The sequence below is a fragment of the Mesorhizobium ciceri WSM4083 genome, from assembly GCF_000519305.1.
In the GTDB taxonomy this organism is placed as follows: Bacteria; Pseudomonadota; Alphaproteobacteria; order Rhizobiales; family Rhizobiaceae; genus Mesorhizobium; species Mesorhizobium ciceri_B.
Genome location: NZ_JAFG01000003.1, coordinates 339352 through 396031 on the forward strand (window position 1 = coordinate 339352; position 56680 = coordinate 396031).

General features: G+C 63.7%; 53 protein-coding genes (2 of these 53 running past the window's edge). 27 read left to right on the forward strand and 26 right to left on the reverse strand.

What is annotated here, in order from left to right; genetic code table 11:
- The 7 genes from MESCI2_RS0101590 to MESCI2_RS0101620 all read left to right on the forward strand — a co-directional run.
- Positions 1-3725: the 3' portion of an alpha-2-macroglobulin family protein gene (locus tag MESCI2_RS0101590; RefSeq protein ID WP_027035018.1), read on the forward strand. 1774 nt of this gene lie to the left of the window's left edge; only the last 3725 of its 5499 coding nucleotides appear in the window; its start codon lies beyond the left edge, outside the window; the stop codon is at positions 3723-3725.
- 216 nt (positions 3726-3941) lie between these two features.
- Positions 3942-6032, forward strand: a complete 2091-nt coding sequence (pbpC, locus tag MESCI2_RS0101595) for a penicillin-binding protein 1C (protein ID WP_245270183.1) — start codon at positions 3942-3944, stop codon at positions 6030-6032.
- Between the two features lie 139 nt (positions 6033-6171).
- Positions 6172-6849, forward strand: coding sequence for a M15 family metallopeptidase (locus tag MESCI2_RS0101600; protein WP_032900283.1), 678 nt, complete (start codon positions 6172-6174; stop codon positions 6847-6849).
- Between the two features lie 219 nt (positions 6850-7068).
- On the forward strand, positions 7069-8097 hold the full coding sequence (locus MESCI2_RS0101605; protein ID WP_027035021.1) for a sulfate ABC transporter substrate-binding protein: 1029 nt from the start codon (positions 7069-7071) through the stop codon (positions 8095-8097).
- A gap of 22 nt (positions 8098-8119) precedes the next feature.
- Positions 8120-8971: a sulfate ABC transporter permease subunit CysT gene (cysT, locus tag MESCI2_RS0101610; protein ID WP_027035022.1), complete on the forward strand. Its 852-nt coding sequence runs from the start codon at positions 8120-8122 to the stop codon at positions 8969-8971.
- Positions 8964-9848 carry a sulfate ABC transporter permease subunit CysW gene (gene cysW, locus MESCI2_RS0101615; RefSeq protein WP_027035023.1) on the forward strand — a complete coding sequence of 295 codons (885 nt, stop codon included), beginning with the start codon at positions 8964-8966 and terminating at the stop codon, positions 9846-9848. The genes cysT and cysW overlap by 8 nt, the downstream gene beginning before the upstream one ends.
- Positions 9849-9861: 13 nt before the next feature.
- Positions 9862-10902, forward strand: a complete 1041-nt coding sequence (locus MESCI2_RS0101620; RefSeq protein ID WP_027035024.1) for a sulfate/molybdate ABC transporter ATP-binding protein — start codon at positions 9862-9864, stop codon at positions 10900-10902.
- A gap of 57 nt (positions 10903-10959) precedes the next feature.
- Here the strand turns inward: MESCI2_RS0101620 and MESCI2_RS0101625 are convergent, their stop codons facing one another.
- The gene (locus MESCI2_RS0101625) at positions 10960-11442 is read right to left on the reverse strand and encodes a GNAT family N-acetyltransferase (RefSeq protein WP_027035025.1); all 483 of its coding nucleotides are present in this window, start codon (positions 11440-11442) and stop codon (positions 10960-10962) included.
- Complete coding sequence (locus MESCI2_RS0101630; protein ID WP_032900284.1) at positions 11442-11723, reverse strand: DUF1778 domain-containing protein; 282 nt, start codon at positions 11721-11723, stop codon at positions 11442-11444. Before MESCI2_RS0101630 ends, MESCI2_RS0101625 begins: the two co-directional genes overlap by 1 nt.
- A 251-nt stretch (positions 11724-11974) precedes the next feature.
- Here MESCI2_RS0101630 and MESCI2_RS0101635 point away from each other — a divergent pair, with 251 nt between their 5' ends.
- Together MESCI2_RS0101635 and MESCI2_RS0101640 are read left to right on the forward strand one after the other, a co-directional pair.
- Positions 11975-12961, forward strand: a complete 987-nt coding sequence (locus tag MESCI2_RS0101635) for a sulfate ABC transporter substrate-binding protein (protein WP_027035027.1) — start codon at positions 11975-11977, stop codon at positions 12959-12961.
- A 256-nt stretch (positions 12962-13217) separates the two neighbouring features.
- Entirely contained in the window at positions 13218-13667 is a 450-nt protein-coding gene (locus MESCI2_RS0101640; RefSeq protein WP_023813227.1) for an RrF2 family transcriptional regulator, read from the forward strand.
- A gap of 118 nt (positions 13668-13785) precedes the next feature.
- Here the strand turns inward: MESCI2_RS0101640 and MESCI2_RS0101645 are convergent, their stop codons facing one another.
- Positions 13786-14655, reverse strand: coding sequence for an NmrA family NAD(P)-binding protein (locus MESCI2_RS0101645; protein WP_027035028.1), 870 nt, complete (start codon positions 14653-14655; stop codon positions 13786-13788).
- A gap of 43 nt (positions 14656-14698) precedes the next feature.
- Complete coding sequence (locus tag MESCI2_RS0101650) at positions 14699-15121, reverse strand: DoxX family protein (RefSeq protein ID WP_027035029.1); 423 nt, start codon at positions 15119-15121, stop codon at positions 14699-14701.
- A gap of 119 nt (positions 15122-15240) precedes the next feature.
- Here MESCI2_RS0101650 and MESCI2_RS0101655 point away from each other — a divergent pair, with 119 nt between their 5' ends.
- Together MESCI2_RS0101655 and MESCI2_RS0101660 are read left to right on the forward strand one after the other, a co-directional pair.
- Positions 15241-16146, forward strand: a complete 906-nt coding sequence (locus tag MESCI2_RS0101655) for a LysR family transcriptional regulator (RefSeq protein WP_027035030.1) — start codon at positions 15241-15243, stop codon at positions 16144-16146.
- Positions 16147-16309: 163 nt separating this feature from the next.
- Positions 16310-17461, forward strand: coding sequence for a hypothetical protein (locus tag MESCI2_RS0101660; protein WP_027035031.1), 1152 nt, complete (start codon positions 16310-16312; stop codon positions 17459-17461).
- Here the strand turns inward: MESCI2_RS0101660 and MESCI2_RS0101665 are convergent.
- The 7 genes from MESCI2_RS0101665 to MESCI2_RS0101695 all read right to left on the reverse strand — a co-directional run bounded on the left by MESCI2_RS0101665 (position 17456) and on the right by MESCI2_RS0101695 (position 25461).
- Entirely contained in the window at positions 17456-18004 is a 549-nt protein-coding gene (locus MESCI2_RS0101665) for a gluconokinase (protein WP_027035032.1), read from the reverse strand. The two genes, MESCI2_RS0101660 and MESCI2_RS0101665, sit on opposite strands and share 6 nt — an antisense overlap.
- Positions 18005-18006: 2 nt before the next feature.
- Positions 18007-18993 carry an ABC transporter permease gene (locus tag MESCI2_RS0101670; protein WP_027035033.1) on the reverse strand — a complete coding sequence of 329 codons (987 nt, stop codon included), beginning with the start codon at positions 18991-18993 and terminating at the stop codon, positions 18007-18009.
- Entirely contained in the window at positions 18990-19970 is a 981-nt protein-coding gene (locus MESCI2_RS0101675; protein WP_027035034.1) for an ABC transporter permease, read from the reverse strand. Before MESCI2_RS0101675 ends, MESCI2_RS0101670 begins: the two co-directional genes overlap by 4 nt.
- Complete coding sequence (locus MESCI2_RS0101680; RefSeq protein WP_027035035.1) at positions 19967-21514, reverse strand: sugar ABC transporter ATP-binding protein; 1548 nt, start codon at positions 21512-21514, stop codon at positions 19967-19969. The genes MESCI2_RS0101675 and MESCI2_RS0101680 overlap by 4 nt, the downstream gene beginning before the upstream one ends.
- 79 nt (positions 21515-21593) lie before the next feature.
- A complete protein-coding gene (locus MESCI2_RS0101685) occupies positions 21594-22721 on the reverse strand; it encodes a sugar ABC transporter substrate-binding protein (RefSeq protein ID WP_027035036.1) in 1128 nt (375 codons plus the stop codon).
- Between the two features lie 302 nt (positions 22722-23023).
- A complete protein-coding gene (locus MESCI2_RS0101690) occupies positions 23024-24052 on the reverse strand; it encodes a LacI family DNA-binding transcriptional regulator (RefSeq protein WP_027035037.1) in 1029 nt (342 codons plus the stop codon).
- Between the two features lie 179 nt (positions 24053-24231).
- Positions 24232-25461, reverse strand: coding sequence for an MFS transporter (locus MESCI2_RS0101695; protein WP_027035038.1), 1230 nt, complete (start codon positions 25459-25461; stop codon positions 24232-24234).
- Positions 25462-25631: 170 nt separating this feature from the next.
- Between MESCI2_RS0101695 and MESCI2_RS0101700 the strand changes: the two genes are divergently transcribed.
- Positions 25632-25922, forward strand: a complete 291-nt coding sequence (locus tag MESCI2_RS0101700; protein ID WP_027035039.1) for a DUF3175 domain-containing protein — start codon at positions 25632-25634, stop codon at positions 25920-25922.
- Positions 25923-25939: 17 nt separating this feature from the next.
- On the opposite strand, the gene MESCI2_RS0101705 is transcribed toward MESCI2_RS0101700, so the two are convergent.
- Together MESCI2_RS0101705 and MESCI2_RS0101710 are read right to left on the reverse strand one after the other, a co-directional pair.
- Positions 25940-26716, reverse strand: a complete 777-nt coding sequence (locus MESCI2_RS0101705) for a FadR/GntR family transcriptional regulator (RefSeq protein WP_027035040.1) — start codon at positions 26714-26716, stop codon at positions 25940-25942.
- 102 nt (positions 26717-26818) lie between these two features.
- Positions 26819-27715 carry an NAD-dependent epimerase/dehydratase family protein gene (locus MESCI2_RS0101710; protein WP_027035041.1) on the reverse strand — a complete coding sequence of 299 codons (897 nt, stop codon included), beginning with the start codon at positions 27713-27715 and terminating at the stop codon, positions 26819-26821.
- A gap of 119 nt (positions 27716-27834) precedes the next feature.
- Here MESCI2_RS0101710 and MESCI2_RS0101715 point away from each other — a divergent pair, with 119 nt between their 5' ends.
- On the forward strand, positions 27835-28773 hold the full coding sequence (locus tag MESCI2_RS0101715; protein WP_027035042.1) for an NAD(P)-dependent oxidoreductase: 939 nt from the start codon (positions 27835-27837) through the stop codon (positions 28771-28773).
- Positions 28774-28795: 22 nt separating this feature from the next.
- On the opposite strand, the gene MESCI2_RS0101720 is transcribed toward MESCI2_RS0101715, so the two are convergent.
- A complete protein-coding gene (locus MESCI2_RS0101720) occupies positions 28796-29578 on the reverse strand; it encodes a FadR/GntR family transcriptional regulator (protein ID WP_013530856.1) in 783 nt (260 codons plus the stop codon).
- Between the two features lie 198 nt (positions 29579-29776).
- Positions 29777-30766, reverse strand: a complete 990-nt coding sequence (locus MESCI2_RS0101725) for a sugar-binding protein (RefSeq protein ID WP_027035043.1) — start codon at positions 30764-30766, stop codon at positions 29777-29779.
- A 466-nt stretch (positions 30767-31232) separates the two neighbouring features.
- On the opposite strand from MESCI2_RS0101725, the gene MESCI2_RS0101730 reads away from it, so the two are divergent.
- The 12 genes from MESCI2_RS0101730 to MESCI2_RS0101790 all read left to right on the forward strand — a co-directional run bounded on the left by MESCI2_RS0101730 (position 31233) and on the right by MESCI2_RS0101790 (position 42225).
- On the forward strand, positions 31233-31973 hold the full coding sequence (locus tag MESCI2_RS0101730; RefSeq protein WP_013530854.1) for an ATP-binding cassette domain-containing protein: 741 nt from the start codon (positions 31233-31235) through the stop codon (positions 31971-31973).
- Between the two features lie 41 nt (positions 31974-32014).
- On the forward strand, positions 32015-33013 hold the full coding sequence (locus tag MESCI2_RS0101735) for an ABC transporter permease (RefSeq protein ID WP_027035044.1): 999 nt from the start codon (positions 32015-32017) through the stop codon (positions 33011-33013).
- A gap of 11 nt (positions 33014-33024) precedes the next feature.
- On the forward strand, positions 33025-33792 hold the full coding sequence (locus MESCI2_RS0101740; RefSeq protein WP_027035045.1) for an SDR family oxidoreductase: 768 nt from the start codon (positions 33025-33027) through the stop codon (positions 33790-33792).
- A 179-nt stretch (positions 33793-33971) separates the two neighbouring features.
- Complete coding sequence (locus MESCI2_RS0101745; protein WP_027035046.1) at positions 33972-34799, forward strand: AraC family transcriptional regulator; 828 nt, start codon at positions 33972-33974, stop codon at positions 34797-34799.
- Between the two features lie 130 nt (positions 34800-34929).
- Complete coding sequence (locus MESCI2_RS0101750; RefSeq protein ID WP_027035047.1) at positions 34930-35373, forward strand: SRPBCC family protein; 444 nt, start codon at positions 34930-34932, stop codon at positions 35371-35373.
- A gap of 13 nt (positions 35374-35386) precedes the next feature.
- Positions 35387-36181 carry an FAD binding domain-containing protein gene (locus tag MESCI2_RS0101755; RefSeq protein WP_027035048.1) on the forward strand — a complete coding sequence of 265 codons (795 nt, stop codon included), beginning with the start codon at positions 35387-35389 and terminating at the stop codon, positions 36179-36181.
- Between the two features lie 61 nt (positions 36182-36242).
- A complete protein-coding gene (locus MESCI2_RS0101760) occupies positions 36243-36725 on the forward strand; it encodes a (2Fe-2S)-binding protein (RefSeq protein ID WP_027035049.1) in 483 nt (160 codons plus the stop codon).
- Positions 36726-36738: 13 nt separating this feature from the next.
- Complete coding sequence (locus MESCI2_RS1000000139120; protein ID WP_027035050.1) at positions 36739-38106, forward strand: xanthine dehydrogenase family protein molybdopterin-binding subunit; 1368 nt, start codon at positions 36739-36741, stop codon at positions 38104-38106.
- Position 38107: 1 nt separating this feature from the next.
- Entirely contained in the window at positions 38108-39112 is a 1005-nt protein-coding gene (locus MESCI2_RS1000000139125; protein WP_027035051.1) for a xanthine dehydrogenase family protein molybdopterin-binding subunit, read from the forward strand.
- A gap of 8 nt (positions 39113-39120) precedes the next feature.
- On the forward strand, positions 39121-40002 hold the full coding sequence (locus MESCI2_RS0101775; RefSeq protein WP_027035052.1) for an AAA family ATPase: 882 nt from the start codon (positions 39121-39123) through the stop codon (positions 40000-40002).
- A 199-nt stretch (positions 40003-40201) separates the two neighbouring features.
- Entirely contained in the window at positions 40202-41338 is a 1137-nt protein-coding gene (locus MESCI2_RS0101785; RefSeq protein ID WP_027035054.1) for a VWA domain-containing protein, read from the forward strand.
- Positions 41338-42225: an amidohydrolase family protein gene (locus MESCI2_RS0101790; protein ID WP_027035055.1), complete on the forward strand. Its 888-nt coding sequence runs from the start codon at positions 41338-41340 to the stop codon at positions 42223-42225. Before MESCI2_RS0101785 ends, MESCI2_RS0101790 begins: the two co-directional genes overlap by 1 nt.
- Positions 42226-42400: 175 nt before the next feature.
- Here the strand turns inward: MESCI2_RS0101790 and MESCI2_RS0101795 are convergent, their stop codons facing one another.
- The 7 genes from MESCI2_RS0101795 to MESCI2_RS0101830 all read right to left on the reverse strand — a co-directional run bounded on the left by MESCI2_RS0101795 (position 42401) and on the right by MESCI2_RS0101830 (position 51704).
- Positions 42401-42808 (reverse strand): carboxymuconolactone decarboxylase family protein, encoded by a 408-nt coding sequence (locus tag MESCI2_RS0101795; protein ID WP_027035056.1) that lies wholly within the window; start codon positions 42806-42808, stop codon positions 42401-42403.
- Positions 42809-43171: 363 nt separating this feature from the next.
- Entirely contained in the window at positions 43172-44668 is a 1497-nt protein-coding gene (locus MESCI2_RS0101805) for a sugar ABC transporter ATP-binding protein (protein WP_027035057.1), read from the reverse strand.
- On the reverse strand, positions 44668-45717 hold the full coding sequence (locus MESCI2_RS0101810) for a hypothetical protein (RefSeq protein WP_027035058.1): 1050 nt from the start codon (positions 45715-45717) through the stop codon (positions 44668-44670). Before MESCI2_RS0101810 ends, MESCI2_RS0101805 begins: the two co-directional genes overlap by 1 nt.
- Complete coding sequence (locus tag MESCI2_RS0101815) at positions 45714-47837, reverse strand: ABC transporter permease (RefSeq protein WP_027035059.1); 2124 nt, start codon at positions 47835-47837, stop codon at positions 45714-45716. The genes MESCI2_RS0101810 and MESCI2_RS0101815 overlap by 4 nt, the downstream gene beginning before the upstream one ends.
- Positions 47838-47919: 82 nt before the next feature.
- Positions 47920-48948 (reverse strand): sugar ABC transporter substrate-binding protein, encoded by a 1029-nt coding sequence (locus tag MESCI2_RS0101820; RefSeq protein ID WP_027035060.1) that lies wholly within the window; start codon positions 48946-48948, stop codon positions 47920-47922.
- 65 nt (positions 48949-49013) lie between these two features.
- Positions 49014-50000, reverse strand: a complete 987-nt coding sequence (locus MESCI2_RS0101825) for an ABC transporter permease (RefSeq protein ID WP_027035061.1) — start codon at positions 49998-50000, stop codon at positions 49014-49016.
- 270 nt (positions 50001-50270) lie between these two features.
- Positions 50271-51704 (reverse strand): DHA2 family efflux MFS transporter permease subunit, encoded by a 1434-nt coding sequence (locus tag MESCI2_RS0101830; RefSeq protein WP_027035062.1) that lies wholly within the window; start codon positions 51702-51704, stop codon positions 50271-50273.
- A gap of 121 nt (positions 51705-51825) precedes the next feature.
- Here MESCI2_RS0101830 and MESCI2_RS0101835 point away from each other — a divergent pair, with 121 nt between their 5' ends.
- Both MESCI2_RS0101835 and MESCI2_RS0101840 read left to right on the forward strand, forming a co-directional pair.
- Entirely contained in the window at positions 51826-52827 is a 1002-nt protein-coding gene (locus MESCI2_RS0101835) for an ornithine cyclodeaminase family protein (RefSeq protein WP_027035063.1), read from the forward strand.
- Entirely contained in the window at positions 52824-54305 is a 1482-nt protein-coding gene (locus MESCI2_RS0101840; RefSeq protein ID WP_027035064.1) for an HAL/PAL/TAL family ammonia-lyase, read from the forward strand. Before MESCI2_RS0101835 ends, MESCI2_RS0101840 begins: the two co-directional genes overlap by 4 nt.
- 11 nt (positions 54306-54316) lie before the next feature.
- Here MESCI2_RS0101840 and purU read toward each other — a convergent pair whose 3' ends face one another.
- The 4 genes in view from purU to MESCI2_RS0101860 are tightly spaced (at most 34 nt apart) and all read right to left on the reverse strand, a layout consistent with a single transcriptional unit that may run on beyond the window.
- Entirely contained in the window at positions 54317-55198 is an 882-nt protein-coding gene (gene purU / locus MESCI2_RS0101845; protein ID WP_050596431.1) for a formyltetrahydrofolate deformylase, read from the reverse strand.
- Positions 55195-55995 carry a 3-methyl-2-oxobutanoate hydroxymethyltransferase gene (locus MESCI2_RS0101850; RefSeq protein ID WP_027035066.1) on the reverse strand — a complete coding sequence of 267 codons (801 nt, stop codon included), beginning with the start codon at positions 55993-55995 and terminating at the stop codon, positions 55195-55197. The genes purU and MESCI2_RS0101850 overlap by 4 nt, the downstream gene beginning before the upstream one ends.
- Before the next feature lie 34 nt (positions 55996-56029).
- Positions 56030-56344 (reverse strand): MocE family 2Fe-2S type ferredoxin, encoded by a 315-nt coding sequence (locus MESCI2_RS0101855; protein ID WP_013530832.1) that lies wholly within the window; start codon positions 56342-56344, stop codon positions 56030-56032.
- Between the two features lie 18 nt (positions 56345-56362).
- A protein-coding gene (locus MESCI2_RS0101860; RefSeq protein WP_245270234.1) for a fatty acid desaturase family protein crosses the window boundary here: on the reverse strand, positions 56363-56680 show its 3' end. It continues 765 nt past the right edge of the window; 318 of the gene's 1083 nt are visible here — the last part of the coding sequence; its start codon lies off the right edge, out of view; its stop codon occupies positions 56363-56365.

Sequence of the window (56680 nt, forward strand, 5' to 3'; positions counted from 1 at the left end):
ACCGCGGCGTCACCGGGCGCGCGGCGCCAGGCGCGCTGGACGTCTATGCCTGGACCGAACGCGGTATCTACCGCGCCGGCGAGGATGTTCATGTCGCAGCACTTGCTCGCGACGGCGCCGCCAAGGCGGTCGAAAACCTGCCGTTGACCTTCATCTTCTCGCGCCCCGACGGCGTCGAGGATCGCCGCATCGTCAGCGACGGCGCCTCTGCCGGCGGCCATGCCGTCGACCTGCCGCTCGCACCCAACGCCATGCGCGGCACATGGTCGGTGTCGATCTACACCGATCCCAAGCAGCCGGCGGTGGCCAGCCACATGTTCCTGGTCGAGGATTTCGTGCCGGATCGCATTGAATTCGACATGAAGGCCGACAAGCAGGAAATCGCCCAGGGCGAAACCGCCAACATCGACATTGACGGCCGCTTCCTCTATGGCGCGCCGGCGGCGGGCCTGGCGCTGGAAGGCGAGCTGACGCTGTCGACGTCTCGCGACTGGGACCGCTTCCAGGGCTTTTCCTTCGGTCTCGCCGACGAGCAGTCGGCCGAACCCACCGTCACCCCCCTCGCCGATCTGCCGGTGGTCGGCGATGACGGCAAGGTGACCTTCCCGGTCTCCGTCGACCAACTGCCCTCGACCACCAAGCTGGTCGACGCCAAGGTGACGGTCAGGATGCGCGAAACCGGCGGCCGCGCCATAGAGCGCTCGCTCAACATCGGCATCCGCCCGCAAGGCCATATGATCGGCATCCGTCCGGATTTCGCCGACAATGAAGTGCCGCAGGGTGGCACCGCCAAGTTCAGCCTGATCGCCGTCGATCCCGACGGCGATCGCGAGGCGCTGAAAGGCGCGCAGTGGACGCTGGTCAAGGTCGAACGCAATTACCAGTGGTACCGCTCCAACAATTCCTGGAACTACGAGCCGGTCAACTTCACCAAGTCGATCGCCAACGGCCAGGTCGACCTCAGCGCCGACGGCGACGCAACGGTCTCCGTGCCGGTCGACTGGGGCCAGTATCGGCTTGAGGTTGAAACCGCCGACCCGGAGGGACCGGCGACCAGCTACGAGTTCGATGCCGGCTGGTATGTCTCCTCGACCACCACCGAAACGCCCGACGGCCTCGAAATCGCCCTCGACAAGGACAATTATGCCGCCGGCGAAGTGGCCAAGCTGAAAGTCTCGCCGCACTTTGCCGGCGAACTGCTGATCAACATCGGCTCCGACAAGCTGTTGAAGACCGTCACGGCATCCGTGCCGGCCGGCGGCAGCACCGTCGACATCCCGGTCGGCGACGACTGGGGCGCCGGCGCCTATGTCACCGCAACCCTGTTCCGGCCGGGCGAGGCGCAGGAAACGCGCATGCCGGCGCGCGCCATCGGCGTGAAATGGCTGAAGGTCGATCCGGGCTCGAAGAAGCTCGCGGTCACCCTGACGCCGCCGGACAAGACCATGCCACGCCAGCAGCTGTCGATCCCGGTTTCGGTCGCCGGCGTGCAGCCGGGCAGCAATGCCTATGTCATGGTTGCCGCCGTCGATGTCGGCATCCTCAATCTGACCAACTACAAGGCGCCGGATCCGGAGAACTGGTTCTTCGGCCAGCGCATGCTGGGCATGGAAATCCGCGACATCTACGGTCGCCTGATCGACGGCTCGCTTGGCAACACCGGCAAGCTCAGGACCGGCGGCGACGGCGCCAACATGCAGGCGCAAGGCAGCCCGCCGACCGAAAAGCTGGTCGCCTTCTTCTCCGGTATCGTCGAACTCGATGCCGACGGCAAGGCGCGGGTCGACTTCGACATTCCGCAGTTCAACGGCACCGTGCGCGTCATGGCCGTCGCCTGGACCAAGGATGCGGTCGGCCATGCCCAGTCCGACGTCATCGTGCGCGATCCCGTGGTGATCACCGCCGGCCTGCCGCGCTTCCTGGCGCCTGGCGACGCCGCCGTCATGCGCCTCGACGTCGCCGACACCGATGGTCCGGCCGGCGACTATGCGTTCTCGATCGAAACGACGGGCGACCTGTCGACCGGCGACAAGCCCCTGCCCCAGAAGCTGACGCTCGCCCAGGGCAAGCGCCAGACGCTGACCGTGCCGCTGATCGCTCGGACGGCCGGCAATGCCTCGCTCACCATCAAGCTCGCCCATGCCGACGGCACCAAGGTCGAGCAGACGCTCTATGTGCCGGTGCGGCCGGCGCAATTGCCGGTCACCACCCGCCTGGTGGTCGACCTCAAAGGCAATGGCGGCGCACTGCGCGTCGACAAGGAACTGCTGGCGGCAAGCCTGCTTGACGGCGCCTCCGTCAGCGTCGGCGTTTCGCAGGCGGCAGCCTTCGACGTGCCGTCGCTGTTGATGACGCTCGACCGCTACCCCTATGGTTGCGCCGAGCAGACCACCAGCCGCGCCATGCCGCTTCTCTACGTCAATGAATTGGCTTCCGGCGTCGGCATGGCCAGCGATCCCGATATCCATGGCCGCATCCAGGACGCCATCTACAAGGTTCTGAGCTATCAGGCCTCGGGCGGCAGCTTCGGCCTGTGGGGTCCGGGCTCCGGCGATCTGTGGCTTGATTCCTATGTCACCGACTTCCTGACCAGGGCGCGCGAGCAGAAATACGACGTGCCGAGCCTGGCCATGAACCAGGCGCTGAGCAATTTGCAGAACTCGCTCGGCTACGACCAGAGCGTGCAGGACCGTGGCAGCGAGATTGCCTACGCCCTTTACGTGCTGGCCCGCAACAAGAAGGCCTCGATCGGCGACCTGCGCTACTATGCGGATACCCAACTCGAAGCTTTCTCGAGCCCGATGGCCGTTGCCCAACTGGCTGCGAGCCTGGCGCTTTACGGCGATACACCGCGTGCGGAATCGACGTTCAAGACTGCCCTGCAGTTGGCCAAGTCGACCACCGACTACGACTACTACCGCTCCGACTACGGTTCGCGGCTGCGTGATGGTGCGGCGATGCTGGCGCTTGCGGCGGAATCCAAGCCGGTGCCGACGATCGTGCCGGAGTTGATCAAGCTGGTGACCAGGGAACGCGCCGAAGCCCGTTGGACCAGCACCCAGGACGAATCCTGGATGCTGCTGGCGGCCCGCGCACTCAAGGAAGGCAATGATACGATCACGCTGACCGTCAATGGCGCGGCGCATTCCGGCGGCTATTCCAACCAGGTTGAAGGCTCTGACCTGGTCGACAGCCCGCTGACCATCGCCAACACCGGCAAGACCCCGCTGCAGGCCGTCGTCACCACGGTGGCGTCGCCGGTCCAGCCCTTGCCGGCAGGCGGCGAAGGCTTCACCATCAGCCGCACCTACTACAAGCTCGATGGCACCGAGGCCAATGTCACCGAGGCGACGCAGAACGAACGCTATGTCGTCGTGCTCAAGGTCAACGAGCAGAACAAATGGCCGTCGCGCCTGCTGGTCACCGACCTGTTGCCGGCCGGCTTCGAGATCGACAATCCCGGCCTGGTGTCCAGCGCCCAGTTGACGAACTTCTCGTGGCTGGCGCAGACCGATGCGGCCCATCTCGAATTCCGCGACGACCGTTTCGTCGCGGCGTTCAACCCGGCCGACGGCGACCACGACCACAATCTGACGTTCGCCTATGTCGTGCGCGCGGTGACGCCGGGTACCTATGCGCACCCGGCGGCAACAGTGGAAGACATGTACCGGCCGCAATACTCGGCCCGCACCGCCACCGGCATGATGGAGGTCAAGGCGCCGTAAGGCGCCGGTGGTGGCGATCATGATCAGGACGACGGCGCTGCCCCTCATCCGCCTGCCGGCACCTTCTCCCCGTATAGTGACGGGGAGAAGGGGACTGTCGCGATCGTCGGCATCTGTTCTGAAACGTTGGAAATTGGCGAGAGCCTCGGTGCAGGCCTCTTTCTCCCCGTCACTACACGGGGAGAAATGCCCGGCAGGGCAATGAGGGGCAGCGCCATGCTTTCAAGAAAACTCCGCCGCCGCGCCGCCATCGCCGCAGCTTCCTGCACTGGCATTCTCGCCCTCTCCGCAGCCACCCTCTGGGAACTCGACCGTGCCTACCCCCCTCCGCTGCCGGCCGAACTCACGGTCTCCACCGAAGTCCAGGATCGCGACGGCGAATTGTTGCGCGCCTTCGCCACGCCGGACGGATACTGGCGGCTGGAGACCCGGCTCGACCAGGTCGACAAGCAATTCGTCGATATGCTGGTCACCTACGAAGACAAGCGTTTCTGGGACCATGAGGGTGTCGACGTGCTGGCGCTGGCGCGTGCCGCCGGCCAGTTTGCCACCAGTGGCCACATCGTCTCCGGCGGTTCGACGCTTTCGATGCAGCTCGCCCGGCTGATCGAACCGCGCGAGAGCCGCAGCCTCGGCTCCAAGATCAAGCAGATGCTGCGCGCCATCCAGATCGAACGGCGGCTGTCCAAACGCGAGATCCTCGAACGCTACCTGACGCTGGCGCCCTATGGCGGCAATCTGGAAGGCGTGCGCGCCGCCTCGCTGGCCTATTTCGGCAAGGAGCCGAAGCGGCTTACCGTTTCCGAATCCGCCCTGCTCGTCGCCCTGCCGCAACTGCCGGAAAAACGCCGCCCCGACCGCAATTTGAAGATCGCCCACGCCGCCCGTGACCGGGTGCTGACCCGCATGGTCTCCTCGGGCCTGCTCGGCGAGCGCGAGGCCGCGCGTGCCGCCCTCGACGATGTGTCGGGCCTGCGCCGCACCCTGCCGGCGCTCGCCGCACACGCCGCCTATGCGGTGTTGCCCAAGGCCATCCCCGGCCAGCCCTTGCAACTGACGATCCGCAAGAGCGTCCAGGAAGGGCTGGAGCAGGTGGCGAGGGACGCGGCCACCAAGCTTGGGCCTCGCCTGTCGGTCGCCATGGTGCTGGCCGACTCCCGCACCGGCGACATTCTTGGTGAAGTCGGCTCGGCCAATTTCTTCGACGCCAGCCGCTCCGGCTGGATCGACATGACAAAGATCGTCCGCTCGCCCGGCTCGACGCTGAAGCCGTTCATCTACGGTCTTGCCTTCGAACAGGGCCTGGTGGCGCAGGAGACGCTGATCGACGACAGCCCTGTCGATTTCTCCGGCTACCGACCGAAGAATTTCGACATGGGCTACCAGGGCGATGTCAGCATCCGGCAAGCGCTGCAACTGTCGCTCAACGTGCCGGCGATCCGCGTGCTCGACGCGGTCGGGCCAACGCGGCTGATGGCCCGCTTCCGCCAGGCCGGCGTCAGCCCGATACTGCCGGTCAACGAGGCGCCGGGCCTGGCCATCGGCCTTGGCGGCGTAGGCGTCACACTACGCGACCTAGTCCAGCTCTACACAGGGCTCGCCAATGGCGGCAAGACGCACACGCTGCATGACGGCACCGAGCCTGCCAATGCCGAGCGCACCAGCGCCACCATCCTCGACGGTCAGGCCAACTGGCAGATCATCGACATACTGTCGGGCGTCAAGCCGCCCGAGGGCGCCTTGCAGCGCGGCATCGCCTACAAGACCGGCACGTCCTACGGATACCGCGACGCCTGGTCGGTCGGCTTCGACGGCCGCTACGTGCTGGGTGTCTGGGTCGGCCGCCCCGACGCCGGCGCGGTGCCCGGCCTTTCCGGCTATGTCTCGGCGGCCCCCATCCTGTTCGAGGGTTTTGTCCGCTCGGGTCTGGCCACCGTCCCCTTGCCGGGCAAGCCGCCCGGTCTGTTCAGCCCCAGGCGCGAGGACCTGCCGGTGACTCTCGCCCGCTTCGGCGCCGGGTCTGACGGCTTGGTGCAGGCGACGGTGAGCGAACCCGCACCGACCATCATCTTCCCGCCCGACGGCGCCCGCGTCGATCTCGGCACCAATTCAGTCGACGCCTCGCCGCTGGTGCTGAAGCTGCAAGGCGGCCGTGCACCGTTCCGCTGGCTGGCCAACGGCAAACCACTCATCGGCATCGACCGTCGCCGCACCGCGACCTGGCAGCCCGACGGCGCCGGCTATTCGACGCTGACCGTCATCGACGCGGCGGGACGTGCGGCGAGTGTGAAGGTGTTTGTCGAATAGATCGCGCCAAGAGATTCATGGAATTGGCTTTCCGGAGGCTCGGCAGATAGCAGGATACTCACCCATGCCTGTTCCGAGGCACCCCTCGCGCAATCCTCTCTTGTCGGCAGCCTCAGCGCTGGCAGCAACGATTCTTGTCATGGCAGTCACCCTCCCCGCTTTCGCCGACCCACTCCCCACAGGCTTTGTCCGGCTCGCCGATGTCGACCCCTCGATCCGCCAGGACATCCGCTACGCCGGATCGGATAATTTTCTGCACCGCAAGGTGAATGGCTACGACGCACCCGCCTGCATTCTCACCCAGCAGGCGGCAACGGCACTGTCCGCCGTCCAGAAAGCGATCGCAGCCAAAAGCCTGACCTTGGTGGTGTTCGATTGCTACCGCCCTGCCCGCGCCGTCGCCGACATGGGCGAATGGACGCGTGAGGGCGGGCCGCCCGATCCGCAATGGTATCCGAAGGTCAGGCGCAGTGAGCTGATCGCCAAGGGCTATGTCGGAGAACTATCGACCCATTCACGTGGCTCGACCGTCGATGTCGCCGTCGCCCGGACTGACCGCAGGTCCAGCCCGAACCCGGCCTGCGGCGCGGGCGATGCCGACACGCCCGATTTCGGCACCGGCTTCGACTGCTTCGATCCGATGAGCGAAACCGCCCACCGCGGCCTTTCCAGCGAAGCGGCGGCAAACCGCAAAGTGCTTGTCGATGTCATGCGTGTAGCCGGCTTCAAGAACTATGCACGGGAATGGTGGCACTTCACGCTGACAAGTGAACCGTTCGCCAGACAGCGTTTCGACTTTCCCATCACCGCCGATTGATGCATCGGACAAATTCCACACCTTGCCTCGGCACCGCCCCTTGCTAGATAGGCTGAGTGGCCGGGCCATGGATTCTTCCTTTGGCCGCAAGAGGAAAATATTTCTCCCACCGGCGAAATAGCGTCGAACATTTTCTCCAGAGGGGCAAAAAAGGCAACATTGAATGCATCTAATTTCTACCAATTCGGTAGATTTGGCGCGGGTTCAACGGAGGCAGAAATGACCAAACCTCATTTCAGGAAACTGCTCGGCGCACTGGTCGCCACATCTGTCCAGTTCGGCACGCTCGGTTTCGCGTTTGCCGATACAACCATTCTCAACGTGTCCTATGATCCGACACGCGAGCTCTACAAGGCCTATGACGAAGCTTTCGTCGCCCACTGGAAGGCCGAGACCGGCGAGACGGTTACCATCCAGCAATCGCATGGCGGATCGGGCGCCCAGGCCCGCGCCGTGATCGACGGCCTTGACGCCGACGTGGTGACGCTGGCACTCGAAGGCGACATCAACGCCATCGTCTCGAAGTCGAAGAAGATCAATCCGGACTGGCGCACCAAATTCGAAAACAATTCAGCGCCTTACACCTCGACCATCATCTTCCTCGTGCGCAAGGGCAATCCCAAGGGCATCCACGACTGGAGCGACCTCGTCAAGGACGGCGTCCAGGTGATCACGCCCAACCCCAAGACCTCCGGCGGCGCACGCTGGAACTATCTCGCCGCATGGGCTTACGCCAACGCCAATGACGGCGGCGACGAGGCCAAGAACAAGGGATTCGTCGGCAAGCTCTACGCCAATGCCCCCGTGCTCGACACCGGTGCGCGCGGCTCGACCGTGACCTTCGCGCAAAAGGGCATCGGCGATGTGCTTATCGGTTGGGAAAACGATGCCTATCTGGCGCTCGACGAATTCGGCGCCGACAATTTCGACATTGTCTACCCGCCGACATCGATCCTGGCCGAGCCGCCGGTGGCGATTGTCGACGCCAATGTCGACGCCAAGGGCACGCGCAAGGTCGCCGAAGCCTACCTGGGCTGGCTCTATTCCAAGGAAGCGCAGACGATCATCGCCAAGAACCACTATCGTCCGGCCAAGCCCGAACTCGTGGCTCCCGCGGATCTGCCCAAAACACCGGAAATCAAGCTGATCTCCATCGACGATCCGCTTTTTGGCGGCTGGAAGAAGGCACAGCCTTATCATTTCGGCGACGGTGGTATATTCGACCAGATCTACAAGCCGGCCCAGTGAGCTAAATCTAGATCAGGACGATATGACCATAGCACCCGCGCAGGCGGGGTGGCGGTTCAGACAGCCGAGTGTCATTCCGGGTTTCGGATTGACGCTCGGCTTCTCGCTTGCCTACCTCACCCTCATCATCCTCATCCCGTTGTCCGGACTGATCTGGCGCTCGGCCGCCCTTGGCTGGCCCGAGTTCTGGGCGATCGCAACCGACCGCCGCACCATCAATGCGCTTGAAATCAGCTTCGGCACCGCCTTCATCGCGGCTGGCGTCAACGTCGTCTTCGGCACGCTCGTCGCCTGGGTGCTGGTGCGCTACCGCTTCCCCGGCCGCCGCATCGTCGATGCCATGGTCGACCTGCCCTTCGCGCTGCCGACGGCGGTGGCCGGCATCGCGCTGACCACGCTCTATGCGCCGAACGGCTGGATCGGCAAATTGCTGATGCCGCTCGGCATCAAGGTCGCCTATACGCCGCTCGGCATCGTCATCGCGCTGATCTTCATCGGCCTGCCCTTTGTCGTGCGCACCGTGCAGCCGATCATGGAGGAGATCGACAAGGAGGTCGAGGAGGCCGCCGCCACGCTTGGCGCCAGCCGCTTCCAGATCATTACCCGCATCCTGTTTCCGGGCCTGGCGCCGGCCATCATCACCGGCTTTTCGCTGGCCTTCGCGCGCGGCGTCGGCGAATACGGCTCGGTCATCTTCATCGCCGGCAATTTGCCCTACAAATCCGAGATCGCGCCGCTTCTGATCGTCATCCGGCTTGAGGAGTACAATTATCCGGCGGCGACCGCGATCGCGGCGATCATGCTGTTTTTGTCGTTCCTGATGCTTTTGATCGTCAATCTCGCACAATCATGGAGCCGCAAGCGCTATGGCTGATCCCGAGATCAAATCCTACGCACCGCATCACGAGAGCCGCTCGGCGGCGGTCACCGAAAGCCGGCCGGCGCAGGCCGTCCTGATGGCAATCGTCTTCGCTTTCCTTGGCATATTCCTGCTCCTGCCGCTGATCATCGTCTTCCATGAAGCGCTGGCAAAAGGTGTCGGTGCCTATACGCAATCGCTGAATGACGCCGATACGCGCTCGGCGATCCGGCTGACGCTGCTGGTGGCGGCGATCTCGGTGCCGCTCAACATCGTCTTCGGCATCTCCGCCGCCTGGGCGATCGCCAAGTTCGAGTTCAAGGGAAAGGCCTTCCTGACCACGCTGATCGACCTGCCTTTTTCGGTCTCGCCGGTCATATCGGGCCTCGTCTATGTGCTTTTGTTCGGCGCCCAGGGGCTGCTCGGCGGCTGGTTGAAAGCGCATGGCATCGTTATCCTGTTTGCCGTGCCGGGCATCGTGCTGGCCACCGTCTTCGTCACCTTCCCCTTCGTCGCCCGCGAGTTGATCCCGTTGATGCAGGAGCAAGGCAACGGCGACGAGGAGGCAGCACTTTCGCTTGGCGCCAATGGCTGGCAGACCTTTTGGTACGTGACCTTGCCAAACGTCAAATGGGGGCTGCTCTACGGCGTGCTCCTGTGCAATGCGCGTGCCATGGGCGAGTTCGGCGCGGTCTCGGTGGTGTCGGGCCACATACGCGGCCTGACCAACACCATGCCGCTGCATGTCGAAATCCTCTATAACGAGTACAACGCCGTCGGCGCCTTCGCCGTCGCTTCATTGCTTGCGGGCCTGGCGCTCGTCACGCTGGTCTTGAAAACACTTCTCGAGATGCGCTACGGCGCCGAGATCGCCGCGACGCGCGGACACTGACAGAGGGATTTGCATGGAAGTTCGCGTTGCCAACGTGCGCAAGGAGTTTGACCGGTTTCCGGCCCTTCACGACGTGTCGCTCGATATCAAGTCGGGCGAACTGATCGCGTTGCTGGGGCCGTCCGGCTCCGGCAAGACGACGCTGCTCAGGCTCATCGCCGGACTGGAGCGGCCGACACGCGGAAATATCTTCTTCGGCGACGAGGACGCCTCGCACAAGTCGATCCAGGATCGCAATGTCGGCTTTGTCTTCCAGCACTATGCGCTGTTCCGGCATATGACGGTGGCGGACAATATCGGCTTCGGCCTGAAGGTCCGGCACGGGCCGTCGCGCCCGCCGGCGCAGGAGATCCGCCGCCGCGCCTCCGAGCTTCTCGATCTCGTCCAGTTGTCAGGGCTGGAAAAGCGTTATCCGGCGCAGCTCTCCGGTGGCCAGAGGCAGCGCGTGGCGCTGGCGCGCGCCATGGCGATCGAACCGAAGGTGCTGCTGCTCGACGAGCCGTTCGGCGCGCTTGACGCACAGGTGCGCCGGGAATTGCGCCGCTGGCTGCGCGAAATCCATGACGCCACCGGCCACACCACCGTCTTCGTCACCCACGACCAGGAAGAGGCGCTGGAGCTTGCCGACCGCGTCGTGGTGATGAGCCAGGGTCGCATCGAGCAGGTCGGCACCGCCGACGACATCTACGACACGCCGAACTCGCCCTTCGTCTACGGCTTCATCGGTGAATCGAGCTCGCTTCCCGTCAAGGTCGAGAATGGCGAGATCTGGCTCGCCGATCGTCCGATCGGGCTTGCCGCGCCCAATGAGCCCTCGGGCGATGGGACGCTCTACTTCCGCCCGCACGATGTCGAATTGCTGGACGGCTGCAGCGGCTGCATCGCCGGCACGGTCGCCGCCAGCCGCCGCGTCGCCGGCACGCGCCGGGTCGAGCTCGAGATCGGTGGTGAGCGTCAGCGGGTCGAAATCGAATTGCCGGTCGATCATCCCGCGGCGCAAAAAAGCCGGGTGGCGTTCCGCCCGGGGCGCTGGAAGCTGTTTCCGGCTGCCTAGCTATAAGGGGAATTTCGGTCTGCTGGCAGTCACCTCTTTCAGGCTGAGCGACGTCAACTACCCTTTCAGCGCTTTCAGTGACAGCACCAAGGTCATTGGATTTTTCGGCGAGGCCGCGAAGCCATAGTGCTCATAAAAGGCTTTCGCTTCATCCGATATGGCATGAACGAAAATGCCGCGAATCCCGAGGATCGATGCGGCGTGACCTGCCCGTAAAACGGCATCTTGCAGCAGCGCAGCGCCCAGCCCCTTGCCTTGCCAGCCCGCATCCACGGCGAGACGCCCGAGCACGACCATCGGAATGGGATCAGGCATGTTGCGACGAATGGCGCCGGGTGCCTGCGCGAGATCAAGCCCGCCCGAAGAGAGGCAGTAATAACCGACAACGCGCGCGTCTTCCGCCACCACATAGGTACGCGACGCGCCGCTGACCTGGTTGGCTCGCGCCCTCAGGCGAAGCCATTGGTCGAGACTTTCCGTCCCGCTTTGAAAAAGGTCGAGATCGTGGTTTTCGGCCAGAGGCGCGGGCGCCGATAGTATCATCCCTGCCACGGCCTGGGCACGTTCATAAGGCGTGCAAAACCTTCACCGCTTGGCGGCTCATCGAGGATGTCGAGATAGTGCCGGTAGCTCTCGGAATCCACCTTGATCAGTGCCTGGTCGAGCAGCGTGTCCTCGGCCGCACGATATGCAGCATCGATCATAAAGTCGGAACGGGTCTTCCCGCGTATTTTCGCGGCACGGTCGATCAGCGTGCGCACATCTTCCCGAATGCGCAGATTGACAGGCTTGGCGTGGGTCTCGGGTGTGGTCTTTGTCATGGCAGCGCTCCTTGTCGCTCCCATAGCACACCTGCATACACAACGTGTATCTTTTTTGGGAACAGTCAAACGAATTGCAACGATCAGTCGACCGAGGCGAAGTCGCACTTGAAAGAAAAAACTACGAACCCTCTATTCCGGGGATAGGTTTTCTAGAAGCGATGCATTGATCCTCGGACCCATGCCTCGTCGCACACCACGCACCCCGGCTATGGTCCGACCATAAACGCATTGCATCGGAGCCTGTTTTCATGAAACGATTTTTCCTCGGGCTTGCCACCGTCGCCGGCCTGTTCCTTGCATCCTCCCAAGCCTGGTCGGCCGACAAACTGCTCAACGCATCCTATGATGTCGGCCGCGAGCTGTTCGTGCAGGTCAACAAGGCTTTCATCGCCCAGCATCCGGGCGTCACCGTCGACCAGTCGCATGCCGGCACTTCGGCGCAGGCGCGCGCCATCGCCGAGGGCCTTGGCGCCGACGTTGTTACCTTCAACCAGGTCATCGACATCGACTTCCTGGTCAAGAAGGGCCTCGTCTCGGCCGACTGGCAGAAGGATTTCCCCGACAACGCCTCGCCGTTCTATTCTCTGCCTTCGTTCCTTGTCCGCGCGGGCAACCCCAAGCACATCAAGGACTGGAACGATCTCGTGCGCGACGACGTGCAGGTGATCTTCCCCAATCCGAAAACATCAGGCAATGCGCGCTACACCTATCTGGCGGCCGCCGCCTACGCCAAGGAGGCCTTCAAGGGCGACGACGCCAAGGTGAAAGAGTTCATCACCAAGCTGTTCAACAACGTGCCGATCTTCGACACCGGCGGCCGCGCCGCGACCACCACCTTCGTGCAGCGCGAGATCGGTGATGTGCTGATCACCTTCGAATCTGAGACGCGCGGCATCCGCAAGGAGTATGGCGACGACAAGTTCGAGCAGGTCACGCCTTCGGTCAGCCTGCTCGCCGAATTCCCGGTCGCGATCGTCGACAAGGTTGCCGACGAGCACGGTACGCGCGATCTGGCCAAGACCTATCTCGACTTCCTCTACACACCCGAGGGCCAGGACATCGCCGCCCGCAACGGCCTCAGAGCCCGCGACGCCGCTGTCGCGGCGAAATACAAGGCCGATTTCCCCGATATCCGGCTGCTGACGGTGGAAGACGTTTTCGGCGGCTGGGACAAAGTGCAGAAAGAGCATTTCGCCGCCGGCGGCCTTCTCGACCAGACCTACGGCAGCCGCTGAAGGCAGCGATATCTGCGCAACAGACGGAAAGCCGGCGTCCTGCCGGCTTTTTTCGTTTTTGAACGCCGAAAACCTGGTTATCAGCGGCATATCCGCGTTCTCAGTGCAAAACGTTACAAAGAATCAACGCGTTTATGCCTAAAGTGCGATTTGGTGGCTGTTTCGCGAAACATCATCGCGGGGCGAAGACGTCATTATTTGCACACAAACAGTCGCCAGATGCGAGTGGTTGGGGCTTTTATGGGTTGATCTGGGCATGCTGACAAAAAAAGGCAAATACGGCCTCAAGGCCCTCGTGCATCTGTCTGGCCTGCCGGCCGGCCAATTGGCCTTCGTCAATGACATCGCTGTGGCCAACAACATCCCGAAGAAATTCCTCGATGCCATCCTGGGCGAGTTGCGCAATGCCGGCTTCGTCCAGAGCCGCAAAGGCAAGGAAGGCGGCTACCGCCTTGCCCGGCTGGCCTCCGAAATCAAGATCGGCCATGTCGTGCGCGTGCTTGACGGGCCGCTGGCGCCGATCCCTTGCGCCAGCCGCACGCAGTATCAACGCTGCGAGGATTGCGACGAGGCGACCTGCCAGGTCCGCCACATGATGCTGGAGGTGCGGCAGGCTATCGCCGAGGTGCTGGACAATCGCAGCCTTGCCGCCATGCGCGACGCCGACAATGACGATTTCCCGGTCGAGCTGACGTCGCAGATCTAAACCACCGACTGCAAGCTGACCGCGCTCAGACAGGCGTGAGATTCTTCGATTGAAGAAGGGTTCTCCAAATCTCGGGTTACGAAGCTCGAAATCACGGAGAACCCCATACAGTTTTGGCCTACCCGTTCACACTAGACGCAGCCTCGAATACGTCGCGTGCGGACGTCGTACCCGCTACGTGCTCCGTACCCGCCACACCGAGGTCCATCCATCCCGCATTCACGGCCTCAAACATTTCTTCAGCGGGTCCGGAGTGACCCTTCGGGATGCCGAATTGCTCGAACGCTTCCGCCCACCCCGCACGCGGGATTGCAAAGGCTTTCACGTCGAGATTCAGGACTTCACCCAACTGCTCCGCGACTTCATCCGCGGTGACCATCGAACCGATCTCGACGATGCGCTGCCCTGACCACGCTGGCCCGGTCAAAAGGGTTGCCACCTCCGCGCCGATGTCGTTCGTTGCGACCATGGTCGATTTCCGGTTTGTCGGATTGTAGTAGACCGGTAGCGTTCCGCCCTGCGCGACCTGCAAGCCGTAAAGAAAGTTCTCGAAGAATCCCCCTGCGCGCACAAATGCAATTGGCGATGTCAGGTCGCGAAAACCTTGCTCCAGAAGCGACAAGGCCGCGATCACCCCGTGCCCGCTGGTTCTGTTCGCACCCATCGACGAAAGCGCAACCACCCGCGGCGGCGCTGCCTTGGTGAGCGCCTCGACATAGCTTGCAATCACGCCCTTTGCTTCTTTGTAATCGGGCGACGGCGCCCAGACAGGGGGCAACATGACGAACGCGCCTTCGACGCCTTTGAGCGCTCGCTCGATGGCCGCCGAATCATTCCAATCGCCGTCTACCAGTTCCACGCCCTGGTTCGCCCAATTGGCCGCCTTTTCGCGATCGCGGACGAGCGCGCGTACCTGCTTGCCGTGCGCCAGCAGATGTTCTGCCGTTGCGCCGCCAACTTTTCCGGTGATTCCCATTACTAGGAACATGTGTTTTCTCCTGATGTTGAGGGACAGAACTGCCCCTGTTGATTCAATGGATGAGCGGCAGAATGGCCCGGATACGGGGATCGCGCAGATAGAGGCCGCCCCAGGTCATCGCGCCCAGAAGCAGGGAAATGATTTCCGGCGGCGACCCCAACTCGCCGATGCGGACATGGGCGCAGATCGCGCCCCCCAGAAATCCCGTCACCAGGATCGCGCCGAGGACGGCGGTGACCGGGATGGCGTAAAGGATGGCGCAGGCGAGGATGATCGGGCCCACGACACGGGTCAGGCCCATCGCAAACCCGGTTTCCTGCAACATGCTTGCGATCTGTGCCGGCGCGAAAAGCTGAACAGTGCCATCTGCCACCAGAGCGATGACGACAAACGCGCTCATTATCCGGCCGGCCCACAGGGCGCGATGCAAGGTCATAGTTTCCGGTGTCTGATGCAGGTTCACAGTTTCGGACACTTGTCATTCTCCGATGGGGAGATCCCATATTCGAAGCTTACTGTGCCTCTCAGATGTGATAAACACCGAGGAAATGAACCGACTGTTCTCTTTTCGGGAAACAATACCGAGGCACGAAAATGCAGAATCTCGAACCCATCCTCATTTTCACAACGGTCGCGGAAATGGGGAGCTTCACCCGCGCGGCCGATAGCCTGGGCATCCAAAAGGGGAGAGCCTCAACGGCGGTCCGGAAGCTGGAAGAAGATGTGGGTGTCAGGCTTCTGCACCGGACGACGCGCAGCGTGCGGTTGACGGAGGACGGACGCGCATTTCATGCCCGTGCCCGCGATCTGCTTGCTGAAGTCGATGATCTGCACTCCATGTTCGCAGGCGACCGCGTGGCACTTCGCGGCCGTTTGCGGGTCGACCTTCCGACCGAAGTGGCGCGTACAACGATCGTGCCGGCTTTGCCGGATTTCATGGCGGCGCACCCCGAATTGGAGCTGGAGGTGTCGAGTACGGACCGGCAAGTCGATCTCGTTCAAGAGGGGTTCGATTGTGTATTGCGGCTTGGACCCATTCGCGACGAAACGCTGATTGCCCGTCCACTCGGCCTTTTGCGCATGGCCAACGCTGCCAGCCCCGCCTATCTGGCGCGCTATGGCGTGCCTCGGTCGCTGGAAGATCTCCAGCGTCAGGAACATAGGACAATTCACTTTTCGACGATGCTGGGCGCGAAACCTTATGGATGGGAATATCCGGACGGCGACAGCTACGCGACACTTCAGTTGCCAGGTGCGCTGCACGTCAACAGCGCGCAGACCTACGAAGCCGCTGCCCTCGCCGGCATTGGCCTGATCCAGGCGCCACTCCTGGGCATTGGCCGATACTTGGAGAGTGGAGCGCTTGTCGAAATCATACCCGATTTTCGTCGCCGGCCGCTCGCCGTGTCCCTCGTCGTCGCACATCGGAGCAATCTGTCGCGCCGAGTCCGCGCATTCATGAAATGGACCGAAGATGTGCTGACGCCGTATATGGAATAGCGACGCGAATATCTTCGTCCGCCCCTCGAAATCAAAATTTGCAAGCGGCGCGCCTGTCTTGGGTCTAGAGCAACCGAAATCTGCAGAAGTCTTGAGCGCGGACACGACCTTGCACGGCCCAAGCCGACGCAGTAAAGCGGGGTTCGAAGAACGGGCTGGACCGATGAGGCTGTGGTGGTTAGCAAAATCCCGCAAGGCCGCCCGCAAGCTGCCATCGGCAGCCAGTTTCCGCACTGAAATCATCGCCGACGTCTTCGTCCCGGAACGGGCGCAGGACGTGCGCTTCTTCAGCCGGAAGCTGGTTCACCCCGGCCGGCTTCGCCGCTTCTCCAACAAGGACCTTCGCGAAGGCCTGCTGTCCGTCTTCTATCTCGTGGTGGCAGCGGCACTGCCGGTGCGCTGGTGGGCGCCGATCTGCGGCCGCATATCGAGGTTTCGCCTCAAGCGCCATATGCGCAAGGAATTCCCGGCCTACGCGGCCGCCACACGCGCGGTGCTTGGCGATGGTATCGATGCACGCAAGCTGTTCGAGGGATTGCTGGCGGCGCGCCACCGCCGCCGCTTGCAGCTCGCCGCACATCTGGTGGCCGGCCGCTGGTCGCCGACGATCCGGCTGGAGGGGCTGGAGGGGCTGCGGTCGGCCTTGCAGCGCGGCCACGGCGCCATCCTCTGGTGCGATCAGTTCATCGCCCAGACCATCATCGGCAAGCGCGCGCTATACGAGGCCGGTGTCGAGGCGCATCAGGTTAGCGTCAACACCCACGGTATTTCCGAATCGGCGTTCGGCCTGCGTTTCCTCAACCCGCCGCTGGTCAATGTCGAGAACCGGTTCCTGAAAAGCCGGGTCGCCTTTGACCGCGACGACACCTATCAGGTCACCATCCGCATCCAGAAGCTCCTGAAGCAGAATGGCGTGGTGACGATGACCAACACCGTCCATGCCGGCACGACTTTTGCCGAGGCAGCCATGGGCGAAAGCGGCTGGACGCATCTCGCCTCGGCGCCGGCGAATTTCGCCGCCAGGGGCAGAACCGCCCTGTTTGCCATGTCGACCTTCGAAGTGGTTCCCTTCATCGAGTACCGGGCTGTGCTCAGCCCCGAGCTGACGCCGGAAGCATCGGTCACCCCGGCGACGGACATGGCCAGGGATGGCGCCAAGAACATGACCGTGCAGGCGCACTACATCCTGCTCAAGCGCGACCGCCTGCTGGAGGCGCTGAGGCTCTACCCCGAGCAGATGCTGACGTGGTCCCGCCGGCAGCGGCTGACCGAGGCGCCGGACAGCACCGGCATCGGAATGGATGAAGGCTCATGACCGGCGTATCAGGCGGACCGCGCCAGCGACGAGCTCACCGACCGGGCGTGTGGCATCGAGTGTCGAGGCGCGCTCATCCGCAGCCGGCGGCTCGAGGATGGCGAACTGGCTGTCGACCAGGCTTGCCGGCATGAAATGGCCCTTGCGGTTACCGACACGCTGTCTGGCCGTGGCAGGGTCGATCTCCAGATAGAGGAAGATGATTTCCGGGCAGAAGCCGCTCAACCGGTCGCGGTAGCTGCGCTTCAGTGCCGAGCAGGCGGCAACCACGCCCTGTCCGCTGCCCACCGACTCCGCGATGCGCTCGCCGATCGCGTCGAGCCAGCCTTCGCGCAGTTGATCGGTAAGCGGCTCGCCGCTTGCCATACGTGCGACGTTTTCCGGCGGATGCAGCTTGTCGCCCTCGATAAAGGCAACGCCCAGAGCGGCGGCAAGCCCAATGCCCACCGCCGACTTGCCGCAGCCGGCGACGCCCATCACCACGATGGCCGGAGGCACCGAGCCGGGAGCGCCCGCTGGCGCCTGTGCTGCCTTTTCGTCCACTGTCAGCGGCTTGCCGGCGCGCGGCCGTAGAGCAGCAGCATGGCGACAATGACGACGCCATAGATGATCTGCCGCCCCGCTTCCGGCATCTGCATGACCGACAGGATGGATTGCAGCAGCGTGATGAGGATGACACCGGCGACGGTGCCGAGATAGGAGCCGCGCCCGCCCAGGATCGAGGTGCCGCCAAGCACCACCGCGGCAATCGACGGCAGCAGATAAGCGTCACCCATCGACTGCGCCGCCTTGGAGGCATAGCCGGCCAGAAGCACGCCGCCGAAAGCCGAGAGCCCGCCGGACACGGCGAAGGCGATCATCACCACGCGCCTTGTGTCGATGCCGGAGAGATAGGCCGCGCGCTCGCGGTTGCCGATGCCGTAGACGGTGCGGCCGAAGCTGGTCCGCGTCAGCACGAATACCATCGCGGCCCCGATCAGCGCCCAGATGATGACCGCGTTGGGCACGCCCGGAATGGCAAAACCGGTCGCCAGGTAGCGCATCGCGCCCGTTGCCGAATCCTGCGGCGAGAAGCCGCCGGTATAGACCACCATAAGCCCTTGTGCGACAGCGTTGGTGGCCAATGTGATGATCATCGAGGGGATACGCAGATAGGCCACGCCGATGCCGTTGACGACGCCGATCAGCATGCCGCAGACGATGCCGAACGGGATGGCTAACGCCACGCCGACCGGGCCGTACGCCGCCGCGGCGCAGGCCATCATGGCGCCCGCCGCCACCGCCCAAGGCACCGACAGGTCGATCTGGCCGAGCAGGATGACCAACATCATGCCGGTCGCGATGACGCCAAGGAATGAAGCCACCTTGAGCTGCTGCAGAAGATATTCAGGCGACAGGAAGCTTCTGGAATAGAGGCTGCCCAGGAACAGCAAAAGAACGATGCAGGCAAAGGCCGTCAGCACCGCCGGATCGGCGCGGCGGATGAATCTGGGCATGCGGCCGGCAATGCCACCAAGCGTCGTTTCGCTCACAGGAACCACTCCAGCCGGTTGCGGACCCGAAACAGGGCGAAGGCGCCGAGGCTGACGGCGACCAACAGGATAACGCCCTGAAACAGCGGCTGCCAGAGCGGATCGAAATCGAAGACGAACAACAGGTCGCCGATCGTACGGAAAGCCAGTGCGCCGAAGATGGCGCCGATGGCGCTGCCCTTGCCGCCGAACAGCGAAACGCCGCCGAGCACCACGGCTGCGATGGAAAACAGCGTGTAGGAGTTGCCGCTGGCATAGGCCGCCTCACCCGTATAGGTGAAGAAGGTCAGGAACAGTCCGCCGATCGACGCCAGCAGGCCGGCCAGCGTGTAGGCAGCGAACTTGCCGCGCCGGATCGGCACACCCGACATGTAGGCCGCCGTCTCCGATGAGCCGGCCGCGTAGGCGGCGCGGCCGAGCACCGAGCGGCTGAACGGCACCCAGATCACCAGCACGATGGCCAGCAGCACGACGAGACTTGCCGGCACCACGCCGAACACGCGGCCGGTCAGCACATCGGCCAGGTCCTCATTGACGGAACCGCCCGGGAATGGCCGCAGCAACAGGCCGATGCCGTAATAGACGGCGCCTGTGGCAATGGTGGCGACGATCGGCTGCAACCGGCCATAGATGACGATGGCGCCATTGATGGCGCCGCACAGCAGCCCCACCGCCAGCACGGCGATGACGCCAAGCGTCGTCTGCATCGGCGTGCCGACCACCAGCCAGGAGGCGAGGCAGTTGGTGAGCAGGAAGATCATACCGACGGACAAGTCGATGCCGGCGGTGATCACCACCAGCGTCTGCGCCATGGCGACAAAGGCGAGCAGCACGCCTTTGTTCGAGGCTGTCTGCACGACGTTGGCGGTGAAGCCGGCCGGATGGTTGGAGGTGTAGATGACGAACATGACGATGAAGATGCCGAACGCCAGCAGCGTTCCGCGCTGTTCGGCCAGCCAGTAGCGCCAATCCTTCATGCGTCCACTCCCAAGCCCACCGGGCTGTCCTCGCCATGGATGTTGAGCGCACTTGATATCAGCGCCCGCTCGGTGATCTCGGCGCCGACCAGCTCGCGCTTGACCGCCCCGTCATAGAGCACCAGCACACGGTCGCAGCAGCCGATCAGCTCGTCATAGTCGGTCGAGTAGAACAGGATCGCCGCACCCGCGTCGGCCAGTTTGCGCATCAGCTGGTACAGTTCCTGCTTGGTGCCGACGTCGATGCCGCGCGTCGGATCGTTGAGCAGGATGATGCGCGGCTGGCGCATCAGCCATTTGGCGATGACCACCTTCTGCTGGTTGCCGCCCGAAAGCGCGCCGACCGGAATGTCGAGGCCCGCCGTCTTGATCGCCAAGAGGCCGACCATGTCGTCGATCAGCCGCTGCTCGGCGGCGCGATCGATGATGCCGGCTTTCGACAGCCGGTCGAGCGCCGCGAAGGACAGGTTCTCGCGCACCGTCATCGGCAGCATCAGCCCTTCGGTCTTGCGGTCCTCGGGGATGAGCGCCATGCCGATGCCTTCGTCGCGCGCAACGGATGGACTGGTGATCGAGACAGGCTTGCCGTCGATCAGGATCTGGCCGCTGAGGCCCCGCAGCACGCCGAAGAAGGCGAGCAGCAATTCGCGCTGGCCCTGGCCATCGAGGCCGCCAAGGCCGACCACCTCACCCGCCCTGACGGTCAGCGAGATGTCGTGCAGCCGGTCGGCCCATGAGAGCTTGCGGGCCTCGAGCCTGGGGGCCGCGGTGGCAGGCACGGCCGCCGGCTTGGGCGGAAAGATATGGCTGTATTCGCGGCCGATCATCAGTTCGACCACCTCATTGTCACTCTTCGAGCCGGCTGGATAGCTGGCGACATTGCGGCCGTTGCGAAACACCGTGCACTGATCCGCCAGTTCGGCGATCTCGTTCATGCGGTGCGAGATGTAGAGCAGCGCCAGCCCTTCCGAGCGCAGCCGCTTGAGCACCGCGAAGATCTTCGAGACATCCGCCGCCGTCAGCGCGGAGGTCGCTTCGTCGAGGATGAGGATGCGTGGCTTGCGTGCCAATGCCTTGGCGATCTCGACCATCTGCCGGCGCGACAATGGAAGATCCTTGACCAGCGCCAGCGGGTGTATGTCGGCGGCGCCGGCACGAGCAAGTGCTTCTTCGGCGATGCGGCGCTGCGCCTTGCGGTCGATCATGCCGAAGCGTTTGGGCGGGTCGGAAATGACGATGTTGTCGGCCACGCTGAGCTCGGGGACCAGCGACAGTTCCTGGAAGATGCAGACGATGCCGGCCTTGTTGGCGGCACCCGGAGAAGCGAAGGTCGCCTCGCGCCCGTCCAGCGTCATGCGGCCCTCATCGGGCGCCACGACACCCGCCATGACCTTGATCAGCGTCGACTTGCCGGCGCCGTTTTCGCCGAGAATGGCGTGGATGCTACCGGCTTCAACGACAAGCTCGGCCTTCTCCAGCGCGCGTACACCGCCATAGCGCTTGGATATGCCTTCCATACGAAAGAGCGGAGCCGCACCGTCCATCGGCCCTCCCAGGGCGATTGTGGGATTGAGACAAGCGCCGCGGCTCAAGCCGCGGCGCAAGGTGACAGCCAGCGATGATTTACTGGTTTTCCTTGGTCTGACCCATGATTTCCTGGGCGCTGAAATTGATGCCGCAGGTCGGGAAGGAATTGCCGACGAAGAAATTGTCGGATTCCTTGGGGAAGTAATCCGTGCCTTCCTTCATGTTCGGGTCTTCGGCGATCGCCAGCGGCAGCTTCACCTCTTGTGGCACCACCTCGCCTTCGAGTGCGGCGATCGCGGTCTTGATGGCGACGGCGACCTGAGCCGGACCCGAGCCCGCGGACGAGCACTTCAGCCCGTCGGCCGAATGCGCGGCGCAGAACTTGCGGAAGCCGTTCTCGGTCTCGCCGCCAAACGGCACGAACGGATGCTTGGCGTCGATCATCGCCTGCACGATGCCGGTATCGCCGCCCTGGCCGGTGATGCCGTCGAACGGACCGTTGGTGGCGATCGCATCGGCGGTCACCTTCTGCGCGACGCCGTCATCCCATTTGCCGGCGACTTCGGTGACGTCCCACTTCTTGCCGGACGCATCGAAGACCTCGTGGATGCCGTTGTGACGATCGGTGTCGACGGAGGTGCCAGCGACGCCGCGCACTTCCAGGATCTTGCCGCCGTTCGGTATCTTGGCGACCAGCCACTTGGCCCACAATTCGCCAAGGCCCTTCTGATCGACATTGACGTTGATGGCGTCCTTGGTGTCGAGAATGTTGTCGAAGGCGACCAGCACGATGCCGGCTTCCTTGGCGCGCTTGATGACCGGACCGAAGGCCGTCGGGTTCTGGGCGTCGGTGACGATGGCGTCATAGCCGGAATCGATGAAATTGTTGATCGCCGAGATCTGTGCCGGCACGTCCTCGCCCGTCGAGACGACCTTGAATTCCTTGATCTTGGCTTTGACTTCGGGTTGTGCGGCGTAAGCCTTGGCCGTCTGCACCATCTGGATGCGCCAGGTGTTGGCGATGTAGCCATTGGCGAAGGCGATGCGGAACGGCCCTTCCTTCTTGGGATATTTGAAGAATTTGGTCTCCGCGTCCCACGGCGCGAAACAGTCCGCCTGAGCGGCAGGACCCGACACGATTTCGGGCCCGGCGGCCATGGCGGCCGAATTGAGCATGACGAATGCAGTGGCGGCAACGACGCCACCAACAAGTGACTTGATCATCGATAATCCTCCCGATTGCAGTTCTGATTGTTCGTTTCGCAATGCGAATTTTTCGCGCGATGGACCGGCACCTCCCGCCTCGCCATGCGCTTCCTTGGTCGCCGGTGGTGGCCGACCCGGTTCCTCCCTTGTCGCCGCCAGCGGGGCGAAAACTATCATATTATCCATAATAAACAAGTATTAGTTGTCGCTTATGTATAATAAACAGGTGCGACGTGTCGTTCATGCACCTGCCTGGAGAAGATGGTAGCGCTACCAAATTGACGTGTAAACCGGCATTCGCACAGTCGCTTCTGTGCGTTTCAACGCGCCGTGCTCTCGCGGCGCTTGAGCTCGAAACCGAGGTCGACGATCCGTTGCTCCGGTCTGTTGCCGGCGATCGCCGCCAGCGCCATGGCGACGGCACGCCGGCCGATCTCATAACGATGGGTGCGGATGCTGGTGACCGAAGGAAACGCCACCTGCATCATGTCGAGATCGTTGAAACCGACGATGCCGATCGTCTTCGGCACCGCGATCGAGGCGCGATGGCATTCGAACAAGACGCCGAGCGCGATGTCGTCATTGTTGCAGAAGACACCGTCGAGTGTCGGCACCTTGGCCAGCGCGTCGCGGAACATCTCGCGGCCGAGCGACACGCTGGATAGCACCGGCGTGGTGGTGACGAGGCGCGGGTCGAACAGGCCCGCGGCCTCCATCGCCGCGCGATAGCCGGCCAGGCGCCGCTGCGAACGCGGATCCATGCGTGCGCCGATGAAGCCGATGCGGCGATAACCGGCCTCGATGAGATGCTCGGTCGCCGCCCTGCCGCCATCGAGATGCGAGAAGCCGACCATCATATCGACCGGATCTGGACCGGTTTCCATGACCTGCACCACGGGGCAGCCGGCACTTTCCAGCAGCTTTCGCGAAGCCGGTGTCTGGTCGATGCCGGCGACGATCAGCGCCGCTGGCCGTTGCGAACCGAACAGCTGCAGCAGCCGTTCTTCCTCAAGGCCGGAATAGTGGGTGTTGCCAAGCTGGATGCGGAACGGGCTGGCCGACAGGCTGTCATAGATGCCGCGCACCACCTCGGCGAAGACGTTGTTGGTCAGCGACGGCACCAGCACGCCGAACACCTCGGCGCGCGCCGAGGCCAACGCCCGCGCATTCGGATCCGGCACGTAGCCCAGTTCGTCGACGGCGGCCTGGATCTGGCGGCGCAGCTCTTCGGACACACGCTCCGGCTCGCGCAGCGCACGCGACACGGTGATGGCGCCGACACCGGCCTTGCGCGCCACATCTGATATGGTCGGCCGGCCGCCGCCACGGCGTGAACGCGGCCTGGTCAAGGTCGCACGCGCTCGGCAAGGCGTTCGCCAAAGCGCGGCTCCGGTACGATCCTCCTTGCTGTCGTCATCTCACCGGCCCGTCCTGCCGCCCCCACTCGCCTGCTGGCGTCGCGCAGCGTCTGTCCGTTGTCAAGCCGAGGCACTTGCCGGCGACATGCATGCGCAGGCGCCCGCCTTGCTCAGGCCATGACGGCGGCGCCGCGCCGTGCCTTCCAGAACAACAACCCGATCGCCAGTATGTTCAGCAGATTCCAGGCGATGCCGTTGAGGAAGGCGGCAGCGTAGGAACCGGTCAAATCGTAGATCCAACCCGACATCCAGCCGCCGATCGCCATGCCGAAGATGGTCGCCATCATGACGATGCCGATACGCTGGCCGGCCTCCTTAGCCGGCATGTAGTCGCGCACGATGATCGCATAGCAAGGCACGATGCCGCCCTGCGACAGGCCGAACACAAGCGACACCACATAGAGCGAGGCAAGCCCGTCGAACGGGATATAAAACAGCAGCGACAGGCACTGCAGCACCGAGCCGATCAGCAGCGTTTTCATGGCGCCGAAGCGGTCGGCGAGAAAACCCGACGCCAGCCGGCTGACGACGCCAGCCGCCATCATGATCGACAGCATGTCGGCGCCATGCGCCACGCCGTAGCCGAGATCCATGCAATAGGCGACGATATGCACTTGCGGCATTGACATCGCCACGCAGCAACCGAGGCCCGCGAAGACCAGCAGCACCTGCAAGGCCGCCGGCGACAGCGAGATCGGCTGCACCGGCCTGCTTCCGGGCGAACCCGCGGCGATTGCCGCCGGGGCGCCGCGCCGCAGCATCAGCACCAGCGGCACCATGGTCACCAGGCAGAAGATGCCGATTGCGGCATAGGTGAAGCGCCAGCCTTCCGCCTTCATCAGTGTCGGCATGATGGTCGGCCAGATCGCTCCGGCAAGGTAATTGCCGGCGGCCGCTGCCGTCACCGCGACACCGCGCCGGCGGTTGAACCAGTGCGAGATATCGGCGATCAGCGGTCCGAAGATCACCGACGTACCGACACCGATCAACACCCCCTGGGCAAGGGTGAATTGCAGGATCGAGGTCGACAGCGCGGCCAGCAGGAGGCCGGCTGACAGTGCAATCGAAGAGATGAGCGCCGGGATCCAGTAGCCCATGCGGTCGACGGCACGGCCGACCAGCACGTTGCCGGCGGCGAAACCGACCATGGTCGCGGTGTAAGGCATGGACGCCGCGGCGCGATCGACGCCGAACTCGGCCTGCACGGCGGGCAGCACGACGACAACGGCCCACATGCCGACGGCACCGATCGTCGCCAGCAGCATCGAGATGGCGAGCCGCATCCAGGCATAGGAGCTGTCGATGCCGGGGCTCGGCCGGTTCACGTCGGTTCGGGTCAAGGCGTTTCCTGTCGGCGGTCTTGGAAATCGGCTGCCGTTTGCGCCACTATCGGCGCATTCTCAGGCCGCAGCAGCGCCACAGCGGGCAAATCCGTGGCACCAGAGCCAGGGCGGAACCGATGCCGATGTGCGGAGTTTCCCGGCAACCCACCCTGCAGAGGAGTCCTGCGATGACCGCCACCAGGAAAAAATGGTCGGCCGAGGTGACCGAGCACAGCGACGCGATGGATCTTGAGGATCACGTCTTCGAATTCGACGACGCCAGGAAGATCGCCGCTTCGCTGAAACGATCCGCCGAACACAGCCACCGGCGCAAGGCCGAGCCTTTTCAATCCGCCATGTCGATGCTGAATTTCTACATCAACCGCGCCGGCAAGAACTTGCCTGCCGCGCGCAAGAAAGTGCTTGAGGACGCCAAGGACGAACTGCGCAGCGCCTTCGGACGCGACAAGGATGATTAGCGGCGGCCGGTCCGGCCCTACCGGGCGCGGATGACGCCGTCTGTGTTGGCGAGCAGTTTGCGCACAGCATTGCGCGCCGCGTCAGGGCGCTGCAGGCGGATGTTCTTCTCGATCGCCTCGTGCAGCTTCTGCGCGTGGTTGAGATCGTCGATCTCCCGCGTCGTATAGGCAAAGAGGTGATCGAAGGCGGACTCGATCAGCACGCCGAGCGGCACCAGCAGGTCGTTGCCCGAAGCCCGCAGGATGGCGAGATGGAAGCGCGTGTCGGCGCGGGTGCGCTCCTGCAGGCTCGTCGCCTCTCCCATCTCACGGCAGGCCAGGCTGATCTCGGCCATCTGCTCGTCGGTTCTTCGCATGGCGGCAAACGCGGTCGCTTCCGGCTCGATGATGTGGCGGAATTCCTGCACCGTCTTGAGGAACACTTCGCGATCCGGCGACGTCGCGTACCAGGCCAGCACATCGCGATCGAGCAGGTTCCAGCGTTCCCTGGGCTCGACCCAGCTGCCGATCTTGGGACGGGAGGCGAGCAGGCTCTTGGCCATCAGCATCTTGATCGCTTCGCGCACCGCCGAGCGGCTGACGCTGAAGGTCTCCGACCATTTCGCTTCATTGGGCAGGATGGTACCGGGCGGATAGTCGCCGCGCACGATCCTGAGGCCGATTTCGCTGGCCAGCGAGGCGTGCACGCTGGAGCCTGGAATACGCGCGGCGTCCGCCCGGCGAACGCCGCCCGGACGGTCCCCGGAGGCCGCTTTCCCCAACGATTTTTCCTTGTTCGGCTTCGCGTCCCGCATGGGTTCCAGAAAGTCCGGATTAAGCAGGCTGTCAAGCGCGGCAAGCGGCTTGCACCGCAAAGCCGCCCGCTGTGCACAGATCAGCCCCGATTGCTTCGCGGATCAGTCCTGCTTGACGTATTTGCGCCAGCCATGCTCCGGGCGGAAGCCCAGCACGTCACGCGCCTTGCGGTTCGAGAGCAGCGTCTCGTATTCGCCGAGTTCAGCCTTGACCGGCACGCCGGGGTAGAACCGCTTCAAGAGTTCGGCAGTCGGCAGGTCGGACGAGGTGTCGTCATTGGCCGCGTTGAACACATGATAGCCGAGCCCATCCTTCTCTATGGCGCGCAGCGTGATCTGGCCAAGGTCGCGCGCGTCGACATAGCTCCAGGCGATGCGCTTGCGGAAACCCGGATCGGCGAACCATTTCGGAAACAGCGAATATTCATGCGGCTCGATGACGTTGCCGATGCGCAAGGCGTAGATGTCGGTGCCGTTGCGCTGCGCGAAGGCCCGCGCCGTCTTCTCGTTGACGACCTTGGACAAAGCGTAGCTGTCCATCGGATCGACGTCATACTCCTCGTCGAGCGGGAAATATTTGGGATCGCGCGGCTCGTTGGCGAAGACCAGCCCATAGGTGGTCTCGCTGGAGGCGATGATTACCTTTCGGATACCGAGCTTCACCGCAGCCTCGATGACATTGTAGGTGCCGAGCGCATTGATGCGGAACACCTCGTTGTCGGTGGTGATCATGATGCGCGGGATGGCAGCGAAATGCACCACGGCATCGACCGGCTGCGGGCGCAGCGAGGGGTCGAATTCATGCAGGCCCATATAGCTCGACAGTGCGTTGAACACCTGCCCGCTGTCGGTGATGTCGGTGATCAGCGTGCGCACCTTGGGATTGTCGAGCGGCTTGGTGTCGATGTTAAGCACCTGGCAGCCTTGCTCCACCAGATACTGGACGACATGGCGTCCGGCCTTGCCGCTGCCGCCGGTGAACATGATCCGCTTCGTCATTTTGCTCTCCACATCCTCAGGAATTTATGTGTATTGTCAGACAATATCGCCATCCGCAACCACCCCCGCCTGCAAAACGGCAGCGCCTGACATCAATCATTGCAACAGGACTTGAAGACATGAACACGACTGCCGCGAGCGAAAAGATCGGCTTCATCGGCCTTGGCTTGATGGGCCACGGCATCGCCAAGAACATCGTCGACAAGGGCTACAGCCTGACCTTCCTTGGCCGCAAGAACCGCAAACCGGCGGAAGACCTGCTTGGCCGCGGTGCCAAGGAAGCTTCGACCTCGCGCGATGTGGCGGCGGCATCTGATATCGTCTTCATCTGCGTCACCGGCTCACGCGAGGTCGAAGCCATCATTCGCGGCCCGGGCGGCCTCAAGGAGGGTTTGAAGAAAGGTTCGGTCGTCGTCGACTGCTCGACCTCCGACCCGGTCTCGACCATTGCGCTTGCCGCTGAGCTCAAGGCGCTCGGCATCGATTTTGTCGACGCGCCGCTGAGCCGCACGCCGAAGGAAGCTTGGGAAGGCACGCTCGACGCCATGGTCGGCGCACCGGACGCCCTCTTTGCCAGGGTCAAACCGGTGATCGAAACCTGGGCCGGCCGCATCGTCCATATCGGCGACACCGGCGACGGCCACCGCATGAAGCTGCTCAACAATTTCATCTCGCTCGGCTACGCCGCGATCTATTCCGAGGCGCTGGCGCTGGCTGAGAAGGTCGGCATCTCGCCGCCGCGCTTCGACAGCGTCATCCGCAATGGCCGCATGGACTGCGGCTTCTACCAGACTTTCATGCGCTGGACGCTGGAGGGCGACCGCGACGCCCACAAATTCACCATCGCCAACGCTTTCAAGGACCTGACCTATCTGGAATCGATGGCGGGTGCGGCCGGCATCGCCAACCCGCTCGGCAACGCCACCAAGAACTCCTTCGCCGGTGCCCATGCGACCGGCCCGGCCGAGCAATTCGTGCCGATGCTGGCGACGCATATCGCTGGGGTGAACGGTGTCGACCTGATGCCGATGAAGGATGGGAAGAAACAGACGATTTGAGATTGCCAAACGCAACCGTGGATCACCGCCTCCAGCGCCCGATCCCTTCATCGGTATCCGCAAGCAGCTTGTGCACGGCGTTGCGCGCGGCGGCGGGGCGCTGCAGGCGGATGTTCTTTTCGATCGCCTCATGCAGCTTCTGCGCCTGGCGCTGATCGGCGACCTGCTGTGTCGTGAATGCGAAGAGATGGTCGAGCGCCGACTCGATCAGCACGCCGAGCGGCACCAGGAGGTCGTTGCCGGAGGCGCGCAGGATGGCCAGATGAAAGCGCGTATCGGCACGGATACGCTCCTGCAGGCTCAAGGCCTCGCCCATCTCGCGGCAGGCCTGGCTGATTTCCGCCATCTGCTCGTCACTGCGCCGTATGGCGGCAAAGGCCGACGCCTCCGGCTCGATGATATGACGAAACTCCTGCACGGTTCGCAGGAACGCCTCGCGGTCGGGCGCCGTCGCGTACCAGGCCAGCACGTCGCGGTCGAGCAAGTTCCAGCGCTCCTTCGGCTCGACCCAGCTGCCGATCTTGGGGCGTGAGGCCAGCAGGCTTTTCGCCATCAGCATCTTGATGGCTTCGCGCACCGCCGAACGGCTGACATTGAAGATCTCGGCCCATCTGGACTCGTTGGGCAGGATGGTGCCAGGCGGATAGTCGCCACGCACGATCCGCAGGCCAATCTCGCCGGCCAGCGAGACATGGACGCTCGCTCCCGCAAAATGCGCGGCACCAGCCTTGCGCATGACAGCCGGGCCGTGGCTGGCTTGTGCCTTGGCCCGGTCGGTTCGCTTGCTTGATTTCTCGTCCGGCATCCACGTTCCAATGCGTCGACCGTCTGTCGTCCGGACTGGTCCGAACCGCACGGGCGCCGATCTCGTTGCCGAAAAATCCAGAGCACGGGCGCGGCAAAGCCGGAGCCGGTTGCCCCAACCATTGCGTCCGTTCGGGAATGATCGCTTCCGTTCAGGAATGACGGGGCGCCCGCAACCGGGCGCCCCGAAATCGAGAACCTACTTCTGGATGCAGGTATCGACCGTATCCTTGGTGCACTCGTCGAGGCCGGTGAACACCGGATCGGCGACTGCCTTGCCTTCGATCAGGTCGATCATCACCGACGGTGCCTTGTAGCCCATTTCGAACGGCCGCTGGCCGACCAGAGCCGTTACAAGGCCGTCACGAGCGATCGCAATCTCGTCGCCGATCGTGTCGGCGGCGCCGATGACGAAGTCGTTGCTGGCGATCCGGTCCTTGAGCGGTCCGAACAGATCGCGATAGGGCTGCGGCGCGCCGAACAGCGGCCAGCCGCCCATGATGCCGAAGGCGTCCAGCTTGGGGTTGGCGGCGAGGATGTCGGTCATCGCCTGCACGCCCTTGGCGCCATCGTCATTGGTGAACACCGGGCAGCCGGGAACTTCGGTCCAGCCACCTTCACCGGCAAGTGCGGCAAGGCCTTCCTTGCCCGACAGTGCGTCACGCATGCCTTGCGCACGGCGCAGGATGTTGTCGGCTGCCGGGTTGCCTTCGATGGTGCAGATCGTGCCACCATTCGGCTTGCCCTTCTTGATGTACTCGCCGATCTTCTTGCCCATCAGGTAATTGTCGGTACCGAGATAGGTCTTGCGAAGACCTGCGTCTTCTTTGCTGAGATCGGCATCGACCGTCATGATCGGGATCGTCGGATTGGCGCTCTTGATCGTCTGCGCGATCAGCGGCGCGTTGGACGGCGAGATGGCCATCGCCACCGTGTCGGCCTTGCTCAGCATGTCCTGGACGATCTGCGCCTCGCCGGCCTCGTCCGAAGTCGACGCCGGACCGGTGTAGAAGCATTCATATTCCGAGCTGGCGTTTTCCTTGTTCCATTTCTCGCAGCCCTGGTGGATGGCTTCGAAAAACGGATTGTCGAGACCTTTCACGACAATGACGAGCTGTTTCTTGGCCAAAGCCGGCCCGGCACCCAACGCCATGGCGGCGACGGCGGCGAGCAAAAGTGTCTTCCTCATGTCAGTCCTCCCTTGAAACAAACGGACACGGCGTGCCCGCCATACAGATCGACCGGATGCGTGATGACCGAGGGTCGTTTCGCGAGCGCTCGTATCGCCAGGACAGATCGATAAGCATTTCCAGATTCGGCTTCAGATCGGCTCACACACAGGTGCCGCCGGATGCTGGGCCGTCAAACCTCCGCCGATTCCGGCCGGCGAACCGCCAGCGGGGATCGGCATAATCTCCTCCGACGCTTAGCTAATATCGGCTTGGCGCCAACGTCAATGCTATTTGTCCTACAAAACGGATTTTTAAAATAGTCCTGGCCCAATTCGTCCGACAATTGATTGACGTGCGCCGGCTTTTGCGTAAAAGAACGCTAACGCCGTCTTCGGGAGGAGCCGGGGAGAGCGAGGCCAAAGCAGCGTCGGCATCCACGCCGGGAACAGCGGCAGGTCGCAAATCACGGGGAGGCAAAGGCTGGTGGCGGTTCTCGAACTCACCAACATCTCAAGGCATTTCGGCGCCATCCAGGCGGTCAACGACGTGTCGCTGTCGATCGAGCCCGGACAGGTGGTCGGCCTCATGGGCGACAACGGCGCCGGCAAGTCGACACTGGTCAAGATGATCGCCGGCAATTTCCGCCCGAGCCATGGCACCATGCACATGGACGGCAAGGAATTGATCCTGCACAAGCCGGCGGAAGCCCGCCAGCATGGCATCGAGATCGTCCACCAGGACCTTGCGCTCTGCAACAATCTGACCGCCGCCGCCAATGTCTATCTCGGCCGCGAGCTGCGGCGCGGCGTCGGACCGTTTCGCATCCTCGACTATGCCTCGATGTACAAGCGGGCCGGCCAGCTCTTCGCCGAATTGAAGTCCGAAACCCGTCCGCGCGACCTCGTCAAGCAGATGTCGGGCGGCCAGCGCCAGGCGGTGGCGATCGCCCGAACCATGCTGTCGCAGGCCAAGATCGTGCTGATGGACGAACCGACGGCCGCGATCTCGGTGCGCCAGGTCGCCGAAGTGCTGAACCTGATCCGCCATTTGCGCGATCAGGGTATCGCCGTCGTGCTGATCAGCCACCGCATGCCCGACGTCTTCACCGTCGCCGACCGCGTCATCGTCATGCGGCGCGGTCGCAAGGTCGCCGACAAGACGATTGCGTCGAGTTCGCCCGAGGAAGTCACCGGGCTGATCACCGGCGCCATCGAACAGGTTTGATTTCAGCGAATTTCACCACGCACAGCAGATGAAGGTCGACGATGGCACTGACAATTGACCAGCCGATCGAACACAAGCAGCAATCCTTGGCCGCGAGGCTGTTTGCCAGCCAGACCTTCTGGGTGGTGATCGCCGTCATCCTCGCCTGCGTGTTCCTGTCGTTTGCCACCGATGCCTTCGCCACGTCGAAGAACCTCTACAACATCACCCGCAACATCACCTTCGTCGCCATTATCGCGCTCGGCATGACCTTCGTCATCATCACCGGCGGCATCGACCTCTCGGTCGGCTCGGTGCTGTGCCTGTCGTCGATGATTTTGGCTGTCACCATGCATGCCGGCTACTCGATCGAGGTCGGCATCCTGGCCTCGATCGCCACCGCGCTCGCCATTGGCGCCTTCAACGGCGTGCTGATCGCCTATCTCGGCTTTCCACCCTTTGTAGTGACGCTCGGCATGCTGTCGATCGCCCGCAGCCTCGCCATGGTCGCCTCCAACAACACGGTCGTCTTCCAGTTCGGGCCGGACCACGCCAAACTTCTGTCATTGGGCGGCGGCGCCTGGGTGTTCGGCATCGCCAATCCGGTGCTTTACATGATCCTTCTGGCGCTGATCACCGGCTTCATCCTTCGCTGGACCAAGTTCGGCCGCCACATCTTCGCCATTGGCGGCAACGAGCACGCGGCAACGCTGACCGGCGTTCCGGTGCGCCAGATCAAGGTTGCCGTCTACATGATCTCAGCGCTGTCGGCGGGCATTGCCGGCATCATCCAGACCGGCTGGCTGGGTGCCGTCACCACCAATCTCGGCACCGGCATGGAGCTGCAGGTGATCGCCGCAACTGTCATCGGCGGCGCCAATCTGGCCGGCGGTGTCGGCACCGCCTTCGGCGCCATCGTCGGCGCGGCCCTGATCGAGGTGATCCGCAACAGCCTCGGCCTGCTCGGCATCAATGCCTTCTGGCAAGGTGTGTTCATCGGCGGCGCCATCCTGCTGGCGGTGCTGTTCGACCGCATCCGCAATTTCCGCCGCAGCGACTAAGCCGACAGTTGATGGCCAACTCCCTGTTCAGCCTCGAGGGGCGGCTGGCACTGGTGACTGGCTCCGGCCAGGGCATCGGCTTCGCGCTGGCTCGGGGCCTGGCCGAACATGGTGCAAACGTGGTGCTGAACGGCCGCGACTCCGCCAGGATCGGCGGCGCCGTCGAAAAGCTGCGCAATGCCGGCTTCAAGGCGCACGCCTCGACCTTCGACGTCACTGATTTTCAGGCGGTCAACGAGGATATTGCCCGCATCGAGGCCGAGATCGGCGCCATCGACATCCTCATCAACAATGCCGGCATACAATTCCGCGCGCCACTCGAGGACTTTCCCGAGGAACAATGGGAGCGCCTGTTCAAGACCAATGTGTCAGGCGCCTTCCATGCCGCCAAGGCGGTCGCCCGCCACATGATCCCGCGCGGCAAGGGCAAGATCATCAACATCGGTTCGGTGCAGAGCGAACTGGCAAGGCCGAACATCGCGCCCTACACCGCCACCAAGGGCGCGATCCGCAACCTGACAAGGGGCATGTGCGCCGATTGGGCCAAACACGGCCTGCAGATCAATGCGATCGCACCCGGCTATTTCCGCACCGAGATGAACCAGGCGCTGGTCGACAATCCCGAATTTTCCGCCTGGCTGGAAAAGCGCACGCCGGCCGGGCGCTGGGGCAATGTCGACGAGTTGATCGGCGCCGCAGTGTTCCTTGCCTCCGACGCCTCGTCTTTCGTCAACGGCCATACGCTGTATGTCGATGGCGGCATGACGGCTTCGGTTTGACGTTGGCAATTCTCCCGACCGCTATTCGTTCCAGTGCCTATCGCTCAGTCTGAAAATCCGGCCTCACTGGCCGTCATTCGCCCTCGCCGCCCCGGCGCGTCTTGACGCGGCCCCGAACTCGGCCGCACAATCCCTGTTGCAGGCGAAGGGAGGCCAGTCGTCTGCGGGAGGATATACCCATGACGGAAGCGATCAGGCTCTACTGGGGCCGGTTCGGACATGTTTCTATCCTGAATGTCGCAAGCGACTTCGTCACCCATGCCCATGTCGAGGCCCATCTGATCATCTGGCTGGAAGGTACGGCCGGCGAAATGACCATCGGCCGCGAGACCGTCCGGCTTGGACCCGGAATGGCCGCCGGCATCAACTCCTTCCAGCCGCACAGCCATGTTCTGTCGCAAAACGGGACGCCCGGTCTGTTTCTCGCCTTCTACATCGATGCCGACTGGGCGCGGCGCCGCCGCGACCTGCCTTCGTCGGCGCCGCTGTTTTCACAAGCCGCGATCACGCTGGAACCGTGGCTGCATCAGGCCGCCGCCAATCTGCTCGACCACCTCAGCGACAATGAGAGCATCGACGACATCGCCAACTACGAGATCGAGCGTTTCATCGATAGCGTGCTCGACGCCGCCGACGCCTCGGCGCCGCAGGAGGCCCGTGTCCGCATCAACACCATGCAGGATTTTCGTGTCCGCAAGGCAATCCAGCTGATGAAGGCCAATGTCTGCGAGCGCATCTGCTTCGACGACGTGGCGCGCAGCGTCGGCCTGTCGCGACCGCATTTCTTCGCTTTGTTCAAGGAACAGACCAATCTGACGCCCAATGTCTACTGGAACACGCTGCGCATGGAGGAAGCGGTGCGGCAGCTGCAATGGTCGCAGGAACCGCTGATCTCGGTCGCCTGCAATCTCGGCTTCACCACGCAGGGCAATTTCTCGCGCTTCTTCCGCGACCATGTCGGCGTGCCGCCGACGCTCTACCGCGAGGCCGCGCGGGCGATTGCCTGAGCCTGTCCTCGTTTAGTCAAGGTCGACTGTTTTTCAGACTCCTTGATACACGCTCAAGACGCATTGATAAGCGTCGCTGAAATGGCCGCCCTACCCTTGCACCGGATCGCTTTTGCAAGGGAACATTTGAATGGCCAAAGTCACCATCTCCAGCGTCATCGACGCGCCGGTCGAAAAGGTCTGGGCGCGCATACGCGACTTCAACGGGCTGCCGGACTGGCATCCGCGCATGGTGGAAAGCCATATTGAAGACGGCAAGGACGCCAACACGATCGGCTGCGTGCGCAATTTCCAGCTCGCCAGCGGCGCCCGCCTGCGCGAAAAGCTGCTCGACTTCTCCGATCAGAATTTCCTGGTCAGCTACTCCATCCTCGAGACACCGCAGCCGCTGACCAACCACAAGGCGACCCTGCAGCTGCGGCGCGTCACCGATGGCGACCGCACCTACGCCGAATGGACCGCCAGCTTCGACGCCGCGCCCGAGGAGGCAGACAAGCTGGCCGAGGGCATGGGCGCCAATGTCTTTCAGGGCGGCTTCAACGCCCTGAAAAGCCATTTCGCCGGCCAGAGCTGACAGGAGCCAAACCATGGCGCTGGCACTGCAGACTTTTGCAACGGTGAAAGACGCGAACGCGGCACTGAAAGCCCAGGGCACACGCTATCTCGGTGGCGGCACGCTGGTCGTCCGCGCGGCCAATGAAGGCGACGTTTCGGTTTCCGGCCTTGTCACGTCGACCGAGCCGTCTTTGTCCACCATCGCCGTCGCCGGCGATAAAGTCCGCATCGGCGCTTCGGTGACCATGGCGACGATCGCCGGCCATCCGGAACTCGGCACGCTCGCCAAGGCCGCCCGCGCCGTCGGTGGCCCGGCGATCCGCAACATGGCGACCGTCGGCGGCAATCTGTTTGCCCCGGCTCCCTATGGCGATTTCGCCGTTGCCCTGCTGGCGCTCGATGCCACGGTCAGCACCGATAGCGGCGAAACGCCGATCGAGACTTTCCTGGCCAATCGGGACGGCAGCCGCGCCGTCGTCACTTCCGTGAACTTCACGCTTCCGAAGGCCGACAGTTTCCGCTTCCTGAAAGTGTCGAGGGTCAAGCCCAAGGGCGTCTCGGTGCTCAGCATCGCCGCCGTGCTCCAACAGGCGCCAGACGGCACCGTGTCTGCGGCACGGATTGCACTGGGCTGCATGGCCGATCGGCCAATGCGCGCCAGAGCAGCCGAAAAAGCGCTGATCGGTCGTAGCTTGACCAAGGACGGCATCGCACCGGCTTTGGCCGCAGCCAGTGATGGCACCTGGCCCATCACCGATCCGATTGCCAGCGCCTGGTATCGCAACGAAGTCCTGCCGGTCCATCTCGGCCGGCTGCTGCTCGCATAATATCTCGTTCGGGGGGCGCGCGTCTGTCCGATGCTTCGGGCAGGCGCGCTGGGAGGAAAATATGGCAAAGGTTCCGGTTCAATTCACACTCAACGGCTCGGAAAAGGCCGAATTCGTCGACAGCGGCACGACGCTGCTTAACGCCTTGCGCGACAAGGTCGGCGACACTTCGCCGAAAGGCGGCTGCCACCAAGGCACTTGCGGCGCCTGTTCGGTCATCATCGACGGCGAACTCAGGCTCTCCTGCCTGACGCTGGCCGAGACCTGCGATGGCGCCGTCATCAGCACCACGTCGGGGCTTTCAGAAAATGGTGTGCTGCATCCGCTGCAGCGCGCCTTCCTCGACACGTTCGCCACGCAATGCGGCTTCTGCACGCCGGGCATGATCATGGCGGCCAAGGTGCTGCTCGACCACACGCCCAACCCCAGCCGCGACGAGGTGGTCGAGGCGCTATCGGGCAACATCTGCCGCTGCACCGGTTACGAGCCGATCATCCAGGCGGTGCTGACCGCCGCCCGCGCCAATTCGCAGAACGCGGCCTGAGGGGTCCAAAAGAATGGAACTGCGCAAGAGCTACTTCGCCGATGTCCGCAAGGATGATCTGCACGAGATCGGCCAGCCGCGGCCGCGCTCGGATTCGCCGGGCCATGTCACCGGCAAGACCGCCTTTTTCGCCGACCGCAATTTCCCCGGCATGCTGCATCTGAAGATGGTGCGCAGTCCGCACCACCATGCCCGCATCCGCTCGATCGACACCTCGGAGGCGGAAAAGCATCCGGGCGTGGTGAAAATTCTGACCGCCAAGGACGTGCCGCACAATGTCTACACCATCCTGATCCTGATCCAGGTCGGGCCAGAGGACGAGACGGTGCTGGCCGACGGCAAGGTGCGCTGGAAGGGCGAGGCCGTGGTGGCGGTGCTGGCCGAGACCGAGCGCGCGGCACAAGAGGCCGCCGCCAAGGTCAAGGTCGACTACGAGGTGCTGCCGGCTGTCTTCGACATGGAGGAGGCGCTGAAGCCCGGCGCGCCGCTGGTCAACGAATATCACGGCCAGAATTACTACCTCTATGACAGCGGCGAGTGCCGCAAGGTGCGCTTCGGCGACGTCGAGGCGGGCTTCACTGGGGCCGACCATGTGCTGGAGCAAAGCTACCAGTCGTCACCGATAGAACACGCGCCGACCGAGACCACCGGTTGCGTGGTGGCGCCCGAGGGCAATGACCGCTTCACCTGCTACACCAACACGCAGGCGATGTTCTTCACGCTCGACAACACCTCGATCATCCTGCAGATGCCGGGCAGCAAACTGCATTTCGTCGGCGGCACCGTCGGCGGCGGTTTTGGCGGCAAGGTCGACGTCATCGTCGAGCCGATCGCAATCCTCGGCGCAAAATTAACAGGACGACCAGTCTGTTTTATCTACAGCCGCGAGGAGGAGATGCAGATCTCGTCGCCACGCGCCGCTGAAAAGGTCGTCATCAAGGACGGTGTCATGAAAGACGGCCGCATCGTCGCGCGCAAGGTCACCGGATACACCGATGCCGGCGCCTATTCGCGCCACTCGCCCTATGGCGCACAGAAGGGCGCGGGGCACTATCCCGGCCCCTACACGATCCCGAACGTCTGGATCGACACCTACTGCGTCTACACCAACCGCACGCCCTCATCCGCCATGCGCGGCTTCGGCGTCACCATCGGCGATTTTGCGCTGGAGGTGCAGATGGACAAGCTGGCGCGGCTGATCGGCATGGACCCGCTCGAATTCCGCTTCATCAACGCCTATCGCGACGGCGACATGAAGGCGCATCGCCAGCCGACCGAGGGCGCCGCGCTGATCGAATGCATGCAGGAAGCATCGCGCGCCGCCAACTGGCCAGTGGCGGAGAAATACATGGCGATGTCGTCCTACGTGAAGGGAGCTTGAGATGGCGATCAGGCGTGGACGCGGCGTTGCCGCGATCAACTATCCCACCGGCATGAACCTCGGCGGCGACCCGACCCAGGCGCTGGTGCACTCGACGCCGACAGGCAATTTCATGGTGACGCTGTCATCGGTCGATCTCGGCCAGGGCATGAAGCAGATCATGGCGCAGATCTGCGCCGAGACGATCGGCGTACCAACCGACCGTGTCGTCGTCGACACCGCCGACACCGACACCGGCCCGCACTGCATGGGCACCTTTGCCTCGCGCGGCACGCACCGCGCCGGCAACGCCGTCATCCAGGCGGCCAGGGAAGCACGCCAGGTGATGCTGGAAGTGGCAGCCGAGGAGCTGGAGGTCAACGCCTCCGACCTCGAGACCGACGGCCAGGGCAACATCCTGGTCAAGGGCGCCCCGCAGAAATCGATCTCGATGTTCGATGTCGCGCTGTCGGCGCATTTCAAGCGCGGCCGCTCGATCTCGGGCCGCGGCATGTTCCTGATCCCGCGCTCCTATCCCGAGAAAGAAACCGGCGCGATGAAGCCGTCGACCTGCTACGCGCATGCCTGTACCGTGGCCGAGGTCGAGGTCGACGACGAAACCGGCGAGGTCACCGTGCTGACGGTGAAGAACGTCTTCGAGATCGGCCGCGCGCTGAACCCGAAAATGGTCGAACAGCAGCTGGTCGGCGGTTCGTGGATGGGCATCAGCCATGCGCTCTACGAGACGACCGAGCCCTATTATCCCAACCGCGACCATGGCGGCACGGACTTCAACCAGTATCTGATGCCCGGCCCCGGCGATCTCGCCGAGACCGAAATCATCGTGCTGGAGCGTCCCTCGGCGGACGGGCCATACGGCGCCAAGGGGCCGGGCGAAATGTGCGCCAACCCGCAGATCCCCGCCGTCGCCAATGCCGTCTTCGACGCCGTCGGCGTGCGCATCGACACGCTGCCGATCACGCCGGAGCGCATCCTGCGCGCGCTGAAGGCGCAAGCGGCGAACTGAGGGCCGAAATGACTGGAACAAGCGCCGAGACTGTCGCGACCTCGCCGGAGGCGGTGGCGCAGCATCTGGCCGCCTCGCGCTATCTGGCGGATGAAAGCCTTTCGACCGCGATCTTCCTGGCGATCCGACTGGGCAAGCCGCTGCTGCTCGAAGGCGCGCCGGGCGTCGGCAAGACGGAAGCCGCCAAGGCGATCGCCGCGCTGCTCGGCCGCGATCTGGTGCGGCTGCAATGCTACGAAGGCATCGACGCCGCGCATGCGCTCTACGAATGGAATTATCAGCGCCAGTTGCTCGCCATCCGCCATGCCGGCGAGCATGAGATCGACATCTACGAAGACCGTTTCCTGATCGCCCGGCCGCTGCTGCAGGTGCTGAAGGCGCCCGAGCAGCGCGTGCTGCTGGTCGACGAGATCGACCGCTCGGACCACGAATTCGAAGCGCTGCTTTTGGAATTCCTCTCCGACTTCCAGATCAGCATTCCCGAGCGCGGCACCATCCGCGCCACCGCACAGCCGATCGTCATACTGACCTCGAACCGCACCCGCGAGCTCGCCGAAGCGCTGCGCCGCCGCTGCGTCTACCACTGGATCGGCTATCCGGACGCCGAGCGCGAGGCCGCCATCATCATGCTGCGCGCCGGCAATGTGGCTGAAGAAACGGCGCTCGCCGTGGCGGCAGCCGTGCAGACCATCCGCGCCCGGCCGCTGGCCAAGCCACCCGGCATTGCCGAGGCGGTCGAATGGGCCAATGCCGCGACCATCCTGGAAAAAGGCGGCAGCCCGTGGCCGGAAGCCTTCCGCCGCGCCATCGGCGTGCTGATCAAGGACGAGGAGGATCTGTCCTACATCGCGCCGGAGCTTGGACGGATTGTCAAGGAGGCGCTGGCGTGACGCGGGAGGTCATTTTGCAATGCTGGCGGGAGAGCGCCCCCCTCTGCCCTGCCGGGCATCTCCCCCTCAAGGGGGGAGATCAGATGTCATCCCCGCTTTCGCTAATCGCTGACGTCGCCGAACAGAGCGAAGCGTCGAACCTGCCAATCTCCCCCCTTGAGGGGGAGATGTCCGGCAGGACAGAGGGGGGCGCCACGCAATGATGCGGGAAACAAGCTTGCCTCGTGCCGCTGCGCCCTTCCTCAGCTTCGGCCGCTTGCTGCGCCGCTATGGTTTCGCCATCGCCCCCGAACAAGTCTCCTGTTTCATGCAGGCGGTGACGTTGCTCGGGCCGCGCTCGATGGCAGACATCCGCGAGGCGGCGCTCGCGACGCTGGCGCCGCCGCCCGATCGCCGCGACGAATTCGAGGCGCATTTCCAGAGCCACTTTTATGGCAACACATCCGCCCTGGTCGAAGGCGACGCCGACGAGGAAACTCGCATCAAGGATGATGGCGGCGCCGACGACAAACGCATCGAGGCGGAACAGCAGCAAGACGGCGGCGAGCTGTCCTCGGCGCTCGAGCAATTGAGCAGCCGCGACTTCCAGCGCGACGATGACGGCCTTGCCGCTTTCCGCCGCAGGCTCGCTTCCGCCCTGCCCGCCCGCCGCTCCTTCCGCACCGTGCGCACACATTCGCGCGGCAAGCTCGACCTGCGCCGCTCACTGCGCGAAATCGTCAGCGCCGATGGCGATGTGCCCTCGCCGCTGCTGCGCCGCCGTCAGACCGTGCCGCGCAAGCTGCTGATCCTGATCGACGTGTCCGGTTCGATGAAGCTGCACACGGCGGACTATCTCAAGCTGGCGCATGCCGCCGTACAGGGCGCCGACCGTGCCGAGATCTTCACCTTCGGCACCCGACTGACCCGCATCACGTCGGCGCTGCGCATTCGCGACCGCGACCAGGCGCTGGCGCGCGCCGCCGCCCAGGTCGACGACTGGGACGGCGGCACCCGCATGGGGCCGACCCTGCTCGCCTTCCTCTCGGTGCCGCGCTTCTCGTCGTTTGCACGCGGTGCCGCAATCGTCATCCTGTCCGACGCGCTGGAGCGGGGCGACCATAGTGAACTGGAGACGGCGATGCGGCGGCTGAGCGTCCGCGCTTTCCGGCTGTCGCTGGCTACACCGCTAGCCGGCGACCCGCGCTTCCGGCCGGCAACGGCGGCACTACGCGCCATCCTGCCCGCGCTCGACGATCTGGTCGACGGCTCATCGCTCGCCGGTCTAACCGATTTCATTCTGTCGCTCGCCCGCCCCGCCCCGGCGGCAGCGACAATCTGGAAGAGGGTTTCGTGATGCAGAAAACAATCGACGCGCATTTCCACATCTGGCGCCAGAAGGACCAGCCCTGGCTGGTCGGACCGATGGTGCCACGCATCTTCGGCCCCTACGAGCCGATCCGGCGCGACTACCCGATCGAGGAATTTCTGGCTGACCAGCAAGGCGCCGGTGTCGAGAAAGCCGTCTATGTCCAGACCAATTGGGCCAAGGAGGATTTCGAGAAGGAAGTCGCCTTCCTGCAGAAGACCGCTGATGAGACCGGCTGGCCGCATGCCATCGTCGGCTACACCGACATGACCGTCGACGATATCAGGCCTCAGATCGATCGCTTGATGAAATACAAGCTGCTGCGCGGCGTGCGCATGCAGCTACACTGGCACGAGACGCCGGCCTTCCGTTTCGCCGCCTCGGCCGACCAGGTGATCGACCCGAAGGTCCGCGCCAATGTGGCGCGGCTCAAGGATTATGACCTGTCCTTCGACCTGCAGCTCTTCCCCGCCCAGATGAAGGACGGCCTGACGCTGGTCGGCGAAAACCCCGAAACGAATTTCATCCTCACCCATGCCGGCATGCTGACCGGCATGGAGCCGGAGACCACCGAAGCCTGGAAGGCCGGCCTGCGCACGCTCTCGGCGGCGCCCAATTTTTACGCCAAGCTGTCCGGCCTCGGCACCTTCGTCCACCGCAACGATCCCCTGCTGATCGCCTACATCGTCGACAACGCGATCGACATCCTCGGCGCCGACCATCTGATGTTCGGCTCGAACTTCCCGATCGAGAAACTGTGGACCAGCCACGCCGAGCTGATCAAAGCGCACCGCGATGCTGTGGCCAGACATGGCGCGGCAGCAGAGGCGGATATTTTCTGGAACACGGCGGAGCGAGTCTATAGGCCGGTGTAACACAAGCTTCCCTTCTCCCCTTGTGGGAGAAGGTGGATCGGCGCGTAGCGCCGAGACGGATGAGGGGTGTTCCAGCGAAGTGAGGCGTTGGCGTTCCCTGGAACACCCCTCATCCGTCGCCTTCGGCGACACCTTCTCCCACAGGGGGAGAAGGGAAGACGCGCGCGCCGCCTCCTCACTTCACCTCGAACTGCGGATCGACCGGAATCTGCATCGCCGTGACCAGATGGTTGGTCTGGCCGGCCAGCCCGATGATCGACACCAGTTCGCCATGCTGCGCATCGGTCATGCCTTTCGCCCGCGCTGCCGCCGTGTGCGAGTGGACGCAGTAGGAGCAGCCATTGGCGGTCGAGACAGCAATGTAGATCATCTCCTTGGTCAGCGGATCGATGGCGCTGTCGGCGACCATCACCACCTTCAACTGTTCCCAGATCCGCTTCAGCGCCGGAGGATCATTGGCCAGCCCGCGCCAGAAATTGTTGACAAAGTCCGATTTGCGCGTCGCGCGGATGTCGCCGAACACGGCTTTCACGGCCGGGATCTTTTCGACCTCGGCGTCGCTGAGGAGTTTTGTGGTGGCCATGGCGTGATCCTTTCGTTTCGATCGATGAACTGGCTCGTTGAATCAAGTTTCGAGCAAAGGCGGCTAACCAGCTTCTTTGACTCAGTTTTTGGCGCGCAATAGCGTTAAAGATTAGCCGAGGCACCTAAACTTCGTCATCCACGGGCGAAGCAGGCGCGAAGCGCCGTCGCGGAGACCCGAGGATCCATTCCGTGACGTCAGCCGTGGAGTGCAACGGAGCAGAATTCTGCACGGTCGCGGCGCTTCCGAGTCGCGGCATGGATCCTCGGGTCTGCGCCGCGTCGCTGCGCTCCTTGCTCCGCCCGTGGATGACGAAGGGATGGATGTCCTGGCCAATTATCATCGTAGGCACCAGCCAAAAACCTAATGCACGGCCGCGTACATGATCTTCTCCTCCGTCGCCTCCGCCGGCGAAAACTCCTCGACGATGCGGCCCTGGCGGCAGACCAGGATGCGGTCGGACAGATTCATGATCTCCGGCAGGTAGGACGAGATGACGACGACGGCTAGGCCCTCATCGGCCAGCCGGTTGATGATCTGGTGGATCTCGGCAATCGCGCCGACATCGACGCCGCGCGTCGGCTCGTCGAAGATGACGATGCGCGGCTGCTGCACCAATCCCTTGCCGATCACCACCTTCTGCTGGTTGCCGCCGGACAGTTCGACCACGCGCGCATTGTCGTTGATCGCCTTGATGTTCAGCGTCTTCGTCCATTCGGCCGACAGCGCACGCATTTCCTGCGCATTGATCACCCAGGCCTTTTCGCGGCCCGCCGCCAGCAGTCCGCCGAACAGGTTTTCGGCAATGCCCATCGTCTCGAAGATACCCTCGCTCTTGCGGTCCTCGGTGACATAGACGATGCCGTCGGCCACCGCTTCGCTCGGCACGAGATAGCGCACCGGCCTGTCGTCGAGCTCGATGGCGCCGCCGCGCAGAAAGTCGCGCTTGTAGATGCCGGAGACGATCTTGAAGGTTTCGGTGCGGCCGGAGCCGATCAGTCCGAACACGCCGGTGATCTGGCCCTCGAAGATCGAGAAGGATGTGTTGCGCACGACATTGCTCATCGAGATGTCCTGCACCGACAGCACCTTCTTGCCCGCCTTGCGCAGCTCTGCCTCGTCGCGCTGGCGGTAGATCTGTCCCGACAGCATACGCCCGACCATGGCGGAAACGATCCTGTCGCGGTCGAAGGCCGATGTGTCGTCGGTGATGACCAGTTCACCGTCGCGCAAAATGGTGATGCGGTCGGCAATATCGAGCGCTTCTTCCAGCGCATGGCTGATGAAGACGATCGAAACGCCGCTCGCCTTAAGCCGGCGGATCAGCGCGAAAAAGTGTCGCTTCTCCTCCGGCGTCAGCGTCGCCGTCGGCTCATCGAAGATGATGATCTCGGCATTGTGGTGGACGGCGCGCGCGATCTCGACCATTTGCCGCTTGGCCGCACCCAGCGTCGCCACCATGGCGTTCGGATCGACCGGGAAATTCAGCGACTGCAGGAACTGCTGTGCCGAAATATACGTGCCGCGCAGTCGGTTGAGGAATTTTTCAGTACCGAGATAGAGGTTCTGCGCCACCGTCATCGACGGCACCAGGCTGGTCTCCTGGAACACCATGGCGATGCCGGCCTCAAGCGCCGCATGCGGCGAAGCGTAGGCGATCTCCTGACCCTTGTGGAACATCTTGCCCGAGGTGGCGTCGACGACGCCGGCGATGATCTTCGTCAGTGTCGATTTGCCCGCGCCATTTTCGCCGAGCAGCGCGTGGATTTCGCCCTTCCTGAGGTCGAAGCTGACATTCTTCACAGCGGGAACGCCGCGATAGTTCTTGGTGACGTTCTCCAGACGGACGATCGGTTCCATCAGAAACCTCCCGTGGCGACGGAAAGGATGCAGTCACCGCCCCTGGAGGCGATGAACAGAAGGCCACCCTTCTCGGCGACACTGCAGATGCCGTGGCGCGTGCCGTTGGCGCGGCTGTGCAGGCTGAATTGCGGCTGCATCTTCTGGTCGAGCCTGACCACCAGCCCGTAGGAGCGGCTCGGCGACCACGGCTTGTGGATGCCCATGGTGCGGATGCCGCCGCATTGCAGCGGCTCGAGGAAGCTGCGGCTGGACGCCAATGCAGGCGCGATCCAGTAGGCCGGCGGCACCTGGCTCAGCATGTCCTGACGGTAATGCGTTTCCTGCAGCACGAATTCGATCAGCCGGTTGCGCGGCGCAAACAAGGTCAGCCACGCCCCACCATCGGCGGAAGGCGACAGCCGCGCGGGATAGCCGGGCAGATGCGTCAGAACCGTCGAGCGGCTGCCCGTCGCGCCGTCGAAACGCACCAACTGATGGCGCCAGCTTTCGCTGACCAGCACATCCTTGCCGACAGGATGCAGCCCATAGGGGAAGGCAATCTCGCCGGCGACTTTGCGGAAATCACCGCCCGCGGCGTCTCGCTTCCACAGCGAACCGGAGGCACCCTTCTTCATCAGATCGGCGGCCCATTGCGACGGCGCGTGCTCGGCCGAGCCGTTGGCCAGCCACAGCGTGCCGTCATCCGCATAGGCAAGTGCGGTGATGCAGCTGATCCCGGCCGGCAGTGAAACCTCGCTGCCGCCAATCAGCAACTTGCCGCTTTCCAACCCAACCGTCAGTTCGCCCGATGGCGACAGCGCCAGCGCGGTGACGGCAGACGGAAAGGTCTCGACCACGACAGGTTCCGCTCCAGCAGCAACCGAATGGATGGCGTTGCCGCTGGAGGCCAGCAGTCGGCCATCCGCAACCAGTAGATTGTCAGGCTCGGTCAGCTCGGCAAAAGCCGGCGCATCGTCCAGCCGCGTGTTGGGGCGAAAAGCGCCGTCGAGCGGCGGGATGGTGACCGCCTTGCCGCGAAACAGGTCCAGCACCGGATCGAGGATCATGGCTTCGCCCCCCAATAGGAAGCGGGACTGGTCCAGTTCGGGTCGGCGCCTGCGATCTTGTAGCGGCCGATGCGGTTGTTGAGGATGCCGCCGACGAACAGATATCCCTTGTGTTCGCGCATCGAGGTGACCATCGGGTGCGCGCCGCCGGTGAGGTCGCCCATCGCCTCGACGATGCCGCCCTTCTCGTTGAATTTGACCACGCCGCCGGTGTTGATGTTGGGGAACAGCCACTCGTCCTGCGGCAGCCGCCGCGTCATGCGCTTGCGCATGTCGGGGTGGCGCAGCGAGAGATCAAAACTCGGTGTGCGCATGCCGAGCCACGCCATCCAGTAATTGCCGTCCGAGGCACGGTTGATGTTGTCGGGATAGCCCGGCATGTCGCGGATGACGCACTCGGCGGTGCCGGCCTTCAGCCCTTCCAGCCAGTAGCGATGCACGCGGCAGGCCCAGCTTTCGGCGAAGAACAGCGACTTGCCGTCATGCGCCATGCACACGCCATTGGTGTAGCGGTAACCATCGAGCAGCGTCTTCGTCGAACCGTCCTTCGGATCATAGACCAGCAGCCGGCCGGTGGCGCGGTTCTCGATCGAATCCAGTGCCCAGTCGTGGGCGTCGTAGCGCTTGGTGGAGTCGGTGAAATAGATGCGGCCATCGGGTGCGATGTCGCAGTCATTGGGGTCACGCAGCCGCGCATCGTCGACGATCGAGGTCCAGGAGCGCGACGTCTCGGCCGACAGGCGTTTGACCTCCCGCTCCGGCGAGACGGAGTAGAGCCCCATGGCGCCGACGCAGCTGATCAGATTGCCTGATTTGTCGAAGGCCAGCCCCAGGGGGAAACCGCCGATGTGAGCAAACACCTCGGATTTGACGTAGTCCGGCGCGAAGAAGCGGACGATCTCGCCATGGCGCGTGCCGCAATAGAGATTGTCGTCGCGGTCGAGGATGACGTCTTCCGGCCCTTCCAGCTCGCCAAGCCCGATATGCTCTGCGACCGACAACCGGTTGTCGAGTTCGTAGGGCGTTCCGGAGCCTGGTGCGGCCGACTGCGTCTCGCCCATCTTGAGATAGACCGGCGCAACATAGACCTCGTTCAGCACCTTGTGGCGGTTCTTCAGCCAGCGGATGTCGATGGTCACCGCCACCGCCAGCATGATGCCCAGCACCATCTGGTTGGTGCCGGTGCCATAGCCCAGCCGGATCAGCCCGTTGGTCATGGTCAGCACAATGATGGCGCCCATCAGCCCCTTGATCACCGAACCGCGGCCGCCGCCAAGGCTGACGCCGCCGACCACCGCCGCCGTCAGCGCCATGATCTCGAGGTTGAGGCCGGTTCCCGGCCCTGCCCCGCTCAGCCGGCAAGCAATGAGGAAGCCGCCGATCGAGGCGCAGAAGCCGGAGAAGACGTAGGTCATGAACACGGTGCGACGCACGCGGATGCCGGCATTGTGGGCCGAGCGCCTGGAACCGCCGACCGCCAGCACGTGCCAACCCGGCCGCGAACGCGTCAGCGCGATATGGGTGACGATGGCCAGGATGATCGCCAGCCACACCGAGACGGAGAGGCCCCAGAAGGTGCTGTCGCCGATGAAGTCGAGCACATCCGATGTCGCGGTCGAAAGCTGCACATCGGCGGCATAGGTGGTGACCAGGATGTCGAACAGCGCCCGTCCGAAGATGAAGGTCACCAGCGTGGTGAGGAAGGCGCGCAGGCGCAGATATCCGACGAGATAGCCGTTGATGGCGCCGAAGATGAGGCCGGTGGCCAGCGACGCGGCCAGCGCCAGCCAGATCGACTGTTCGAGGATGAAGAAGACATAGACGGCGGAAAAGCAGGACAGCGCGAAGATCGAGCCGACCGACAGATCGATGCCGCCGCCCAGCATCACCACTGTCATGCCGGTGACGACCATCGAGAACTCGCCAAGCTGGCGGGTCGATTCCTGCAAAGCGGTCAGCTTGAAGAAGCCGGGAATGATCGAGCCGAAGGTCGCCAATGTCGCCACCAGCGCCAGGAACGGAATGGCGTTGTCGGTCCAGCGTTTGGTCAGGATCTCGCCGACGACATGGTCGGGCACGAGATTGTAGCGCCAGGACTGGAGGCGTTCGCGAAAGGACATCGGCTGCTGCTATTCCATGAGAGGACGAGGTGACCGGATGCTTCCGGTCACCTCGCTTGTACTTCAGTCGAAAAGGTGCGGCTTACTTTGCAGCCGCCGCTTGTGCCTGCAGCGCCTTCAGGTCCCAGCAGCTGTCGGGCTTCAGGTCGGCCTTGGTCGTCGCCTTCTCCAGCGTGTAGATGTAGGTGTGCGAGGTGCCGGCCGGCTGGCCGCTCTGCAGCAGGAACTTGATGATGGCGTTCATGTCACCCGACTGGCGGGCAAGATCGGTCATCACCACCGCGCCATAGGTGCCGTCCTGCAGCTTGTCGCAATCGGCCGCCTTTTCGCCGCCGCCGGTGGTGACCAGGAACACCTTGCCGTCGAGCTTGGCGTCGCGGATCGCGGCGGCCGCGCCGGTGGCGTCACCATCCCAGAAATCGATGATCGAGCAGATGTCCGGGTTCTGCTGCAGCATCGTCGTCGTCACATTGCGCGACGTCGTCGCATCCCAGTTGGAGTCGGGCTTGGCCACCACCTTGAAGTCGGGGTTCTTTTCCAGCACCTTCATGATGCCGGCATACTGATAGAGGCTCGACGAATTGGCCTGGTCGCCCTGCACAAGGCCGATCTTCTTCGAGGAGTTCGGGCCGCAGCCCTTGATCGCCGCTTCGGCCTCGAGCTGGCCAAGCCGGTCCCAGTCACTGCCGATAAAGGCGTCGGCCGGGAAGTTGGCGGGATTGTCGACCAGGATGACGTAGGTGCCGGCGGCCTGCGCCTTCTTCATCAGCTTGGAATAGGAGTTGAGGTCCGGCGCATGGATGATCAGCACATCCGGCCTGGTGTCCGAGGAGATGGCGTCGGTGATCGCCTGCGCGCCGGCGTCGACGACCCAGTTCGGGTCGCGCGTCTCGAACACGCCGCCCCAGGCCTCGACCTCGGTCTTCAGATAGTGCGCCCAGCCCTGCGCCAGGTCGAAGCCCATCGCCAGCGGCACCAGCATGACGCGCTTGCCTTTGAGCGCCTGTGCGTAAGCCGCCGGGCCGGGATCGTCGGCGGCGAAGGTGGGCGCCACGAAGGCGGTGACGGCAAGCGCCGTGGCAGCTGCCATGAGTGTTCTGATCAGTTTCATGTCACATCCTCTGGTTTGGTTTTGTTATCAGCGGCCGGCCCCAACCGTCCGCTGCAGTTCAGGTACTAAATGTCACCCTGCTGGGCCGTCTGCTCGTCACGTGGATTGATGATGCCGTCGACGATGATGGCGCCGAGCAGGATCGCGGCCTTGATCAGGTTCTGGTAGAGCAGCGGAATGTCGATGATGGTCATGGCGTTGAGCAGGATGCCGATCAGTGCCGCACCGACCAGCACGTTGCGCACCCCGCCGCGCCCGCCGGACAGGCCGATGCCGCCGATCACCGCCACCAGCACGATATCGTAGAGCAGCGTTGAGTTGACGACCCGGGTGTTGATCGAATGCAGGCTCGCCGCCGTCAGCAGGCCGGCGACCAGTGCGACCAGGGCCGAGAGCACATAGCGCAGCACCAGCATCGGCCGCACCGGAATGCCGATGTTGCGGGCGGCGACCGGATTGTCGCCGGCGAAATAGATGTAGCGGCCCCATTTGGTGTAGCGTAGGAACAGGAAGAACAGGAAGGCCAGCCCCGCGAACACGAACACCTCGATGGGAACGTCGAGGAAGCGCAGGCCGCCGAGCAACTCGACCCAATGGCCCTGCGGCACCGGCACGGCATCCTGCGTGATCAGTTGCGAGCGCACATAGCCGAAGACGAAGGAGCCTGTCGCCAGCGTCACGAAGATCGCCGGCACGTCGGCATAGGCGACGAGAAAGCCATTGAGCAGGCCGATGGCCAGCACACCGGCCAGCACATAGGCGAAGGCCAGCCCGTCCGGTGTTCCCGAATTCAGCAGTTGCAGATACCAGGCGACAGACATCGCCATGATCGCGACGGCGGAGAGGTCGATGCCGCGGCCGATGACGACCACGGCCATGCCGAGCGCAAGGATGCCCAGCACCGACACCGAGCGGACGATGGCGACGAGATTGTTGGGGTCGATGAAACCCGGCAGGCCTATGGCCGCTGCAACGAACAGCACCACAGCTATGGCAAAGACAATGCCTTCCTGATTCAGGCTCCTGAAATTCGGCCAGCCGATCGTGTTCATGTCTGCGTTTGCCCCGATGGCAGCGCTGCCATCCCTGGGAAAGAACGCTAATCGGCCCAACGCCGGTTCGTCAAATGAATCCGCGCTCGGAACCCAGGCCGGCAGCGATATTTTCCGAGTGGACGCATCGATTGCCGAAGCTGGCGCAATGCTCGGAAAACTCTGCACTTTTGGCAATCGGTTGCGTCATTGCCGCCGCTCGCGAAAGCGCTGCACCAAGGCGAAAGGACAAGACGGAATTTATCTCCGCATCAGGCGGAAAAATCGATCCTAATTTCCCGGCGAGTGGCCGGAAACCTCCGCGCCCGCACCTGGCGGCAGCACGAGAAAACGCAACGCCGCCACCAGCCCGATGGCGCCGATCGCGAGGAAGGCTACTCGAAAATCCACAAGATCGAGAGCGGGCCGGTCCCTGACGATCTGCGACAAATTGAGGATCGCCGCCGCCACCGCGACGCCGAACAGCATCGCCACCTGCTGCAGCATCGAGGACAGCGTCGCCGCCGAGCTTCGTTGCGCCGCATCGATGTCGGCGAATGCCAGCGTGTTGAGCGCGGTGAACTGCATCGAGCGCGACAGGCCGGCGATCAACATCAGTGCCACCACCAGCGCCTGCGGCGTCTGCGGCGAGATCGCTCCGCAAGCCATGATCGAGGCCGAGGCGATGATGCCGTTGACGACCATCACCGAGCGGAACCCGAAACGCCGCAGCGTTGGCGTCGTCACCGTCTTCATGCCGAGATTGCCGAGGAAATAGGCCAGTATCATCAAGCCGGCATCGACGGGCGAGAGGCCAAAGCCGACCTGGAACAGGAGCGGCAACAGGAATGGCGTGGCGTTGATCGCCACCCGGAAAATGGTGCCGGCGGCGAGCGTCGAGATGGCGAAGGTCAGTACCTTGAACGAGGAGAGATCGAGCAGCGGATGCGGCGCGCGCCTGAGATGCCGCACCGCCAGCCAGCCGATGACGATGCCGGCGACGACCAGCAGCACCGTCGGCAGCACGCCGTCTTCGGGATGAGCGATGCGTTCGAGACCATAGAGCAGCAAAGCGAGTCCGGCCGATGTCAGGAAAAAACCCGGCCAGTCGAGCGGCTTGGGGTCGGCTTCGCGATCGTCCGGAATGAAGCGGGCGACCAGCACCAACCCGACTACGCCAAGGGGGATGTTGATGAAGAAATTCCAGTGCCAGGACAGATAGGTGGTGATGAAGCCGCCAAGCACCGGCCCGATCACCGGCGCAAACAGCGCCGGCCAGGTAATCAGTGCCGTGGCGTTCAGCAGCTCCGACTTCGACGCATTACGCAGGACGAGAATGCGCCCGACCGGCGTCATCAGCGCGCTGCCGAGCCCTTGCACGACACGTGCGGCGACGAACTGGGTCAGGTTTTGCGAGACGCCGCAGGCAAGCGAGGCCAGGGTGAACAGGACGATCGCCAGCAGGAAGATGTTGCGTGCGCCGAACCGGTCGGCGAGCCAGCCCGACAGCGGCACGAATACGGCCATGGTCAGCATGTAGACGGTGATGCCGATGCTGATCGCCACAGCCGACACGCCGAAGGAAGCCCCCATCTGCGGCAGCGAGGTCGAGATGATCGTCGAATCCAGAAACTGCATGAAGAAGGCGATGGCGACGATCAGCGCCACGCGCCGCGCATTGGTGGCCGTTTCGGATAAGGTTGCGGTCTCGGGAATGGCAGTCATGACGGAACCGGTTTGAACAGCATCTCACCGGCCGCGTCCAGAGACGTCGCAACAAACTTTCGTGTGCCGCCATGGCCTGCTATGGGATGAACGGGGTGGCCGAGGAAAGTGTCCGCGTAACATGAAGCCCATCTATATCGACTACCTCAATGCCCTCGACATCGACGCCCTTGCCATGACCGATGGCGAAATCATTGCCGCCGTCGAGGCTGGCCTGGTGGCGCAAGGCAATGGCCAGACGGTGATCGAACCGCGCGTCCATCTCGAGCCGGATCCGTCCTTCCACGGCCATTTCAATGTGCTGCGCGGCTACGTCGCGCCGCTCGACACCGCCGGCGTCAAGATCGTCGGCGACTATGTCGACAACTACCTGCACGGCCTGCCTTCCGAATTCGGCATCCTCAATTTGTTCGACCCGCGCACCGGCGCGCCGCGCGCCATCCTCGACGCCACCGTCATCACCGACATGCGCACCGGCGCCGTCACCGCCATCGGCGCCAAGCATCTGGCACGCAAGAATTCGAAGGTGCTGGCCCATATCGGCGCGCGCGGCACCGCCTACTGGAATGTGCGCCTGCTCGACCATCTCTTCGATTTCGAAGAGATCCGCGTCCATTCGCGCCGCCCGGAAAGCCGCGACGGTTTTGCCGCCAAACTCTCCGCCGATCTCGGCAAGACAGTGACGGCGGTGGCCGACTGGAAAAGCTGCATCGAGGGCGCCGACATCGTCGTCGAAGCCTCGCGCCTGCCGGAGCCGCAACCGCTGCTGAAGACCGAATGGATCAAGCCGGGCGCACTGGTCGTGCCCTACGGCACGATGAGCGCGGTCGAACTGTCGCTGACCGACATCATGCAGAAAATGGTCGTCGACGATTGGGGCCAGTGCAAGGGCGGCAAGTTCGGCTCGCTGCGCGCCCATGTCGAGACCGGGCGGCTGAGCGAGAAGACGCTGCATGCCGAACTCGGCCAGATTGCCGCCGGTCTGAAAGCCGGGCGCGAAAGCGACGACGAAACGATCCTGTTCTGGCATCGCGGCCTGTCGCTGTCCGACATCGCGCTGGGCAAGGCGATGCTGGCCAAGGCGCAAGTGCAAGGCATCGGCCAGAGGCTGCGCTTCGCATGACCGCGCTCGTCCTCACCGGAACCGGCGTCAGCGTTGGCGATGTCGCTGCGGTCGCCCGCGATGGGCGCAAGGTGGAGATCGGACCCGAAATCATCGGCAGGCTGGAGAAGGCACGAAAAGTGCTCGACCAGGCCGCCGCGTCCGGCCAGCAGATCTATGGCCTGAACACCGGACTCGGCGCCAATCTCGGCACTGCTGTGCAGGGCGACGCCGGCGCCTTCCAGCGCCAGTTGCTGGAGGGCCGCAGCGGCGCCGTCGGCGAAGCGCTGCCGGTCGAGGCCGTTCGCGCAACCATGGTCGCGCGTGCAGCAATGCTGTCAGCCGCAGGCTCCGGCCTTTCGCCTTCCGTCTTCGTCGCTTTGGTCGACGCGCTCAACGCCGGCGTCCATCCCGTCATGCCGTCACTCGGCTCGATCGGCGCTGGCGACCTGGTGCTGATGACAGCGCTCGCCCGCATGCTCACCGGCGAAGGCGAAGCAGACTATCAGGGCCGTCGCATGCCGGCAGCCAAGGCGCTGATGATGGCGCGCCTCGCCCCCATCAGCCTGGCGCCTAAGGATGGGCTGTCGCTGATCAATGCCTCGGCGGTGTCCGCCGGCAGCGGCGCACTTGCGGTGACGGATGCATTGTCCGCCCTTGCCCAGCAACAGCAGGCCGGTGCGCTGACCATGGAAGGCATCGGTGCCAACCGCACCATCCTCGATCCGCGCCTGCATAGGGCGCGCCCGGCGGCCGGCCAGCAGCAAGCAGCCAAGGTGCTGCACGATCTGCTCGTCCGCGACGAGGCGCCGGCGCCGACCACCTTGCAGGACCCGCTGTCGATCCGCTGCATGCCGTCGATCCACGGCGCGCTGATCGAGGCGATCGGTCAGGCGAGACAGGCTGTCGAGATCGAGCTCAACGCCGCCGCCGACAATCCGCTGGTGCTGGGCGATGATGAGTTGGTGCTGTCGACCGGCAATTTCCACACCGCCGCACTGGCGCTCGCCTTCGAGGCGCTCGGCCTGGCGATCGCCCAATGTGCCGCGGCCAGTGCCGCGCGCTTCATCCAGCTCACCGGTTCGGGCCGCAATGGCCTGCCGAAATATCTGTCGCCGGTCGGCGGCGCCTCGGCCGGCTTCGTACCGTTGCAGAAGACGGTGACGTCGATCCTGGCCGCCATCCGCCACAAGGCCAATCCGGTGATGCTCGACTTTCTTCCGGTTTCGGAGGGCGTCGAGGATCACGCCACGCAGACACCTCTGGCGGTTGCGAAATGCGCAGGGATGATCGCGCTGTGGCGGCGGCTGATCGCCTTCGAATTGATGGCGGCGGCACAGGCCGTCGACCTACGCGACGGCTTCACGCTGGCGCCACGCACCGCCGCAATTCACACGGCAATCCGCGCACTTGTCCCGACGTTGAAAGAGGACCGGCCGCTCGGCATCGACGCTGAGGCGCTTTACGCCGCGCTCGCCGGCGGAAGCTGGCCGGCCTGATGCGGCTTCGCTCAGAAAACGACGGTCTTGTGGCCGTTGAGCATGACGCGGGCTTCGAGATGCAACTTGACCGCGCGCGCCAGAACCCGGCTTTCGATGTCGCGCCCGACGGCGACGAAATCCTCGGCGCTCATCGCATGGGTGACGCGTTCGGTCTCCTGGTCGATGATCGGGCCCTCGTCGAGGTCGGAGGTGACGTAATGCGCCGTCGCACCGATCAGCTTGACGCCGCGGTCGAAGGCCTGGTGATACGGCTTGGCACCCTTGAAGCTCGGCAGGAACGAATGGTGGATGTTGATCGCCCGTCCGAACAGCCGGTCCGACAGGCCTTTCGAAAAGACCTGCATGTAGCGCGCCAGAATGACCAGTTCGGCCCCCGTCCGCTGCACCAGGTCCAGCAGCTTCTGTTCCTGTTCGGCCTTATTCTCCTTGGTGGTCGGCCAATGGTGGTAGGGAATGCCCTCCAGCTCGGCGAAGCGGCGGGCATCCTCGTGGTTGGAGACGACGGCGGCAACCTCCGCGTTCAGCCAGCCGACCCTGATCTGGTACAGCAGATGCAGAAGCGCGTGGTCGAACTTGGAGACCATGACGATGATCTTCGGGCGGCGCCCCTGATCGACGAGCGTGGTCTTCATGCCGAAGCGGTCGACGCTTGATTTCAAGGCCCGCTCCAAGCTGTCCCTGGTCGAGCCTGGCGGGCTTATGAAGGCGATCCGCATGAAAAAGCGATTGGTCTGCCGGTCCCAGAACTGGCTGCTTTCGGCGATGTTGGCGCCGTTCGCGGCAAGCTCCGCCGTGACGGCGGCGACGATTCCCGGCCGATCCTCGCAGGAAAGCGTGAGAATATGAACCGGCGCGGCCTCGTCCGTCGCATCATTGCCTTGAGATTTCACGCCCTGCCGACCCTTTTCATGAACAGGCTGAGCTCAGCCGGATCCATATGCACCACATGCTTGTCTTCGGGATAGGCGAGACTGTTGACATCGGCAACATACTCCGAGAACGCGGCGATGCGCTCGGCCTGCAAACGATCATATTCGGCGGCGAAGTTGCGGTAGACCTTGGAATGGCGAGGCATGTGGCCCCGGTTCTGGCCGAGGATGTCGTCGGCGAACAGATATTGCGCATCGCAACCGGTGCCCGCTCCCATCGACAGCATGATCAGCGATGTGCGTTCCGAGATCGCCTTGGCCACCTCGACCGGCACCACTTCGATCTCGGCGCCGATGGCGCCGGCGGCCTCCAGCTGCTTGACCGCCGCGAAGATATCCATGGCGGTGTCGGCGGTCTTGCCGACGGCTTTGAAGCCGCCGGTCCAGGTTGCGCGGGAAGGAATGAGGCCGACATGGCCGATCACCGGGATATTGTCGTCCGCCATGCGCTTGATCGTGGCGTAGCCGGCGCTGCAATAGACCGCGTCGGCGCCAGCCTTGTAGAGCCGGAAGGCCCAGCGCACGAAATCGTCCGATGTGCCGATCTCGTAGAAATTGTCGCCCGGCATGGTGAACAGGCTGGGGGCGGCGTCCCGGTATTGCGGGTTGAGCACCAGTTCGGGCGGCACCGAGACGATGTCGACCCCCGCGCGCTCCGCGGCCTCGGCCTCGTCCATCGTCAGCACGCGCAGCATGGTCAGCTGTCGCTTGCCCTTCATGGCGCGCAAATCCGCCACCGTCGGTCTTTTTCGGCTCATCAAATGGGTTCCCTCAGTTGCATTCGGCGGCAGGTCAGCCGATCTGGATCATCACTTTGCCAGCCTCGACCTTCACCGGATAGGTGGCGAGATTGACGCATACCGGTGCGCCTCGGGCCACACCCGTCTTGTAGTTGAAGCGGCCATTGTGCTTGGGGCATTCGATGATGTCGTCCATCACCAGCCCATCGGCCAGATGCGCCTTCTCATGCGTGCAGTATCCGTCGGTGGCGAAGTACTCGTCATCGGGACTGCGATAGATGGCGAAGGTACGGCCGCCATGATCGAAGCGGATGACATCCTCTTCCTCGACATCGTCGACGCCGCACGCTTCAACCCAGTCGGCCATCTCTCGTCTCCTGCAACTCTATTCCGCCGCCGCCGGAACGGTCAGCGCATGGAACTCGTCCCGGTATGGCTTGGCCGTCGGCGGCAATTCACGCTTGAGAAAATAGTCCTCGTACTGAAGCTGCTTGATGAGTACCGGCCAGACCTCGCGATAGGCATGCCACATCGAAGGGTTCGGCTCGGGCAGATCGTGCTTGATCAATTCGTGCAGCCTCGGCAGCGCGTGATACGGCACCATCGGGAACATGTGATGTTCGACATGGTAGTTCATGTTCCAGTAGATGAAGCGGCTGATCGGGTTCATGTAGACGGTGCGCGTGTTCAGCCGGTGGTCGGT

Excerpts from the sequence above, each read along its gene's own strand:
- pbpC (WP_245270183.1), top strand. The coding sequence starts at position 3,942 with ATGCTTTCAAGAAAACTCCGCCGCCGCGCCGCCATCGCCGCAGCTTCC.
- MESCI2_RS0101600 (WP_032900283.1), top strand. The coding sequence starts at position 6,172 with ATGGCAGTCACCCTCCCCGCTTTCGCCGACCCACTCCCCACAGGCTTT.
- MESCI2_RS0101605 (WP_027035021.1), top strand. The coding sequence starts at position 7,069 with ATGACCAAACCTCATTTCAGGAAACTGCTCGGCGCACTGGTCGCCACA.
- cysT (WP_027035022.1), top strand. The coding sequence starts at position 8,120 with ATGACCATAGCACCCGCGCAGGCGGGGTGGCGGTTCAGACAGCCGAGT.
- cysW (WP_027035023.1), top strand. The coding sequence starts at position 8,964 with ATGGCTGATCCCGAGATCAAATCCTACGCACCGCATCACGAGAGCCGC.
- MESCI2_RS0101620 (WP_027035024.1), top strand. The coding sequence starts at position 9,862 with ATGGAAGTTCGCGTTGCCAACGTGCGCAAGGAGTTTGACCGGTTTCCG.
- MESCI2_RS0101630 (WP_032900284.1), bottom strand. The coding sequence starts at position 11,723 with ATGACAAAGACCACACCCGAGACCCACGCCAAGCCTGTCAATCTGCGC.
- MESCI2_RS0101635 (WP_027035027.1), top strand. The coding sequence starts at position 11,975 with ATGAAACGATTTTTCCTCGGGCTTGCCACCGTCGCCGGCCTGTTCCTT.
- MESCI2_RS0101640 (WP_023813227.1), top strand. The coding sequence starts at position 13,218 with ATGCTGACAAAAAAAGGCAAATACGGCCTCAAGGCCCTCGTGCATCTG.
- MESCI2_RS0101645 (WP_027035028.1), bottom strand. The coding sequence starts at position 14,655 with ATGTTCCTAGTAATGGGAATCACCGGAAAAGTTGGCGGCGCAACGGCA.
- MESCI2_RS0101655 (WP_027035030.1), top strand. The coding sequence starts at position 15,241 with ATGCAGAATCTCGAACCCATCCTCATTTTCACAACGGTCGCGGAAATG.
- MESCI2_RS0101660 (WP_027035031.1), top strand. The coding sequence starts at position 16,310 with ATGAGGCTGTGGTGGTTAGCAAAATCCCGCAAGGCCGCCCGCAAGCTG.
- MESCI2_RS0101675 (WP_027035034.1), bottom strand. The coding sequence starts at position 19,970 with ATGAAGGATTGGCGCTACTGGCTGGCCGAACAGCGCGGAACGCTGCTG.
- MESCI2_RS0101680 (WP_027035035.1), bottom strand. The coding sequence starts at position 21,514 with ATGGACGGTGCGGCTCCGCTCTTTCGTATGGAAGGCATATCCAAGCGC.
- MESCI2_RS0101685 (WP_027035036.1), bottom strand. The coding sequence starts at position 22,721 with ATGATCAAGTCACTTGTTGGTGGCGTCGTTGCCGCCACTGCATTCGTC.
- MESCI2_RS0101700 (WP_027035039.1), top strand. The coding sequence starts at position 25,632 with ATGACCGCCACCAGGAAAAAATGGTCGGCCGAGGTGACCGAGCACAGC.
- MESCI2_RS0101705 (WP_027035040.1), bottom strand. The coding sequence starts at position 26,716 with ATGCGGGACGCGAAGCCGAACAAGGAAAAATCGTTGGGGAAAGCGGCC.
- MESCI2_RS0101710 (WP_027035041.1), bottom strand. The coding sequence starts at position 27,715 with ATGACGAAGCGGATCATGTTCACCGGCGGCAGCGGCAAGGCCGGACGC.
- MESCI2_RS0101715 (WP_027035042.1), top strand. The coding sequence starts at position 27,835 with ATGAACACGACTGCCGCGAGCGAAAAGATCGGCTTCATCGGCCTTGGC.
- MESCI2_RS0101720 (WP_013530856.1), bottom strand. The coding sequence starts at position 29,578 with ATGCCGGACGAGAAATCAAGCAAGCGAACCGACCGGGCCAAGGCACAA.
- MESCI2_RS0101725 (WP_027035043.1), bottom strand. The coding sequence starts at position 30,766 with ATGAGGAAGACACTTTTGCTCGCCGCCGTCGCCGCCATGGCGTTGGGT.
- MESCI2_RS0101735 (WP_027035044.1), top strand. The coding sequence starts at position 32,015 with ATGGCACTGACAATTGACCAGCCGATCGAACACAAGCAGCAATCCTTG.
- MESCI2_RS0101740 (WP_027035045.1), top strand. The coding sequence starts at position 33,025 with ATGGCCAACTCCCTGTTCAGCCTCGAGGGGCGGCTGGCACTGGTGACT.
- MESCI2_RS0101745 (WP_027035046.1), top strand. The coding sequence starts at position 33,972 with ATGACGGAAGCGATCAGGCTCTACTGGGGCCGGTTCGGACATGTTTCT.
- MESCI2_RS0101750 (WP_027035047.1), top strand. The coding sequence starts at position 34,930 with ATGGCCAAAGTCACCATCTCCAGCGTCATCGACGCGCCGGTCGAAAAG.
- MESCI2_RS0101755 (WP_027035048.1), top strand. The coding sequence starts at position 35,387 with ATGGCGCTGGCACTGCAGACTTTTGCAACGGTGAAAGACGCGAACGCG.
- MESCI2_RS0101760 (WP_027035049.1), top strand. The coding sequence starts at position 36,243 with ATGGCAAAGGTTCCGGTTCAATTCACACTCAACGGCTCGGAAAAGGCC.
- MESCI2_RS1000000139120 (WP_027035050.1), top strand. The coding sequence starts at position 36,739 with ATGGAACTGCGCAAGAGCTACTTCGCCGATGTCCGCAAGGATGATCTG.
- MESCI2_RS1000000139125 (WP_027035051.1), top strand. The coding sequence starts at position 38,108 with ATGGCGATCAGGCGTGGACGCGGCGTTGCCGCGATCAACTATCCCACC.
- MESCI2_RS0101775 (WP_027035052.1), top strand. The coding sequence starts at position 39,121 with ATGACTGGAACAAGCGCCGAGACTGTCGCGACCTCGCCGGAGGCGGTG.
- MESCI2_RS0101785 (WP_027035054.1), top strand. The coding sequence starts at position 40,202 with ATGATGCGGGAAACAAGCTTGCCTCGTGCCGCTGCGCCCTTCCTCAGC.
- MESCI2_RS0101790 (WP_027035055.1), top strand. The coding sequence starts at position 41,338 with ATGCAGAAAACAATCGACGCGCATTTCCACATCTGGCGCCAGAAGGAC.
- MESCI2_RS0101795 (WP_027035056.1), bottom strand. The coding sequence starts at position 42,808 with ATGGCCACCACAAAACTCCTCAGCGACGCCGAGGTCGAAAAGATCCCG.
- MESCI2_RS0101805 (WP_027035057.1), bottom strand. The coding sequence starts at position 44,668 with ATGGAACCGATCGTCCGTCTGGAGAACGTCACCAAGAACTATCGCGGC.
- MESCI2_RS0101810 (WP_027035058.1), bottom strand. The coding sequence starts at position 45,717 with ATGATCCTCGATCCGGTGCTGGACCTGTTTCGCGGCAAGGCGGTCACC.
- MESCI2_RS0101815 (WP_027035059.1), bottom strand. The coding sequence starts at position 47,837 with ATGTCCTTTCGCGAACGCCTCCAGTCCTGGCGCTACAATCTCGTGCCC.
- MESCI2_RS0101820 (WP_027035060.1), bottom strand. The coding sequence starts at position 48,948 with ATGAAACTGATCAGAACACTCATGGCAGCTGCCACGGCGCTTGCCGTC.
- MESCI2_RS0101825 (WP_027035061.1), bottom strand. The coding sequence starts at position 50,000 with ATGAACACGATCGGCTGGCCGAATTTCAGGAGCCTGAATCAGGAAGGC.
- MESCI2_RS0101830 (WP_027035062.1), bottom strand. The coding sequence starts at position 51,704 with ATGACTGCCATTCCCGAGACCGCAACCTTATCCGAAACGGCCACCAAT.
- MESCI2_RS0101835 (WP_027035063.1), top strand. The coding sequence starts at position 51,826 with ATGAAGCCCATCTATATCGACTACCTCAATGCCCTCGACATCGACGCC.
- MESCI2_RS0101840 (WP_027035064.1), top strand. The coding sequence starts at position 52,824 with ATGACCGCGCTCGTCCTCACCGGAACCGGCGTCAGCGTTGGCGATGTC.
- MESCI2_RS0101850 (WP_027035066.1), bottom strand. The coding sequence starts at position 55,995 with ATGAGCCGAAAAAGACCGACGGTGGCGGATTTGCGCGCCATGAAGGGC.
- MESCI2_RS0101855 (WP_013530832.1), bottom strand. The coding sequence starts at position 56,344 with ATGGCCGACTGGGTTGAAGCGTGCGGCGTCGACGATGTCGAGGAAGAG.